The sequence below is a fragment of the Mesorhizobium sp. WSM4829 genome (assembly GCF_055811475.1).
The window spans coordinates 63,040-120,217 of sequence record NZ_JBVVQJ010000016.1 but is presented as its reverse complement, the minus strand read 5'-3'; the positions used below and the strand labels follow the sequence as shown (position 1 = coordinate 120,217).

Genomic DNA, 57,178 nt, shown 5'->3' with positions numbered 1-57,178 from the left:
CGCTCCGAAGGCGGCGGCCTCGGCATCGGCGGCGGATCGGGCTTCATGACCGCGCGCGGCGCCGCCAACGCGCTGACGCGGGCGACGGCGATCCTGGCGGCGGCGTTCTTCGCCACCTCGCTGACCTTGTCGATCGTCGCCCGTTACGGCGAGAAGCCGATCGATATTCTCGATCGCGTGCCTGTGACGAACGGTGGGGGCGGCGTGCTCAACCAGTTGCCTGGCACCACGACCCCGACAGCGCCGTCCGGCAATACGGCGCCAACACCGCCTTCCGGCAATGATGCCGCAGCCCCGGCCCCCGCTGCACCGCCAGCGGCGGGAGCGACCACGCCGCCGGCCACAAACGGCGCCACCCAGCCAGTAACGCCGCAGGTTCCAAACCAGTAATCAGCAGACGTCCGGCGCCGCGATCTGTTGTTGTTTGAACACAGTCGCGGCAAATGCCGCACGATCACGAGGATTCGACCGGGCGCGGCACGCCAGGGCGCTTGAGGCGTCTCCGATTAATCGATTATAGATTGCGCGCGGCACATTCGGGGTCCTTGGGGGACGCCGGGCGACGCCGTGGCAACAAGCATTGAACGATCGGATCTTCGCCATGCAGCTTCGCAGCTTCATTTTAGCCGGCCTTTGGGCCGTGCTCAGCCTTGGTGCGCCCGCTTACGCGGCCATGCCGGCGGGCAATTCGGCCCCTAAATCCGCAGTCACAACTGACGTCGTCAACGTCGCCACCAAAAGCGATGCGGCGCAACTAAGGCTGCTCAGGAAGAAAAAAGACCCGAGCGCGGCAGATCTTGCCCAGATCAGGAGGATCGAGGCCAAGATCGCGGCTGACAAGCAGGCTGCTCGAGTAAAGGCGATCGAGGCAAGGAAGCTGGCGATGCGCGAGGCGGCCAAAGCCAGGTCGGACACGGAACGGCAGGCGTTTCTTGCCAGGAAGGGCCTCGCCAAGAAGGATAAGTCCGCTGGCAAGGCCAGGCTGGCCGATGCCAGGCCGGTCAAGATCATCGAACCGATTCAACCCATCACTGCAATCCAGTCGGCCGAGGCAATTCCCGCCGAGGCCATGAACGTCGCGCTGACCGGCAACAACGGGGAATTGCGCAGCGAGCCGGTCGGACAGAAGCCGCAGCGCGTCGGGCTGTTCGCCGGCCTGTTCGGCGGCACGTCCCCGTCGATGTCGCTGCTCCCCGAGACCCGCGCCCTCGATGCCGCGCTCGCCAGCAGGGAAGCCAGGAAGCAGTTCAAGGTGAAGCCGGAGTTCGTGCCGCAAGAGGTCGAGTTCACCGGCTATAGCCCCGGCACCATCGTCATCGATACGAGTGCGCGCCGCCTCTATCTCGTCGAATCCTCCTGGACCGCCCGCCGTTATGCGATTGCGGTCGGTCGTGACGGCCTGCAGTTCAAGGGCACGGTCGCCGTCGGCGACAAGCAGGAATGGCCCCGCTGGATCCCGACGCTCGACATGCAGAAGCGTGAGCCGAAGAATTACGGCCGGTACAAGGACGGCATGCCCGGCGGCGGCGATAACCCGCTCGGCGCGCGCGCCATCTATCTCTACGACGGCAAGAAGGACACCCATCTGCGCATTCACGGCACCATTGCGCCGCAGTCGATCGGGACGAGCTCCTCCAACGGCTGTTTCCGCATGATCAACGAGCACGTCATGGACCTTTATCGCAGAGTGAAAGTGGGCACCAAGGTCGTCATCATCTGACGCCTTGACGGGTCAAACAAAAGGGCCGGCCTCGCCGGCCCTTTTGCTTTGGTTCGAGCATCATCAGGGCGCCTTCTTGGGAAAAAGCCTTCGCGGCGGTTTTTTCTCTGGCGGAATCAATTCGGCCGCGTTAAGCGATGACTCCCATGGCGCGATATGTATTCATCACAGGCGGCGTGGTTTCCTCACTCGGAAAAGGCATCGCTGCAGCGGCCCTTGGGGCTCTCTTGCAAGCGCGAGGCTATCGCGCGCGCATCAAGAAGCTTGATCCCTATCTCAATGTCGATCCCGGCACGATGTCGCCATACCAGCATGGCGAAGTCTTCGTGACCGATGACGGCGCCGAGACCGATCTCGATCTTGGCCATTATGAGCGCTTCACCGGCCGCTCCGCCAACCAGCAGGACAACATCACCACGGGCCGCATCTACAAGAACATCATCGAGCGGGAGCGACGCGGCGATTATCTTGGCGCCACCGTGCAGGTCATTCCGCACGTCACCGACGAGATCAAGAATTTCATCCTCAACGGCAATGACGATTATGACTTCGTCCTGTGCGAGATCGGCGGCACCGTCGGCGACATCGAGGCGATGCCGTTTCTGGAGGCGATCCGCCAACTTGGCAACGACCTGCCGCGCAACAACGCCGTCTACGTGCACCTGACACTGATGCCCTATATTCCAACGGCGGGCGAATTGAAGACCAAGCCGACCCAGCATTCGGTCAAGGAATTGCGCGGCATCGGCATCGCGCCCGACATCCTGCTGGTCCGCGCCGACCGCCCCATCCCCAGGGAAGAGCGCCGCAAACTGTCGCTGTTCTGCAATGTGCGCGAGAGCGCGGTCATCCAGGCGCTCGACGTGCCGCACATCTACGACGTGCCGATGGCCTATCACAATGAAGGGCTGGATTCCGAAGTGCTGGCCGCTTTCGGCATCGATCCGGCGCCGAAGCCGCGGATGGAGCCCTGGCAAGCGGTGTCCAAACGCATCCACAACCCGGAGGGCGAGGTGACCATCGCCGTCGTCGGCAAATATACCGGCCTCAAGGACGCCTACAAATCGCTGATCGAGGCGCTGTCGCATGGCGGTCTCGCCAACCGCGTCAAGGTCAAGCTCGACTGGATCGAGAGCGAGATATTCGAGAAAGAAGACCCGGCGCCGTGGCTGGAAAAGGTCCACGGCATTCTGGTCCCCGGCGGTTTTGGCGAGCGCGGCGCGGAAGGCAAGATCCTTGCGGCGAAGTTCGCCCGCGAGCGAAAAGTGCCGTATTTCGGCATCTGCTTCGGCATGCAGATGGCCTGCATCGAGGCAGCGCGTTCGCTGGCCGGCGTCAATCATGCCTCTTCGACCGAATTCGGTCCGACCGAGGAACCGGTCGTCGGCCTGATGACGGAATGGCTGAAAGGCAACATGCTGGAGAAGCGCAGGGAAACCGGCGATCTCGGCGGCACCATGCGGCTCGGTGCCTATCAGGCGGACCTCGCCAGGGGCTCGAAGATCGCCGAGATCTATGGCGACACGCAGATTTCCGAGCGCCACCGCCACCGCTACGAGGTCAATGTCGACTACAAGGAGCGGCTCGAGGATTGCGGCCTGGTTTTTGCCGGCATGTCGCCGGACGGCGTGCTGCCGGAAACGGTCGAATATCCCGACCATCCCTGGTTCATCGGCGTGCAATATCATCCCGAGCTGAAAAGCCGGCCGCTTGACCCGCACCCGCTGTTTGCCAGCTTCATCGAGGCAGCGGTAGAGCAGAGCCGCTTGGTCTAAATCGACAGGCTATCGTGAGATATCCGGGCTAGCATGCAAACCTACGTCGCTCTGCTTTACAGCATCGTCCTGGGCGAGGGGCGGCGTGTCGTCATGTCCGATCTCAGGGCCATGACAGAAGGCCTGGGCCTGAACAACCCGCGCACGCTGGTGGCGACCGGCAATCTGGTTTTCGAGACGAAAGAAACAGAGATTGCCGTGCTGGAGCGCCGATTGGAGACGGCGTTCCAAAAGACTTTTGGCCGCCATGTCGACATCATCGTGCGCCGCGCAGATGACTGGTTGAAGCTTGCGGCCGGCAATCCGTTTCCCGCCGAATCGGCTGCCGCCGCGGATCAGGTAGCGGTGCGCGTGATGCGCAAGCCCGTTGCCGCTGAGGCCGTCGCGGCGCTGGAGGCCTATATCGGCAAGGATGAGCGGATGCAGGCCGTCGGCGGCGACATCTGGATGTTCTTTTCGCGCGAGACGCCAAGCTCGCGTCTTGTGGCGGCGATAAGTCATAAACGGCTCGGCATCGGCACCTCGCGCAACTGGAACACCGTGCGCAAATTGGCCGAGATGGTCGGCGGATAGGGCTTCCCCTTCTCCCCGTATAGCGACGGGGAGAAAGACGCCTTCGCAAAAGATTTCGCCAATTTCCAGCGTTGCGGAAAGGGTGCCAAGGTTGCCGCCAGCCCCCTTCTCCCCGTTCACTCTCCCTGGGAGAGGTAAATTGGAAATCCTGGCGTCGAAACTGTCCGCGACTTCCTTCGAGATGTGATCGAAGTTTTGGAATGGCCTGTTCTCCGGGAACTGTCCACTTGCAGTCGACGATGGATTTGCTAATGTAGTTGCGTGCAACCACAATGGAGGCAACAGCAGTGAAACACATCAACATTCGCGAAGCCAAGGCCACTTTGACGGCACTCGTCGCTGCGGCCGAGGCCGGCGACCCGATCACGATCACGAGGCACGGCAAGCCAGTGGCCGCTATCGTTCCGATCGACGAAGCGAGGAAGATTTACCCCGAGAAGCCCAGCCTTGCGGAATACCTGCTGTCGTTCCCCGGTTGGCCCGAGGGCTTCGAACCGGAGCGCGACCGCACCCAGCAAAGCCGCGAGGTTAACCTTTGACCTCATACCTTTTCGACACCTCGGTGCTGTCGGCGACCGCGCCGGGAAAGCCTCCGCTGCCCCCAAATGCGGCAGCTTGGCTATTGCAGCAGACAGGCAACTTGTTTGTGCCTGCCTTTGCCCTCCACGAACTTCGGAGAGGCATTGCCAAGCTCGACCGCTCGGGAGCCACGGCGAAGGCTCAGACGCTAATGGCGTGGCTGCAGGGCATCATGACGGGCTACAGCGCGGAAATCTTACCGATCGATGCGGCGGTGGCGTTGGAGGCAGGCCTCATGGAAGACGCCGCCACAGCCGCAGGGAGTCATCCAGGGCTGGCTGACATTCTCATCGCTGCGACCGCTAAAGCGAACTCCTTGACGCTCCTGACTGGGAACCCGAGACACTTCCAGCCCTTAGGAGTTCCCTGCCTCGATCCGCTGGCGCTTTGACGGAGAAGAGATCCCAAATGGGTCTGCTGCGGCCAGCCAAATCCGGCTTCGCTACCGCCGACCTATACGACACGGTGGGACACGACCTCGCCACATGTTTGTCATGTTTGGTGATTCGATTTCGGTCGCGTGATGTGAAAGACTTCGTTTTTGGCCCGACTTTTTCATCATCGGGTGCTGTTTGCCGGAAACCACATGGTCAGCAGTAAGTTCAAAAGGTTCGATCGGGCACGTAGCGATCGACCGGGAGGAAACAATGGATCGCCTGCAATTCTTTACGCCTGTGCGTATTTCGCGCGGGCAGGAAAGTCCTGCCGAAGAAATTGATAGCGTAGCCGAAGCGATGGAGTTCTTGCGTAGATGGCCAATCGGCCGGCGTGGGCCCGTCTACCAATGCGCGGTGAATTGCTGCTCCGCGGCTCTGGCGGGCCGGATGTCGGCAGAGGAAGCAAGGAAGGCTTTTACCGGCTTCGCCCGCATCACGCGCTTGCTCGACGACGACATGGCTCTGCCGATAGGCGGCGGCAATGTTGATAGCGTGCATGCGCTGAGGCGATGAACGTTCCTATTTGACCCCTGCCAGGAACTTGACCCTGCCAAGAACTGGGCGCGGCAAAGTCACAGCACCTCGAAAGTCACTGCACCTCGACTGAGGCAGCGAAGACGTAGCCAGCGCCCCGCTCGGTGACAATGAGTTTCGGCTCGCTCGGGCTGACCTCGAGCTTGCGGCGCAGGCGCAGTATCTGCACATCGATACTGCGGTCAAACACCTCTTCGTCGTGAATCCTGCTGGCAGCGAGAAGCTGCTCGCGGCTCAGGATCTGTTGCGGCGATTGCAGGAAGGCCGCCAGCAGGTTGAACTCGCCGGCGGTCAGCCGCGTCGCTTCGCCGGCAGGCGACCTCAGGCGCCGCATCTGCATGTCGAGTTCCCAGCCGGCAAAGCGGTAACGCTTGGGCTTCTTGCCAGGCGACTGCTGGCGTGTTGACCCCGATCGCCGCAGCACGGCGCGAACGCGCGCAAGCAGTTCCCTGAGGCTGAAGGGCTTGGTGATGTAGTCGTCAGCCCCGAGCTCCAGGCCGACGACGCGATCCACCTCGTCGCGCCTATGGCCGGTGATGATGATGATGGGCGGCGCTTCCGGCGGACTGCCGAGTTGCCGCATGATTTCAAACCCGTCCTCGTCGGCAAGCCGCATGTCGAGGAGCACCAGGTCTACCGGTCTTTCATTGAAGACGCGCGACATGGCCCGGCTGTCGGCAACAGCGCTAACCCTAAAATTCTCGCTCTCCAGGTAATTGGTGAGCATCTCGCGAATTTCGGGGTCGTCATCGACGACAAGAATATGCTTCGCCGCCGCTGCCTGTTCGATTGTGCCTTTCGACTGCTCTTCGTAGCGAGTGTTCTGTTCGGCTAACATCTCAGACCGTCCGCAGGTATGGAACCCATGACCGAGCCGTTGCTTTATTAGACTTAACGCCGATTAACGGCGATTTGTTGGTAAGCGCCGATAATCTTCGTGATCGGATACCACAGGCTCACTCGATGGCGTATGGGCAGATTGGTAAGGTTCGGGCGGGGCTTTTGGTTCCGCTTTGCCTGGCAGCGGCGGCACCGTTTGCGTTGGCCCTGGTCAATCAGCCGGCCGCTCCGATCGGCGAGCCGATTGCTCCGATAACGGGCACTGGTCCTTCCGACCAGGCGAAGATCGCCCTTGGCGAGAGCCTGTTCAACGATGTCCGGCTGTCGCATGACGATGTCATCGCCTGCAGCGGTTGCCACAGGCTCGATTTCAGCGGCGACGACGGCAGGGCTCGTTCTGCGGCGGCGGATGGCGGGCAGCTCGATTTCAACGCGCCGACTGTCTTCAGCGCAGCGCTCAATTTCCGGCTGAACTGGCGCGGCAATTTCCGCACTGTCGAGGAGCAGAACGAGGCAGTCCTGCTCGATGACAGGCTGATGAACACGAGTTGGGAAGAATTGCTGCCGAAACTGCGTTCCGACCCGGACTATTCGCGGCGGTTCGTGACGCTCTACGGCGCGGCTCCCGGCCGGACGGATGTGCTCGACGCCCTGGCCATCTTTCAACGCTCGCTGATCACGCCCAACGCCCGTTTCGACCGCTATCTCAAGGGCGAGCGCGACGCCATCACGGCGGACGAGGAGCATGGCTATCAATTGTTCAAGGCGTTTGGCTGCATCGCTTGCCATCAGGGCGCCAATGTCGGCGGCAATCTGTTTCAGAAGTTCGGCATCTTTCGGAATCCCTTCGCCGGTCAGAAAACCTTGTCCCAGGCGGATCTCGGCCGCTTCGCCATTACCGGCGTCGAGCGCGACCGCCATGTCTTCCGCGTTCCCAGCCTGCGCAATGTCGCGGTGACGGCGCCGTATTTCCACGACGGCCGTACCGCATCGCTCGCAGACGCAGTGAAGATCATGGCGCGAAGCCAGCTCGGCCGGGAACTTGACCAGCGTGATACCAATCTCATCGTCAAGTTCCTTGCGACGCTGACGGGCGAATATCGCGGCCAGCCGTTGACCAGCGCAGCCGATCGTCTGCAGCAATGAAGTCGCTACCCATCCTGGCGCCGGTCATCGCGTGCCTGCTCATCGTCCTGACCTACCTCCTGCTGCAGGGCGCGGCTCCTGATGCCGCGCGCCACGAACGCACGCTCGACGCTCTCAGGACCGTCATCCTCTATAACGCTGCCCTGCAGCGCGACGTATTGCGGGCACGGGCGGGGCTGTTGCGCAGCTACGATCCGCTTGTGCGGTCGATCGAGAACCTGAATGAGGCGACGCGGACGCTGCCGGCTGCCGGGGACGTCGCAAGCGGCGAGGCACGGGCGGACATCGACCGCCGGATTGCCGAGGTCATCGCCGCGGTGCGCGACGAGGAAACGCTCGTCGAGGCGTTCAAGTCGGACAACGCGCTGCTGCAGAACTCTTTGAACTATTTCAACTATATGAGCGGCCGGCTCACGACCGAGGGCGACGGGCTTCGAGCGGTCGACATCGGAGCTGTGATGGTCGCCATGTCGCGGTTCATCAGCGATCCCCAGCGGGAGGCGGCAAGGGCAGTGACCGCCTCGCTTGACCGGCTGGCCAGGCCGTCCGTCGATGCCGTGTCTGCAAGCGATGTCCGCTCTCTTGTCTCCCACGGTCGGCTTATCGTCACCAGGCTTCCGGCGGTCGACGATCTCGTCTCCCGCCTGCAGACTGCGCCAACGAGCGAACGGGCCCGCGCTCTGCAGGACCTGTATCTCGATGTGCATGGGCGCGCCGCGGCACGGGCTGCGCGGTTCCAGACGCTGCTCTACGTCGCGGCGCTGGTCCTGGTGGGCTATGTGGCTTACCTGTTCGCCCGCCTGCGCGACAATGCGCGGATCCTGCGCGAGCGGCTGGAATTCGAAGGCTTGATCGCTTCAATCTCGACACAGTTCATCAATCTGCCGCGTGACCGCATCCGGGCCGGGATCAGCAAGGGCCTCGCGCGCCTGGTGGAACATGCCGGGCTCGACGGCGCCCAGATTTTCGTCAGCCGCACATACGATGCCGATCTTTCCGGCGGCTATTTCTATCGCCGTCCGAGCGGAAGCGCGACGGCCCGCCTGCCGAACGATTTGATCGAACTGGCTTCACACTGGACGCTCGCGGACCACGAACGGCAAGGCTGCATCGACGTCCCCCGCGTCGGCGAGCTTCCCGAGGGGCGGGAGAAGGCATGCCTGCAGGCGCATCAAATTCGATCGTGGCTGTGCATACCGATGTGGCATGCCGAAGAGCGGCTGGGTTTTCTGGCTCTCGATGGCGTAACGCACGAAAAGCATTGGACCGACGACGACATCGCGCTGCTGCGCACCGCCGCCGAGATCTTCGCCAATGCCATCGCGCGCCAACACAACGAACGGGAACGCGAAGCGCTGCAGGCGCGGCTCAACCAATCGCAGCGGCTGGAAGCAATCGGAACGCTGGCCGGCGGCATAGCGCACGAGTTCAACAACATTCTCAGCGCTGTCCTCGGCTATAGCGAGATGGCGCTGGTGGTGCTGCTGAAGGAGTCTCGTGCGCGGCGCTACGTCCAGCAGATCATGAAGGCCGGCAGGCGGGCGCAGGACGTCACGGAGCAGATCCTTGCCTTCAGCCGTCGCCGCGAGCGGCAGCATCACGCGCTGCGGGTGCAGCCCGTGATTGCGGAGGCGGTCGATCTGCTGCGCGCCTCGTTCCCCGCCACGCTTGCAGTGGAGACGCATCTTGCAGCCGCGGATGCCGCGATGACGGGCGATCCGACCGAGCTTCAGCAGGTGGTGATGAATCTCGGCACCAACGCGGCGCAGGCGATGAACAGCCGCGGCGTATTGGAGATCGCTCTCGACATGACGGAGATCGTCGAGGCGCAGGCGCTGTCGCACGGCAACCTGCCTGCCGGCCGTTATATCCGCCTTGCCGTCAGGGACACCGGCAGCGGCATGGATCAGGCGACTCTCGAGCGCATCTTCGAGCCGTTCTTCACGACAAAGCCGGCAGGACACGGCACCGGGCTCGGCCTGTCGACGGTGCACGGCATTGTCGCGGCACATCGGGGTGCGGTGGACGTGAAGAGCCAACTGGGCCAAGGCACGACCTTCGAGATCTATTTTCCGCAGATCGAACCCGCTTCAGCCCAAGCGGATGAGGGCGAGGGCGAGGCCACCGAGGTTCCGGTCGAGTATGGCAACGGCGAGACGATCCTGGTTGTCGATGACGATACGCCGCTGATGCAACTTGCCGAGGAGATGCTCGCCGCGCTTGGCTACGAGCCGGTCGGGTTCGACCGCAGCCCCGCGGCTCTCAATGCCTTCAGTGCCGATCCGGGGCGCTTCGACCTGGTGCTGACGGACGAGGTCATGCCTGACATGACAGGGGTCGAGCTCTCCGGCAAGTTGCATGAGATTCGGTCTGACCTGCCAATTGTCCTGATGACCGGTTACGGCCGCACGCTGCGATCGCGTCAACTGACGGCGGCCGGCATAAGCGAAGTCATCAAGAAGCCGCTGCTGTCGGCCTCTGTTGCACAATGCCTTGCCCGCCATCTGGATTCAGGCTGATCACGGTCGGCCGGGTTCCTCGTTACAACCGTAACCAAAATTCCGCCAGGCTGAAATCAACCTGTTGCCGGGCGTTTCTATGTTTCACGCCCAGATCGTGATCGCGAAAAGACCATGATCCCGAAAAGTGAACCGGCAGGAGAAGCTGATGACACGGTGGGTTCTCATCGGAATTACCGCCCTTGGCCTGAGCGGGTTGCTCGCCACCGTAACGCTCGACCCCAGTGAGATGGGTGCGGCGGCGGCGACCGACTCGATTGAGCGCGGTCGATACCTGGCAAAAATCGGTGGCTGCAACGATTGCCACACGCCAAATTATCTGGAGAAGGCCGGCAACGTTCCGGAGGATCGATGGCTGATCGGCGACTCGCTTGGCTTCAATGGGCCGTGGGGCACGACCTACCCGACGAATCTTCGCCAGCTTTTGCGCACGATGAGCGAAGACGAGTGGGTAAAGTCAGCGCGTACAATCGAGACGCGCCCGCCTATGCCGTGGTTCAACCTGCGCGCCATGACCGAGGCCGACCTGCGCGCCATACACCGCTATGTGCTTTCGCTGCCGGCAGACGATACGCCGGTTCCGGATTATGTGCCGCCCGGTCGTCCGCCGAAGACACCGCATATCGTGTTCGTCCCGCAGGCTCCGAAGCCGTAGCCGCCTCCGAAAGACGTAGTCGCCGCCGAAGATCCGGGGGCAGGGGGATGTTCTCCGCCTGTGCGGTACGTCAGACACGGCCGTCTGTTTCAGTCGTAACGCAATTCCCGATTCCGGAAATCGCGTTGTAGCACTGATCGCCGATCGTGACGGTCCAACCCGGGGCGGTCAGATGGCTGCCCGGCGATCAGGAAAAGTCAAAACCAGATAAATCGATCAGGGAGTCAAATAATGGACAATCTGCTTGGCCAATACGCGCCGAAGATCGACCGAGATCAAGGCACCGCGGATCCGCGTCCCTATGCCTTGGGCTACACGGAACGTGAATTCCAGCGCCTGGAACTGCAGGGAGCGCTCATTCACGACCTTACGGAGGATTTCCTGCGCCGCGCGGGGCTGGGACCGGGTATGCGCGTGCTCGACATTGGCTGCGGCGTCGGCGACGTCTCCTTGCTGGCCGGGAAGCTGGTCGGGCCCTCGGGAAGAGTGCTCGGCGTCGATCGCTCGGCGGGGGCAGTGGACATTGCCGAGCGGCGCGCCACCGAATCCGGTCAGTGTTACTGGACACGTTTTACCACAGGCGAGCTTGATACATTCTCACCCGACGAGACTTTCGATGCGGTGATCGGCAGGCTCGTCCTGATGTATCTGCCCGATCCGGTCGCAACCCTGCGCAGGCTTGTCGGGTTTCTTCGGCCGGGCGGCATCGTCGCCTTCCAGGAAATGGCAATGCCGCTCACCCGCAGTTTTCCGGAGGCGCCGCTGTTCAGCAAATGCCGCGGCTGGATAATCGAGACGATCGAGCGGGCAGGTTTCGAGGTCGACATGGGTGGCAGGCTACCGATGGTCTTCGCCGGCGCAGGGCTGCCGGCGCCGCAGATGAATTCCGCCGGCCTCGCCGGTAGCGGGCCCGACTCGCCGGTCTACGATTATGTTGCCGAGACCTTGCGCAGCCTGATGCCGATGGCCGAGGCGGTCGGCGCCGCGACCGCCACCGAAATGAGGGTTGATACGCTCGCCGAGCGACTGCGCAGCGAGGCCGTCGAACAGCAGATGTGCATTATGCTGCCGCCCCTTGTCGGCGCATGGGCAAATACGCAGGGATGACGAAGGAGAGATCGATGCTCGAGACTGCCATCAGCGAGCACGCGGGGCATTTCGTCGATCCATACAATGTCGAGACGCTCGACGTGCTGGGACCTGTGGTCCAGTTTCTTACACCGCCGCGCGATGACGAGCCTTGCGTCATGCGCGGCACCATACCGCCGAGCGTAGTCGTGCCGCTGCACAGCCACGTCGACCCGGAGACCTTCATCCAGATTTCCGGCGAGATCGAAGGGCTTTCGCAGTCGCCGGAAGGAACGCGACGCCGGAAGAGAATGCGAGTGTAGGTCTTTCACTGACGCCCCGATGATCTGGACAGCGCCGGCAGCGGCTCACGGGCCTGCTTCGAGGAAAGCCCGGGCAAACCCGGGTTGCGCTGCTTCTATCGTTCCATCGGGCAGCTTCAAGAGCCGGTCGATTGCGATGCCGTAGAGCCGCATCCGATCGTCGAGCAGCCGCGCCGCTTCTTCGATATTGCCCTGCTCGGCCTTCAGCAGGGCGCGGTGCATTACATCCCGAAAGATCAGCCGCAGCTGCAAGAACATCTCGGCGAAGGCTTCCGGGTCGGGCACGTCGAAGATGCCTTCGTCGCTGCCTTTCCTGAGCAGATCGGTGATTATCGGCATGGCCAATTCCCTGGCCGCCTGGTCGACCCGATGGAAGAGGGCAAGGTTCTCGGGCCGGAACAGGACGAAAAATGTCTTGCGCATGTGCGGAGCAAGCTCGACGTTCAGCCGCCGCGAGCCGGCAAACAGGGCATTGATTCGGCCAAGCCCATCGAGTGAGGGATCGTTGAGCACGGGCTGCAACTCGGTGAAGCTGTCGCGGGCGAGACGTGTGGCGAGCGCCTCCAGCAGAGCCTCTTTCGATGCAAAATAGTGGTAGAACGCGCCCTTCGACAGGCCGGCCGCGCGGATGATGTCGTTCACCGTCGTGTTGTCGTAGCCGCGCTCGAAGAACAGCCGCTGGGCGCAGTCGAGGAGCTCGGCGGATCGTATCTCCGGCGGCTTTATCACTCGGGGCAAATCGAACCTCACAAAGTGCAGGTGGAGCAAGAGGAGCACGAACCGGAGCTTTATGCAACTTTTATAGACCGACGGTCGGTCTAGTGCTATTATCTGTCACCGCAGGACATTCGGATTCGATCATGAAGGAGAGTCCCTTGCGACGGATACGCTGGACTGTCGGCATCGTTGTTGTCGCGGCCGCGGCTGCGGTCGGCGCCTGGTATCTTTGGCAACCGGCCAAGGTTTCGCTGGTGACGCCACAACGCGGCGACGTGGCGGAAATCGTTTACGCGAGTGGCTCCGTCGAGCCGCGAACCTGGGCCAAGGTGACTCCGGTGGTTCGCGAAAGGATCGTCGAGCAATGCAATTGCGAGGGATCGAGGGTTGCACAAGGCGACGTGCTCGCCAGGCTCGACGACAGCGAGGCCCGGGCCGTGCTTGGCGAACTCGAGGCCCGTCAAGCGCTTGCCCAGGAAGAGCTCCGGCGGCTGACGGTGCTTGCCGAAAGGCGTGCGGCGAGCCAGCAGGCTCTCGATCGTGCGCAGAGCGAGCTCGGCCAGATCGAAGCACTGGTCGCCGGACAGAAAGCGCGACTTGACACCTACGTGTTACGCGCGCCGAGCGCCGGTGTCGTGCTCAGGCAGGACGGCGAGGTGGGTGAGGTCGCCGAACTCGGCACGGTGTTGTTCTGGGTCGGCGAGCCGAAGCCGCTCCTGGTGGTCGCCGAGGTCAACGAGGAGGACATACCCCGGGTCGAGGTCGGCCAGCGCGCGCTGCTTAAATCCGACGCGTTCCTCCAGCAGAACCTGGAAGCCGTGGTCGACAGCATCACACCCAAGGGCGATCCGGTGACGAAGACCTATCGCGTCCGGTTCCGCCTGCCGGACGATACGCCGCTTCGTATCGGCATGTCGACCGACGTGAACATCGTCATCCGCGTTTCGAAAAATGCGCTGTTGATCCCGCCCGTTGCTGTGGACGGGAATAAGGTGTTCGTCGTCGAAGGCGACACGGCCTGGCGACGTGAAATCCGAACCGGCATTCGCGGCACCAATGGCATCGAGGTTCTGTCGGGGCTCGATGAGAAGGCTCGCGTCGTCTCGCCCTATCCCGCCGACCTCACCGACGGCGCGCGCGCCAACATCACTGGCGCCCAGGAGCGATGAAGCAGGATGCCGCTCATCTTCGACATCGCCCTCACGCACATTGCCGGCCGCGGTCGCCAGACGCTGGTTGCCGTGATCGGCGTTGCGGTCGGTGTCGGATTCTCCATTGCCATGGCGGCGCTGATGCAGGGTGGGCAGGACGATTTCGTCAGGCAGCTCGTCGACACGATGCCGCATGTCGACATCACCGACGAGCAGCGCACAGCCCGCCGTCAACCGGCTGAGGATGCTTTTGCGACAGTGGCGATTTCCGGGCTCAGGCCACGTGACGATCGACGCGGCATCATCAACCCGACCGCCGCGACCTCCTGGCTGGAGAGCTGGATTCCCGGTCGGTTCGCGGCAAGCCTCAAAACGCAGGGTGTGATCCGCTTTTCCAGCCGCGAAGTCGGCGCGGCGATCATTGGCATCGAACCGGAGCGCGAGTCCGGCGTGTCGCCGATTGTCGGAAACTTCGTCGAAGGCAGCTTTTCGGCGCTTGCCGCGGGCGGCAACAACGTGCTCATCGGCGACACGATGGCGAGCCGGCTCGGCGCCGGGTTCGGTGACACAATAACGGCGGTTTCCGCCGAGGGACTGACGCGCAACTTCAAGATCGCCGGCCTGTTCCACACCGGCACGACCGCGCGCGACGAAGGCGAGGCCTATGTGCTTCTGAAAAACGCGCAGATCCTCTCGGCGCGTCCGAACGCCATCAACGAGATCCGCATCAAGCTCGACGATCCTGACCGCGCTCCGGCGGTGGCGCAGCGTGCCGAGGCCGAACTGGGCTACAAGGCGGTGGCGTGGCAGGAGGCCAATGAATCGATCCTCGAAGCGCTCGTCGTACGCAACGTCATCATGTACACCGTTGTCGGCGCGATCATGCTGGTCGCTGGCTTCGGCATCTACAACATCATCTCCACCATCACGCACGAAAAGGCGCGCGACATCGCCATCATGAAGTCGCTGGGCTTCCCGGAGTCCGACATGCGCCGGCTCTTTCTGCTGGAAGGCGTCGCGATCGGCGCTGCCGGCTCCGTGCTCGGCGGGCTGCTCGGCGTCTCCATGACCTATGCGCTGTCGCTGGTGCGTTTCGAGATCGCCGCGACCGGCCAGGAGATGACCCAGCTGCCGATCGCCTGGAGCTTGATGCACTACGTCATCGCGTCGGCCTTCGCGCTGGGCTCGGCGGCAGTGGCCGGCTACCTGCCGGCGCGTCGTGCGGCGCGCCTGAACCCCGTCGAGATCATCAGAGGCGCGTCATGAGCGCACTCATCGAGACCGAGAAACTGACCCGCGTGTTGCCCGAGACAGTTCCCGTCACGCTGGTCAAGGACATCACGCTGGCGATCAACGAAAGGGAATTCGTCGCCGTCACCGGTCCCTCCGGCTCCGGAAAATCGTCATTGCTCTACCTGCTCGGGCTGCTCGACCGGCCGACCGCCGGGACGTTGACAATAGGCGGCCGCGATGCCGAGCCGATGAATGAAAGGGAGCGCGCGCGGACCAGGCTTTCGATGCTGGGCTTCGTGTTCCAGTTCCACTTTCTGCTGCCGGAGTTCACGGCGCGCGAAAATGTCGAAATTCCAATGCGCAAGCTTGGCCGGCTGGCGCGTCCTCAGATGCGCGAACGGGCCGGTGAGCTGCTTTCATCCCTGGGACTCGGCGAACATCTCGACAAGCGGCCTGACCAACTCTCGGGCGGCCAGCGTCAGCGCGTCGCAGTAGCACGCTCGCTCGCCAACGACCCGCCGCTTATCCTCGCCGATGAGCCGACAGGGAGCCTCGACAGCAAGAGCTCCGAGCAGGTCTTCGCAATCCTGGAGAATCTGGTGCGCGAGGGCGGCAAGACCGTCGTGGCAGTTACGCATGACCTCGACATGGCGGCGCGCATGGATCGCCGCATTCACATCGTGGACGGGAAGATCGGCTGAACCGGAACCAATCGGCGTTGATGGGATCAGGCATGGCGCGAGCCTGTCCAATGATCACCGGGATCGCGATCAGGACACCCGCGCCGCGCCGAAATTGGCCTCGAGCCAGGCTATTGCCTCGGTCACGTCGTCGAGACCATAGCTTGCAACCGTAGGCCCGCGCGGCTTCACGCGGATAGAGATGCCGCTGGCCTCGTTTATTGCCTCGAAACCGTTTTCGTCCGAGGTGTCATCTCCGAGGAATACGGGGCGCCGGCCGGCAAAGGGCTGGATTTCCATGAAACGCCGGATGGCAGCCCCTTTGACGGCTTCCAGCGGCATGAGTTCAACGCCCGCGTTTCCCGCAATCACGCGGTACCCAGGCGGAAGTTGCGTCAGTGCCTGTTCGACAAGCTGCGTTGCCCGGGCAAGCAGTTGCGGCGCAGCGCGGGTATGGATGGCCAAGACCGGTCCCTTGCGCTCGATGTAGACCTTGCGTCCACCCAGTTCGGCCTCAATCTCGTCGGCAAGAGCCGCGATATCCGCCGGAGCGTCGGCAATGTCGACTTGACCGTCCGGCCTCAACCGATGCTCGAGCCCGTACAGCCCTGCGACGCGCAGCTTCAGGGGATGAAACAATCTGTCCACGGCAGCGACCGAACGCCCGGTGATGAAGGCGAGGGCGCCGCCCAGCCTTCGCTCGATATTTCCGAGAAGCTGACGCAGATCGTCACCGACGAAGACAGCGTCGGGATGAGCGGCATGTTCCAGCAAGGTGCCGTCGATATCGAGAAAAAGCGCCCATTGCCCTTCCGGCAGGTCGGGGGCCAACGGCAGTCGAAGGTCTGTCACGACGCCGCCTTTCGCGCCCGCTCGAAGATGGAAACGACGTTGTTGCTGTTGGACGGCCGCTCGCCGTTGCCGGTCACCCCGCGCTTGCGAAGGCGCGCAGCGTCCAGCAGCATGCTGCCGGCCCAGCGATAGACGTTATTGTCGCGGACCATCTCGCGCATGGGCCGCATGCGCTCGCGCTGCTCGTCCGGCGTCATGGTCAACGCCTGTAGCAGCGCCTCGCTCATCATGGTCGCATCATAGGGGTTGACGATCAGTGCCTCCAGGAGTTCGCGCGAAGCGCCGGCAAAGGTGCTGAGCAGCAGCACGCCCTGTTCATCGTCGCGCGCCGCGACGAATTCCTTGGCGACCAGGTTCATGCCGTCATGCAGGCTGGTGACCATGCATATGTCGGCGGCGCGATAGATCTCGTAGACCTGCTCCTGCGAGTGATGTTCGGCGAGCAACAGGACGGGACTGTAGTTCTCGCCGCCGTAGCGCTGGTTGAGCTCTTCGGCATAGCGAAGGCATTCGTCATGAAGTTGCTGGTAGGCCGGCAATGTGCCGCGGCTGGGCGCCGCAACCTGCAGGAAAACCACTTTGCCTACCCGTTCGGGATATCGCGTAAACAATTCATCCAAGGCCTGAAAGCGATCGGGAATGCCTTTGGTGTAGTCGAGGCGCTCGACGCCGACGCACAGTTTGACGTTCGCCGGCAGCCCGAATCTTTCGCGGACACGGACACGGCATTCCTCGACAGCCGGCAATCTTGCCAGCAGTTCGGCCGGCCATTCTATGGAAATGGGGTAAGCGTGGACCAGAGTCGGATGCCCACCATAGGAGATCGCCGCGTCCGCCCGTTCTATCCGGCTTTCCAGGATGCGATCGACGCTCTCGGTGAAATTATTGGCATGAAACTGCGTATGGAAGCCGATGATGGAGCTGCCGAGCAAACCTTCCAGGATCCGTTCACGCCATGGGCAGATGCTGTACACTTCGGAGTTGGGCCATGGGATATGCCAGAAAGTAATGATGATCGCCTCGGGCAGGCGCTCACGGATCATGCGCGGCAAGAGCGCGAAGTGGTAGTCCTGAACCAGCACGATCGGCCGCTCGTTGCGCGCTTCGGCAACCACCGTATCGGCGAACTTCCGGTTGACGGCCTCATAGACCTGCCAGTCCGAGGCGCGAAAATTCGGGCGGGTGAAGGCGATATGACAAAGCGGCCACAGACCTTCATTGGCGAAGCCTAGATAATAGGCCTGGTATTCTTCCTCGGTCAGCCAGACCCTGCGCAGCGTGTAGGACGGATTGCCAGGCGGCACCTCAACCCGGTCGTTCTCGTCGACGGTGAGACGGTCCGCTGTTCCGCCGCCATACGCAATCCAGGTGCCGGCACAGGCGCGGGTGATCGGCTCAAGTGCCGAAACCAGCCCGCTGGCCGGCACCAGGAGCTCGATGCCATCATCCCTGGTGTTGTGGATGTAGGGCTCGCGGTTGGATACGACGATCACCTGCGTCTCCGGCAGATCGTCGGCCAGGATCTTGCGCAACGTGTCGGGCGACCATGTGATCAGCGCTGCATCGGCCGAGTGGCCATTCTTTTCAAACTCCCGCAGCACGGTGCGAGCCGCTTCCGAAGCCAAGTCATCGCCTGCGGAGGATGCGGCCGCTGGTATGTGGCGCCAGCGGGATATCGAGAACACCAGGGCAACAGCGGAAAGGCCAAGGCTTGCAATGATTAGAACCCAGAGTACCTCTATGCCAAAGTCTGACATGGGAACAACGATCTTCTCCGGCCGGTCGGTGGCCATTTTATTTGTTTTTCGAATTCGCGGCTGCCAATCAGCTGCCGTGCGTCGGAACGCTCGGACGGGCCATCGGTTCCGCTAATTGCAGCCCCGCGGTTGGTTCCATGCGAAAAGCCAAGCTAGGTCCGCACGACGAGCGGCACCAACCCCTCATGCCGTTCGGCGAGAAAGGCGACGACCCTGTCGCCGACACGCTGGAATGTCAGATCCACCTTCCTGGTGCCAACCCCAAGATGCCTCAGCGTGAGCGTGTCGATACCAATCGGCAGCCTGGGACGGGTGACGTGGATTTCGCCGTCCCAGCCGTCGATCTCGAGGCCGAGGCAGGCCTGCATCAGCATGAAGGCAGACCCGGCCGACCACGCCTGCGGCAGGCAGGCGACGGGATAGGCGATGGGCGCTTCGCCCGGCGCGCGGGTAAAGCCGCAGAACAGTTCAGGCAGCCGCATGTTGAAATGGACAGCCGATTCGAAGGTGCTGCTCATCAGCCGGATCACGCTTTCGCGCTCGCCAAAGCGTGCCAGACCGGCGCCGCATATTGCGGTGTCATGCGGCCAGATCGAGCCGTTGTGGTATGACATCGGGTTGAAGAACACAGCATCGTCTGCGAGCGTCCTCAGCCCCCAGCCGGAATGGAAGGACGCCGAAAGCAGCTGGTCGGCGACCATCTGCGCCCGTGCCGGCGCGGGGAGGCCGACATAGAGAAGGTGCCCGACATTAGACGTCCGCACCTTGCAGGGCTCGCCGGCGCCGTCGATCGCCAAGGCATAGAAGCCGAGATCGTCCAGCCAGAAATGGCGTTCGACAGCGGCGCGCATGGCCTCGGCGCTGCTCTCCCAATGATCGGTCCTGTCGATTTCGCCGCGGCGGCGGGCGAGCGCCGCCAATCCCCGGAACGCCGCAAAGGCATAGCCTTGCACCTCCACCAGGGCGATCGGTCCCTTCGGGATTCGGCCGTCGGCATGGAACACGGAATCGCCGCTGTCCTTCCATCCCTGGTTGGCGAGGCCGGTCTCGGCGGCACGCTGATAGGTGACGAAGCCGGTCGGCCGGCTCGCCTCCTCGATCCATTCAGCCGCAGCGCAGAGCGACGGCCACTGGCTGTCGACGAACGCCATATCACCGGTACGGTCCGCATAGGCGCAGGCGAGATGGATGTAGAGTGGCGTCGTGTCGACACCGCCATAGTAGCGGCCGAAGGGGAGTTCCCGCAGCGCCGCCATTTCGCCTTTGCGGGTCTCGTGCATGATCTTGCCCGGCTGCGAATCGCTGAACGGCGATGTCTCCGTCGCCTGGTGCTGGGCAAGGAAGGCCAGCACGCCTCGCGCCAAGCCCGGGTTGAGCCACAGCATCTGCAAGGCGGAGATCACGCCGTCGCGGCCGAACGCCGTCGAAAACCAGGGGATGCCCGCATAGGGGTAGGGTCCGGTCGTAAGCTCGGTGGTCAGCAGCGCCACATCCGCGCGGGCGCGCTCGACCCAATCGTTGAAGACGCGCCCGGAACTGTGCATCGTAGCACCATGGCGGCGTTTGGCCCGCATGCCGAAGCGAGCCCGGGCCGCGGCGGCGCGGAAGCGATCGCGGTTCGGTGTTTCCGCCATTTCGGGACCGACTTCGACATACAGCACCTTGCTGCTGCGCCTCGTCACGGCAATCAGGAAGTCGGCTCGGTCGCCCGTCAGATGGTCCGGCGCCTGCGAGAACGATATCGCCGACATCCGCGCCAGCCCGTCCAACCCGTCGTAGCGAAGCAGCACGCAGGTCGCGTCCGTCTTGGCAGCATGGGCCATGCCGCGCTTCAGCCTTGTCGAGCCGCGCACTTCGAACATGTCGCGGAAATCGGCGGCAAAATACAGCGAAACTCGGATGGTGGAGTGTTCCTGGCTGTAGTTGGAAAGGGTGATGCGTTCAAACAGCCGGTCCTGCCAAAGCAGCCTGACGCGTTCGATATGGATCGCGCCCTGCGGAATGTCCCGGCCGCGGACGCTCTGCATCGGCAGATTGGTCAGGTTGGAGGTGAAGAGCACATTGTCCTGGCTGAGCGACGCACCGAGCAGCGATGTCTGCCGGTCGCCGACGGTCAGCCGGAATTCGGAAAGCACTCGCGTGTCGTCACGGAAGAAACCGTCGCCTGCGCCGCGGATATCGCCGTAGGCGTCGGACACGGCAAAACAATCGCCTTGCTTGAGGGCGAACAGCCGATGCGGCTCTCGAGGTGCGGTGGCGTCCAGGGACGCAAGTGCTACCGCGGGATCAAGCTGGCGCTCGTCGAGTTGGGCCATTTTCTACATATCCCTCTCGTTTCGCCCCCCTGAGCGCTCACGACGCTCTTGCTTCGGCCGAGGCGCCGATCAGGCGCGCATAGGCGGAAACATAGTCGCGGGTCATTCTTTTGGCAGAAAACCGCGTTTCGAAGACAGCTCGCACCCTCCGCCTGTCGAGCCGCAGCAAGTCGGGCACCGAAGCAACCGCGCCTTGCATGGAATCCACGATAAAACCGGTCACGCCTTGATCGACGATTTCCGGCAAGGCGCCGCAGTTCCAGCCAATCACCGGCGTGCCGCAGGCCATCGCTTCTATGACGGCAAGACCGAACGGCTCCGGCCAGTCGATCGGGAATACGAGGCCGGCCGCCTTGCCGAGGAATTCCGCCTTCTTGTCTTCCTCGATCTCGCCGACATAGTCGACACGATCACCATCGACCAGCGGCTCGACCATTTTGCGGAAATAAGCCCGGTCGTCGTCGCCGATCTTTGCTGCAAGCTTCAGTTTCAGCCCCGAGCGCAGCGCGATCTCAATGGCACGATCCGGACGCTTGTCGCGCGACATCCGGCCAAGGAAGGCGAGGTAGCGCTCCCCTGGGCTCGGCTCGAAAACCGGCTTGTAGAGTTCGGTCGGCAGTCCGTGGTGGATCGTCGCCAGCCAGTTGGCGTCGGCCAGCCCCGTCCTTTGGCTGCCGGACACGGAGATCATCGGAAAGCGCGGAAAACGCTTATAGGCCGGTGCCAGATCGACGTAGTCGAGCCTGCCATGCGGCGTCGTCACCGTCCGCTCATGGATGTGCTCGAAGAAGGAAAAATGCAGGAAATGGCTGAGGTGGAAGTGAATGATATCAAATTCTTGAGCGCGTTTCCTCACCTCGGAAAGCATCGAAAGGTGCGCGGCCGTCTCGGATTTCAGCGGGCTTGGGTCAAGACGCAGCGCACGCTCGCGACACGGCACCAATTTTGCCGAGGTCTTTGTATCGCCACTGGCGAACAAAGTTACGTCGTGGCCCAGCTCGACCAACCCTTCGGTCAGATAGGAGACAATGCGCTCCGTGCCTCCATAGAGCCGAGGCGGCACGGATTCGTGGAGCGGCGCCACATGGGCTAGTTTCATAGACCGGCATTTCCCGGAAAGACCATCGCTGATGTCGAAATGCACCACTCTCCCGAACGTTCCCGCAACGGCATGAAGTCGGGCGATGACTGGCGATTCACCCAGCCGGCCCGCTGCCAGTTATCAAGGCCGTGGGCGTTTTTGCCGGGAACCAATTGGCTGGCCGTGAATTTAACTAGGTTCGATCGAACGCATCGCGATCGACGGGAGGAAAAGATGAATCGCCTGGAATTCTTTACGCCGGTGCGAATTGCGCGCGGGCACGGAGAACCTGTGGAAGAAATCGACAATGTCAGCGAAGCGATGACGTTTTTGCGCCACTGGCCGAAAGGTAGGCGCGGCCCGGTGTATCAATGCGCGCTGAACTGCGCCGCTGCGGCACTGGCAGGCCGGATGTCTGCCGAGGAAGCAAGAAAGGCTTTTGTGGGCTTTGCCCGGATCACCCGGCTCCTGGATGACGACATAGCGCTGCCGATACGCGGCGAAAAGATAGACAGCGCATACACGCCTCGGCGATAGACGCCAGCGCTCCCAGGTGCCAGTTTGCCGACCAGCCCAGTTGGCGAGCAGCATCACCGCGACACCGGCGATCTTCGTCGGCGCCCAGGAAGCCCGGGCGACTGGATCCAGGCCGACCCCAAAATTTATGGCAAGACCGAAATGCGCCCCAGAAGCGCCACCAGTTCCGCCTGACGTCTCGTTTCGGTCTTGGCGAACAGCGAGGCAAGCTGTGAGCGGATCGTGGTGCGACTGAGCCGCCAGCTGCGGGCGATCTCCAAAGGCGCATCGCCCTGAGCCAAACGCAGAGCCAGATGCGTTTCCGCGCTCGTCAAGCCAAACATCCTTTGCAGTGTCTGAGGATTTGGCCCCGACCTGTTCACACGGCCAAGCAATGCCACGATGCTGGTTCCGTCGGGGGCGATAAGACCGTTCTCTTTCAGTACCACCGGCCTGTCACCTGTGCTGCGGATCACCACCCAGGAAAGGGAGCCCGGCAGGAAAGGCGCCGGAACATTTGCGACCAGCCGCCTTAGGGCTGCCGAAAGCGCACTGGCTGTATCAGCCGCTTCGCCTTTGTGCTCCAGAGTGGGGCGCTCCGGTGTGGGGCGCTCCAGCGTGGTTAGAGCGGCCGCGTTCCATTCGATTACTTTTCTGTCGCGGTCTAGTACGAGATAACCACAGCCAAGGCGATCAAGCATGCCGGTGACGGATTCCAGGCTGCGTCTCCTTGGTTCGTCGCCCCCTGTCTCCGGCCGATCTGATGGACGAGCTGAAGGATAAGCATAGGAGGGGCGCGTCACCTGCGCGTCAGGGTTATACTTGGTTCCTGTCGTGATGTACCGGTCGCCCACAACGGCATCACTGTATCTATCGATCATAGCCATTTTCCAACCTCCCCAAAGGTCCATCAGCCCGTAGTAATTTGCCCGGGATTTACGAACAGTCTTCTTGCGCAGGGCTCGCAAAAAATGCGCTCCCTACTGTCTTGAAACTCGTTATATTCTGATGAGTTCTGTTCGCCCCTGTTTGATAAAATGCGCGCTGTGATAGTGGTATGGCAATCCCGCAGTCGGACTAGGTTGTACGTTTTTTGCTCTAGTCTCGATGGCCTAGTCATAAGGTAGTAGTCTATGTCGATGAACTGGCAGTCGCGCAGGTCGGATTTGAACCCAACGGGCAGACTGCTAACTCACATTGCCTCCGCATCGGTGCTGGCTGCTACGCTGATATTTGAAACAAAAGCGTCAGCATACATCGGAGAAGGGTCGAGTTTCCTGGAATTTATTCCAGCTATTATTATCATTTCCTACCTTGAAGACCGTGGTCCTGCGCTTGCGGCAACGGTCCTGATGGTGGCTGCCGGCTTGTGGACACGAAGCACCCTGCATGGTCAGATCTCCGGCGAAGATTGGGCGCGCGCCATTCTGCTTCTGATTTCCGGTGGCGTGATTGCCATGACATTCCATCGGCTGCGGCAGGACGTGCGTGAGCTGCTGGAGGTAGCCGAAGCCAGGCTCGCTGCCGTCGAAGCAACCGAAAGCCGCTATCGCTGGGCTTTCGAGCGCGCCGCCATGGGGTTCGCAAACATCAACGACAAATGTGAGCTGCTGCAATCCAACAGACGGCTCAGCGAGATGACAGGCTACGAGGAGGAGGAGCTTGCCCAATTGCAGCTGGAGACACTCGTCCATCCGGACGACCGTGATGCCTTGGCGCAATTGCTGGCTGGCCTGGGCAAAGACTCTGCTTCGTTCGCTTCGGAGGTGCGTCTGTCAAGAAAGAACGGTTCGGCATTCTGGGCGCGGCTAACGCTGTCTTTGTCCGTGCCCGACGGGGTTCTCTCAGAGACTATTTTCGTTGTGGTCGACGATATCTCGGGACGACGAGCCGTGCACGAAGCGCTTCGGGCTCAGAAGGAGTGGCTGGATCTGGCTTTGTCTGCTGGACGCCTGGCCACGTGGCGGATCGACCTTAAAGACGGCATCGTCACCGGTTCGGGCGCATTCTGGGACATTCTCGGACTGCCCCCCGCCGGCAGCCGCCGGTTGGAGGAACTGTCGGCCGTCGTTCATCCGGCGGACTGGCCAAAGCTGGCTGTATCGAGAAAGCTCGCATCGGTCACGAACTACGACGTCGAGATTCGCGTCCGACGACCGGACGGACATATCCGCTGGGTTGCTCTGCGCGGAAGGGAAGAGAAATACGATGATCGTCTACAGCGGCTCGGCGTGGCCGCCGACCTGACCGAGCGACGGCAAACCACGCTGCTGCGTGCCGCGGCAAAGAAGCGGGAGCGCATCATGCTCGAGCAACGCCACAGGTTCATCAACCTGTTCCCGGTGATCACGGCACTGGTGAACATGGTCAATGCTCCCGAGAACAATGTCGCCAGGTACAAGGAGACGCTGATCGACAGGATTCGTTCGCTCGAGGCAACGCATCTGCTGCTTTCGGGCAACAGCAGCGGGTCGGGGATGCTTCACGATCTCGTTGCCCAGGAGTTGCAACCGTATATGGGGACACGCGAAATATCTGTCAGCGGTCCCTCGGTTACGATGTCGGGAGGCGCCGCCGAGAGCTTTGCGATGATTGTTCACGAGCTTGCGACCAATTCCTTGAAACATGGAGCGCTTGGCGATTCAAAGGGCCGGGTCGAGGTAAATTGGACGTTCGCATCGGAAGATGCGGGCGGTGACATCGTGTTCGATTGGGTAGAATCAGGGCGGCGGCGGCCGCCTTCAAAAGTTGTCCGCCATGGTTTCGGTTCAATGATAATCGGAGTGGATGGGGCGCCGCTTGTCGGTCACTCCCCCAAGCTGGAAATGACGGATCACGGGCTGCGCTATTCGCTGCGGCTGTCGCGCAAGGAAATCGGCCCTTGACGCCAGCGGGCCAAGATCGGAAGCGTTAACAACGCCCCTTGCGTATCAAAAGAACGTAGCGCTCTAATTAATTGATATCCCTAGTTAACCATGTCTTCAGCATAACGGCAGCCTCCGTCCGATTCCGCACCCCAAGCTCACGCAAAACCGCAGCGGCATGGATTTTCGTCGTCGCTTCGGCGATCTCCAGATCGCGCGCGATTTCCTTGTTCGAATACCCTTCCGCCATCAGCTTGAGGACCTCCTTCTGCCTCGAGGTCAGCCTGCCAAGATTGCCGGTGGTGGTACGTCGCTGCGGGACAGGCTCGGCGGGAGCAGGTACGTGAGTTGTTTGCGCAGCACCGGGGCGCGACAGAAGTGCAGGGACGTAGATGCGGCCCGAGAGGATTTCGTTGACGGCCATGACGACCTCCTCGTCTTTTTGCGACTTTACGATATAGCCGTGGAGACCGATCGACAGAGCCGTGAGTATCTCCGAGCGTGAATCGTTTCCGGAAACGATGGCAAATCGCGTATCCGGATAAGCCGATAGAATGCCGCTGAGCACTTCCTGATTGAACAATCCCGGCATGTTCAAATCCAGGATCGCAAGATCAACGGACTCCTGCTCGGCCAGCAGACTGAGCGCGGCGTCGAAACACGACGCCTCAAATATCTCCACACCTGGAATGCCTGCGCTCAGAGCCAAGCGCAGGCCACGACGATACAGGCCGTGATCGTCGGCGATGACGATTCGATACATTGAACTACCCCAACGAAACCTGCATGGATTGAACGGTCACCGGCCTTTGGAGTCGTGGCCAATCACTCGTCAATTCATCCAGTCAACGCCAGCGGTGCCCCAACACCGCAAGCCCAGCTTGCTAATATAATCCTAAAAGGCAGGTAAGGCTCCTCTTTTTTTGAACCCTGTCAACGAGAACCGCTGAACACGTCGAATCTTCCGTTCCTATCCTCCAGAACCATTGCCAACGCCTTGAGACGATGCCGATGGCTCGCGATCGCCAATGCCCATGGCGAGGCGTGTTTTTCGATTGCCGATCGGGAACTTAGTGATTTAACTTCCACTCAATTGTCGGGCACTGCGATCGGCAAGACAGGGAGGGAGTTGTCGTGAGCGAAGAGATCAGTGTCGCCGAAGCCTACCGCAGAGGCCGCACCATCTTCATGGGGCTGGAGTTGCTCATCGCGCCCGGTGCGCTCGTTCCCCGGCCGGAGACGGAGTTGCTCGGTACGACAGCACTTGATGTTCTGCGGCGGATGAACCTGTCGGCGCCGCGGGTTGTCGACATGTGCTGCGGGGCCGGCAATCTGGCCTGCGCCATTGCGCATTACGCCCCTGCCGCGCAGGTCTGGGCGAGCGATCTCACCGATGGATGCGTCGAGGTCGCGCGCCGCAACGTCGCCCATCACGACATGGCAGATCGCGTGTCGGTGCTGAGGGGTGACTTGTTCAGTGCTTTCTCGGGCTTGCAACTCGACAGCACGATCGACGTGATCGTCTGCAACCCACCATACATTTCGGAAAAGCGGCTCGAGGGCGACCGCGCGCATCTGACCGAGTTCGAGCCGCGTGAAGCGTTTGCAGCCGGCCCCTACGGCCTGAGCATCCATATGCGGGTGATCAAGGACGCGCCGCGCTACTTGCGGCGCGGAGGCATCCTGCTCTTCGAGGTCGGTCTCGGCCAGGACCGGCAGGTCATGCGTCTGCTGGAGCGCTCCAAGTCCTTCGAGGGGATCCGGGCGGTCACGAACGAAGCCGGCGAGGGAAGGGTGGTTGTGGGACATACTACGCCGTGAGCGTCAGCCATGCCGCAACGGCTGGCTCAATTCGCGGTGTTCACGCTTCTGGCGCGCTCCAGCAAAAAGCAAAAAAGGTGGCGCTTACTCGCGTCCCTGATCAGCTTTTTGGGCTTTTCTTGATTTATTCGGTGCTATTACAAGCCCGTTGTTGTCCGGGTTTGCGTCCGAGACAAAGCTGTATGCAAAGATGTGTCCCCGGTTCTCGTCGGTTACTCGGATCCAATCCTTTTCCCACCTTCGCAGCGTAACATGTCGATCTGTCGACATGGCGGCGGCTTTGAAGGGGCTCGGCGCGTTGATGACACGCACCGTAATCACGTCATCGCCCTCCATTTGTTCGACGAGGTACGTCTGCATAAAGGCCTCCCCAGCGCCCGTTGCAACCTTAACGTCAGCCAAAAAGTTCGGTTGCAGCGTAGCAGAGAGATTTTCGACAAATGTGACGGACCGAAGAGGCGTGTGGGCCGAGGGTTAGCCCTGGATCGACCAAGCGGCGCGCAGGTCGTTGGCTTGGGCGATCCTGACGCCGCAAGCAGTCAGAGCGCCTTTGGTCGCTGTCACGAGCGCGGCATTGTCCTTGGCAGTCGTGCCGTCGGCCAGGGTAAAATTGTTCTCGAAGCCGACGCGGGCATGACCGCCCAGCAGCGCACCGGCCGTAACGCAAGCGGTTTCCTGCCGACCGAAGGCGCAGACCATCCAGTGCGCGAAGCGCGGGCGGTCCTGCGCAAGGAAGGGCAGCAGATCGGCCGGCCGCGAAACCTGTCCCGGCGTGTAGCGGCCGAGCACATAGAGCACCGGGATGTCGTTGAAAGGCACCAGCCCGCGCTGCTGCATGGCGGCCAGGGTCGACGCCTCTTCGGGCGTGTAAAGGATGATCTGAGGGGCGATCCGCTCGCTCTTCAACCACGCCAGGAACTGCGCGAAATCGGTCTCATGGGCAGCGTCCGGCACCAGTTCGCGCAGCGCCAGCGAAACCGCCTCAGGGCGGGCGGCGCGCACCACCGCCATCTGCTCGGCCGGCTGGTAGCGGCCGACCGCTTCGCTGGTGATCTGGATGATCAGCCGCTCGCCCACCGCATCACGTATCGCTTTCGTCGTCTCGCGATAGGCGTGCGCGTCAAGCAAATGGCCGCCGTCGCGGTCGCGGACATGGGTATGGACCATGGCGGCGCCCGCCTCGAGGCAGGCGGCGGCAGTCCGGGCCAATTCCCAGGGGCCGATCGGCAGGGCAGGGTGGTCTTGCTTGCCACGCCGTCCACCATTCGGCGCAACGGCGATTGCCGTCGGTGCGATAAGTCCGGGGCCGGTCGCGTCCCTGTCGACGGTCATAGGCTCAGTCCAATTGTTTCAGCATTGCGCAGTGTGTAACATATGTTGCATGATAGGTTCGCTGCAAATCGCGCCATCGTCAATCGGGGAAGGCATGACACACATCCTGCACCGCCAGATCCATGCGAGCCTGCCCGTCGCGGCGGGCGGCAAGGGCATCGAACTGTTCGACCGCGATGGCCGTGCCTATATCGACGCGTCAGGCGGTGCGGCGGTTTCCTGCCTCGGCCACGGCCATCCCGAGGTGACAGCCGCGCTCCATGCGCAGGCCGACAAGCTCGCCTATGCCCACACCAGCTTCTTCACCAACGAGCCGGCCGAGACATTGGCCGACAAGCTCGTCGCCGGCGCGCCACAAGGTATCAGCCACGCCTACTTCGTGTCCGGCGGCTCCGAAGCGGTGGAGGCGGCGCTCAAGATGGCACGGCAGTTTTTCGTCGAGACCGGCAGGCCAGAACGGCGAAACGTCATCGCCCGCCGCCAGAGCTATCACGGCAACACGCTCGGCGCTCTCGCTGCCGGGGGCAATGAGTGGCGCCGCGCCCAATTCCGCCCTTTGCTGATCGACACGCATCACATCGACCCATGCTATGCCTACCGCTACCAGAAAGCCGGTGAGAGCGAGGCGGCCTACGGACTGCGCGCCGCCCAGGCGCTCGAGGATAAAATTCTCGAACTCGGTCCGGACACTGTCATGGCCTTCGTCGCGGAACCTGTGGTTGGCGCGACAGCAGGAGCTGTGCCCGCGGTTCCCGGCTATTTCAGGCGCGTTCGCGAAATCTGCGACCGCTACGGTGTGCTCCTCATCCTCGATGAGGTGATGTGCGGCATGGGCCGCACCGGGACGCTGCACGCCTGCGAGCGGGACGGCGTTGCGCCCGACCTGATGACGATCGCCAAAGGCCTCGGCGGCGGCTACCAGCCCATCGGTGCGGTGCTGCTTTCGCGCCGCATCTTCGACGCTTTCGCCGAAGGCTCCGGCTTCTTCCAGCACGGCCACACCTATATGTGCCATCCGATGGCCTGCGCGGCGGCGCTCGCCGTCCAGGAGGTGATCGCTCGCGACGATCTGCTTGCCAATGTCCGGGCGATGGGAGCGCATCTTTCGCGGCGACTGGTCGAACGGCTCGGCAACCATGCCCATATCGGCGACATTCGCGGCCGTGGCCTTTTCATGGGTGTAGAGCTCGTCGAGGATCGCTCGACCAAGGCGCCCTTCGAACCGAAGCGGAAGCTCAATGCGAAGATCAAGCGCGAGGCGATGGCGCGCGGCCTGCTGGTCTATCCCGCAGGGGGCACGATCGACGGCGTGCGCGGCGATCATGTCTTGCTGGCGCCGCCCTTCATCATAGACGCCGCGGCAATCGACGCGGTTGTTGAACGGCTCGGCGACGCGATAGACGCTGCAGTGGCATAGCGCCAGCGCTCTTCATTCCGGCAGATAGGCCCCGAACGCCTGTAACTCCAATTCCGTCTCCCTGACACGAGCCGCGGCTGCCGGCCCGCTGCGCGCCAGCATCGTTGCGGCCAGCGCTTCCACGATAGCCATGGCTGCGGCTACCGACGGGAAGAAGGACGGGCTGTCGGTAGAGAATCGCAAGACAACCTGCGCATGCCGCGCGATCGGAGCAGCCATGCTGTCGACGATCGCGACAATCGGAACGCTGTGTCGTTGCGCAGCCTCCACCACGGGCCCGAGTTCACGCGAATAGGGCGAAAAGCCGATCGCGACGACCGCTTCCTTCTTTCCAAGCGCTGCCAGTTCCGCCTCGATCGCACCGCCGTCGCCGCCGAGCAGCGTGATCTCGCGCCGAAACATCCGGCAGAGATAGACAAGTGCGTGGGCGGGCGCGCGGCAGCTTCGGAACCCGGCGACACGTATGCGCTGAGCCTTCTCCAGTATCGCGCAGGCTTTTGCGATTTCTTCGCTGCCGTTGACCGCTTCGGCCGCCGCCAGATTGGCCACCGTCGTCCTCAGCGATTCGGCGAAGATCGCCTCCGACCTGCGCCTGACAAGCGCATCGGCCCTTGCCGCGAAAGGCGCCTTGCCGGAGCGCAGCCGGTCCTCGAACGGCTTGCGCAGCGCCGCCCAATCGCCAAAGCCCAGTCGCCGCGCCAGTCGCACGAAGGTCGTCGGTGTCACCTCTGATCGCGAGGCCAGCACCCGCATGGACACCAGCGCCACCTCGTCGGGATGATCGACCAGGAAGCGCGCCGCCTTGCGCAGCTCCGAGCTCAATTCGGGGAGTTCGGTCAGTATGCGCGCCAAAAGCGCGTCGAAACCCATCTCCCGACCGTCCATTGTAACAAGCATTTCCCTTGATTGATAAAGCGCAACAATCGTAGCATGCATCGACGTGCCTTGACACCAAAACACCGGACGGCCGCGACGGCACGCAAAGTACCAAGGGAGAACCAGATGAAACATGCCCGGACTGCACGCCTCGGAGCGCAGATTGCCGCCTTGTCGGCGGCGCTGCTGTTTTCGGCCAGCGCAATGGCGCAGCAGAATTTCGTTACCATCGGGACCGGTGGCGTCACCGGCGTCTATTATGCCGCCGGCGGCGCTATCTGCCGGCTGCTCAACAAGGATCGCAAGACACACGGCATCCGCTGCTCGGTCGAATCGACCGGCGGATCGGCATTCAATGTGAACACGATCAAGGAAGGCGAACTCGACTTCGGCATGGCCCAGTCCGACGTCCAGTACAACGCCTACAAGGGGCTGGAATCGTTCAAGGACGGTGGCGCCCATACCGACCTGCGCGCGGTCTTCTCGATCCATCCGGAGCCGTTCACGGTGCTGGCGCATCCCAATGCCGGCGTGACGAAGTTCGAGGATTTCAAGGGCAAGCGTTTCAACGTCGGCAATCCCGGTTCCGGGACGCGCGCTTCCATGGAGCGTCTGCTCGGTGCGATGGGCTGGACGTTGGCCGACTTTTCGCTCGCATCGGAGCTGAAGGCCGACGAGCACGGGCCGGCGCTCTGCGACGGCAAGATCGACGGGTTCTTCTACGGCGTCGGCCATCCTTCAGCCAACATCCAGGATCCGACGACAACCTGCGGCGCCAAGCTGGTGCCGCTGACTGGAGAAGTCGTGGACAAGCTGGTCGCAGAAAATCCCTACTACGCCAAGGCGGTGATCCCGGGCGGGCTCTACGCCAACAATCCCAACGATACCGAGACTTTCGGCGTGCTCGCCACGCTGGTCACTTCGGCCAAGGTTCCCGATGAGAGCGTCTACCAGCTGACCAGGGCGGTGTTCGAGAACTTCGACGAGTTCAAGTCGCTGCATCCGGCCTTCGCCAATCTCGATCCCGCCAAGATGGTTGCGGAAGGAAATTCGGCGCCGCTGCATCCGGGCGCTGAAAAATACTTCAAGGAGAAGGGCTGGTTGAAGTAGGCTTCGTGACCTGACGACGGTCCGGCGGGTCCATCTGATCCGCCGGGGCCATCCGCAACAGGAGACGACGTCATGAGCGAAGTGAAGGCACAACCGGCCGGCGTCGATCTCGAAGAGCTCGAACAACTTGTCGCGGAGGCCGACACGGGTGGCCGGCATCCGGCTGGCACGGTCGGGCGAGTCCTGCTGTGGGTTGCAGTCGCGTGGTCGCTTTTCCAGCTCTGGTACGCTTCGCCTTTGCCGTTCGTGTTCGGTTTCGGCATCCTCAATGACACGGAAGCGCGCGCCATCCATCTTGGCTTTGCGCTGTTCTTGACCTTCCTCGCCTATCCGGCGCTAAGATCCTCGCCCCGCGATCGCGTGCCGCTGCTCGACTGGGTGCTGGCCGTGGCCGGCGGATTTGCCGGCGCCTACCTCTTTCTCTTTTACGTCGTGCTTTCCGGACGGCCGGGCCAGCCGACCACGCTCGATCTGGTGACCGGCACCGTTGGCATCCTGTTGCTGCTCGAGGCGACGCGCCGTGCGCTCGGCCTGCCGATGGTGGTCGTGGCCTGTACCTTCATCTTCTACACCTTTGCCGGCCAGTATATGCCGGACGTGATTCAGCATCGCGGCGCGTCGCTGACCAAGTTTCTCAACCATCAATGGCTGACAACCGAAGGCGTCTTCGGCATTGCCCTTGGCGTGTCCACGAGCTTCGTCTTTCTGTTCGTCCTGTTCGGCACGCTTCTGGAAAAGGCAGGCGCCGGCAACTGGATGATGCAGATCTCCATTGCGCTGCTCGGCCATCTGCGCGGCGGCCCGGCGAAAGTCGCCGTGGTCTCGTCGGCCCTCAACGGCGTTGTGTCCGGCTCGTCCGTCTCCAACGTGGTTTCAGGCGGCATCTTCACCATCCCGCTGATGAAGCGCACCGGCCTTTCCGGCGTCAAAGCGGGCGCCATCGAGGCTTCAGCTTCGATCAACGGCCAGATCATGCCGCCGGTGATGGGCGCGGCCGCCTTCCTGATGGTCGAATATGTCGGCATTCCCTATGCGGAGATCGTCAAGCACGCGCTGCTGCCGGCGGTCTTCTCCTATATCGCGCTGCTCTACATGGTTCATCTCGAAGCGATTAAGACGGGCCTGAAGACGATCCCGCAGCGTCCGACGCCGGCAAGAGAACGGATGCTGCGGATGGGACTGGGACTGTCGGGCAGCGTTCTCGCCGTCTGTATCGTCTATTACGGCATCGTTGCTATCCAGGCTGTCTTCGGAGGGGCCGCGCCGCCGCTGCTCGCGCTCGCCGGCGTCGCTCTCTACCTCGCCTCGGTCTGGTATTCCTCGCGCTATCCGGACCTCGCGCTCGACGATCCGAACGCGCCAATCCTCGAACTGCCGCGCGCCTGGGACGTTACGCGCACCGGGCTCGATTTCCTCATCCCGATCGCGGTGCTTCTGTGGTGCCTGATGGTCGAGCAGATGTCGCCCGGCCTTTCGGCGTTCTGGGCGACCGTTTCAATCCTCGGTATCGTCGCCACCCGCAAGCCGCTGATGGCGCTGTTCCGTCAAGAAAATCTCGCCGCCTCGGTGCGGGCTGCCCGGGACGATCTGATCGACGGACTGGCGCTCGGCGCCCGCAACATGATCGGCATCGGTATCGCCACGGCCACCGCCGGCATCGTCGTCGGCACGATCACGCTGACCGGTCTCGGCCTGATGATGACGGAACTCGTCGAGTTCATCTCCGGCGGCAATGTCATCCTGATGCTGATCCTGATCGCCGCGATCAGCCTTGTGCTCGGCATGGGCATCCCGACCACCGCAAACTACATTCTGGTCGCCACGCTGATGGCCCCGGTCGTGGTCGACCTCGGCGCCCAGGCCGGACTGCCAATCCCGCTGATCGCGGTCCACCTGTTCGTCTTCTACTTCGGCATCATGGCCGACATCACCCCGCCCGTCGGGCTGGCCGCCTTCGCGGCGGCGGCGATTTCCAAGGAGGATCCGATCGCCACCGGTTTCCAGGGCGCGCTCTATTCGCTGCGCACTGCGATCCTGCCGTTTGTTTTCATCTTCAATCCGGCGATGCTGCTGATCGGAGTCGACACCTGGCCGCAGACGATCTGGGTGGCGACGGTCTCGTTGATCGCCATCCTGCTGTTTTCAGCCGCGACGATGAATTGGTTCGTGACCAGAAGCCGGCTTTGGGAAAGTGCGGCGCTGCTGCTCATCTGCTTCACGCTGTTTCGGCCGGACTGGTGGCTTAACCAGGTGTCGCCGCCTTACGAGGAACTGCCGGCGAGCGAGTTCCTGTCGGCGGTGGCGCAGACGCCGGCCGATGGCCGCATCAATTTCGTCGTCGAGGGTGTCGACCTCATGGGCGAAGATGTTCGCAAGACCGTCAATGTGCCGCTCGGCGATCCGGGCGAGCCGCTGGAGCGGCTGCGCGGCATCGGCCTTACCATCACGCAAGCGGGCGACGCGCTGATGATCAGCAATGTCGATTTCGGATCCTACGCCAAGCGCATCGGGCTGGATGTCGGGTATGACGTGGTGGCGGTGCTCAGAAAGGCCGACCAGCCCTCGAGCCTCATTCCGATCGGCCTGGCGCTCGCTGCGACGGCCGGCGTCGCCGGGCTGCAGTTTGCGCGGGCGCGCAAGCAGTCCGACAGGAAGGAAACCGGGCCGGCGCGCTGAGGCTGGAGCGGTTGACAACAGATGGTGGGGAGGCGCCGGGAAAAAAGCGCCTCAGTCGGCGGTCAGCACCACCTTGACGCTCTGCGAGCGGTCGGCGGCCAAGGCAAACGCATCGCGGGCCGAGGCGAGGGGGCGTTCGGCGGTCACCAGCTTCAGGACATCGATATCCCCGCTGACGATGAGGTCGACCGCCTCGTTGAATTCTGCGCCGAAACGAAACGTGCCGTTTAGATTGATTTCCTTGGCCATCACCGCATTGGCGGCCACCGGGATCTGACCACCCGGCAGATTGCCGACCTGAACGACCGTGCCGCCGCGCCGGACGCTGGCGATCGCCGCTGCGAGACCCGCGGCGGTGCCTGAAATCTCGAACGCGACATCGATCGCCTTGTCGGCCGCGAGCGCCTTGAGTTCGTCGTCGCCGCCGGACAGGTCGATCGTCCTGTTTGCTCCAAGTTTGCTGGCGAAGGCGAGCGGCGCCTTGGCTATGTCGGCGACGGTGAGCTCGCCACAACCCTTGAGCCTGGCGGCGAGCATGGTCAGGAGCCCGATGGGGCCGGCACCGATCAGGATGACGTTGCGGCCGGCGATGTCGCCGGCGCGCGCCACAGCATGCAGGCTGACAGCGAGCGGTTCGGCGAGTGCCGCCGCCTGGTAGGCGACAGCATGCGGAACGTTGACACATTGCGCCGGCGTGGCGTCGAACAGGCTGGCAAAACCGCCTTGCATGTGCGGCGTTTTCGACGCCGAGCCCATGAAATAGATGTTTTCACAGAGATTGGCGCGGCCCTCTGCGCATCGGGGGCATTGTCCGCACCAGCGCGACGGGTTGACCGCCACGCGATCACCGACGGCGAGTCCGGGCGCGTCCGCGTTGATTTCGACGATCTCGCCGGCGACCTCGTGGCCGAGCACGAGCGGCGATGTGACGACAAAATCGCCGGTCCGCGCGTGGCGGAAATAGTGCAGGTCGGAACCGCAGATGCCGCCGGCGCCGAAGCGCACGCGCACCATTCCGGGCGCGAGGGGGCCGAGCGGATGCTCGACGACGCGCAGATCCTCGGGGCCAAACAGCGTCGCTGCGATTGCACTGTCGATCAACGGATCAGCCCCATTTGCGTCGGCAGCCACAGCGTGATGGCGGGGACGAAGGTGATCAGGATCAGCGCGACGATCAGCGGCACGAGCCAGGGCAGAATTGCCATGGTCGTACGCTCGACCGACAGTTTTGCGACCCGCGAGAGGACGAACAGCACCATGCCGAGCGGCGGATGGAGCAGACCGATCATCAGGTTGAGCGTCATGATCAGACCGAAATGCACCGGATCGATGCCGTAGAGAACCACGATCGGCAGGAGGATCGGCACAAGGATCGTGATGGCGGCGATCGTGTCGAGAAAACAGCCGACGACCAGCATCAGGATGTTGACCAGGATCAGGAACACCCATTTGTTTTCGGTCAGCGATGTGATGAAGACCGAGAACAGCTGCGCCGCCTGGCTGACCGTGAGCAACCAGGCGAAGATCGATGCCGCGGTGACGATGAAGAGGACCGACGCGGTCGTCTCGATCGTGTCGAAACTGGCCTTGGCGAGGGCTGCGAGTGTCATCGTCCGATAGCGCACGAGCCCGAGAAACAACGACCAGATGACGGCGGCCATGGCCGCTTCGGTCGGGGTGAACCAGCCCATGGTCATGCCGCCGATCAGGATGATCGGTGTCATCAGCGCCATGACGGCGGAAAAGTCGAAATACCAGTCGCAGGCGATCAGGATGACGAGCACGATGCCAACAGCAATGTTGAGCGACAGTCCCATCTGGACAAGGACATAAACCGCCAGCGGAAAGCAGCACACGACGGCGACCTCGATCGAGGCGGCGGCGAGCCGGTTCAATTTGAACGGCGTGTCCGAACCCCAGCCCCGGCGGTGGGCGAAGATCGCGACCGTCACCATCATCAGCGCTGTCATGACGACGCCGGGCAGGATGCCGGCCATGAACAGCGCCCCGATCGAGACGTTGGCCATCATGCCGTAGATGACGAAGGGCAGCGACGGCGGGAAGATCGGGCCGAGCGTCGAGGAGGCGGCGGTGACGCCGACCGCCGCCTCCACGGGATAGCCGTGGTCCTTCATCGCCTTGATCTCGATGGTGCCGATGCCGGCGGCATCGGCAAGGGCTGCGCCCGACATGCCGGCGAAGACCACCGATCCGATGATGTTCACCTGCGCGAGGCCGCCCTTCATCCAGCCGACAAGCGCCAGCGCGAAGGAATAGATCCGCCCGGTGACACCGGCGATGTTCATGAGATTGCCGGCGAATATGAAGAACGGCACGGCAAGCAGCGGAAAGCTCTCGACACCGGCGATCATGCGCTGCGCGGCGATGATGTCGGGCGCCACGCCATAGAAGACGAGATAGAGCAGCGACGACACCGCCATCGACGCAGCGACAGGCACGCCGACCAGCATCAGGACGAGAAAGGCTCCGATCAGAAGCAGCATGGCCTATTCCCCCAATCCGTCGAACGCGGCGGGGCGCTCCAGCGCCGAGTAGCCACGGCGAATGTTGCCGATGAAGACCTGGATGGCGCGCAGCATCATCAGCACGAAACCGGCGAAGACGGCGTAGAAGACGACGTTGCGCGGCAGGTTGATGGTGACCATCCGCTCGCGGTGGACGATCCCGACATAGCGCCAGAGGAGCCAGGACATGTAGGCGAAGAAGCAAATGGTAATCACATTGACCGCGAGCGCCAGGTAGCGCCCCGCCCCAGCGGGGAGATAGTGATAGAGCACGTCGACATGGATGTGGCGCGTGGTGCGCGTGCACATCACCGAGCCCAGGAAGACCACGACGACGAGGCAGTTGATGGCGATCTCCTCGGTCCAGGCAAAACTGTTGTTCATGACGTAGCGCGTGAAGAACTGCAGGAACACGCAGAACGACATGCCCCAGAACACGGCGAGCGTGACCCAGTCCTCCACCGCGTATCGCGACAGATCGATGGGCGGCGCTTCTTCCTCGAAGGCATGCGCCAGTTCTTCTGGGGTAACCTGGGTGTGGACCTCTTGGGTCATCGGCAAGCTCCGGGCACTGTTGGACAGCGGGCTCGACAGACCCGACGCGCTTGTCGCGCCGGGCCCGGATCGATGCGGGTTACTTGACGGCGCGGATCGCCTCCCAATCCTCCTTGCGGTAGCCGAACTCGTCGAACGTCACCTTCTCCATCACGTTCTTTTCGAAATCGGCGCGATCGACTTCGGTGACGGTGAGACCGCGCTCCTTGAAGGTTTCAACCAGGGCCTTCTCGCGATCGACGATGATCTTTGTCGCTCGCGCGGCGGCTTCCTGCATCACCTCGGTGAAGATCGCCTTGTCCTCGTCCGACAATTGCGACCAGCGCGATTGCGACACGATCGTGTTGAGATGATCGACGATGTGCCCGGTCAGGATAATGTGCTTTTGCACTTCGTAGAACTTCTTGGCGTCGATCGTCGTCAGTGGATTTTCCTGCGCTTCCACCGTGCCCTGCTGCAAGGCGAGATAGACCTCGGCGAAGGCGATCGGCGCGGTGTTGGCGCCGCAGGCGCGCGGCATGGCGAGATAGGCCGGCACATCAGGCACGCGGATCTTCAGGCCCTGCATGTCGGCGCATTTCTCGATGGGCCGGTTGGAGGTCGTGTGACGCGTGCCGTAGTAGGTGGTCGCGGTGATGTGATGGCCGGAGGCCTCTTCGAAGCCGGCGGTCAACTCCTTGTATTTGTCGCTCTTGGTGTAAGCGAGCAGGTGATCGGCGTCGCGGAAAGTGAACGGGAAGTAGGTCACGCCGATCGGCGGGTATTCGCGGGCGGCGAAGCTCGATCCGGAGATGATGATGTCGACCGTGCCGAGGGTCAGCCCCTGGTTGATGTCGGCTTCCTTGCCGAGTTGCGAAGCCGGGAAGACGTCGATCGTATAGCGGCCGTCGGTTCGCTTCTTGATCTCTTCTGCCGCCCACACCGACTCGGTGTGGAAGGGTTCGGACGTTTCGTAGACATGGGCCCATTTCAGCGCGGTTTGCGCAGAGGCCGAAGCCATGGGCAGAGCGATTGCGGCGATCGTGCCGAGCAGAACGGCGTATTTCCTCAACATCATATTCCTCCCTGTGAATGGATTGACGGTGCCGACAGGATGCTCCCGGTCGGCTGACTCCTATCCCGCGGCCTCCTTGGCCGCGGATTTCTCACCGAAATTGCGTGAGAATCTCAGTTGCGACTGACGCAGATGTTCTTGCATGGCGGCTTTGGCCCGTTCAGGGTCGCGCGCCGCGATCGCGTCGCGCACCGCGCGATGCTCCTCCGCGGCGGCCCGCCAGGACTCCCTGTTCTCGAAATAGCTCGACAGGCGTTCGAAATATGGGTTCATGCGCTGATCGAAGAGCTCGCCGATGCAGCGCACCAGAACGGCGTTTCCGAGAATGCCCGCCACCATCGTATGGAACTCGCGGTCGAGCGCGATCGTCATTTTGGTCGGGCGAGGTATGTCCTCCATGCGGCGCAGCACGTCGTCCATATGTTCGATGTCGATCGGCCGAGCATGGAGGGCGGCTTCGGCGGCGATCGCGCCTTCGATGAACTCGCGTGCCCGCAACAGCTCGAACGGGCCTTCATCCATTTCCGCCGTCAAAATTTCGGCACGCGGCGGTTCGGTGACGTAGATGCCCGAGCCGACGCGAATGCGTATGCGCCCCTCGACCTCGAGCGCGATCAGCGCTTCACGGACGGTCGGGCGGGAGATGCCAAGCTGATCGGCCAGCTCGCGCTCGGTCGGCAGCCGATCGCCGACTGCGAATTCGCCCGCGTCGATCAACTGCCTGAGCTGATCGGCGATCTGTCGGTAAAGTCGACGCGGTTCAACGGCCTGGATCGGCATTGTTACCCAGTTCTACTTCAACGGAATCATCTGGCTGATCCCGGATCGGTAAATTGGTCTGACCTATTGATCGAAGCCTGCCGCGAAAAAGGCTGAGAGTCAAGCAGCAGAGAACGCCGATGGAACCCATTCTCGGTCTCCACCCGCCGCCCTGTCCGGCAATTACGGAGACTTTCGTCCAGAGCGGACCTGCCCGCCGGTCGATGAGCAAGCAGCATCATTTGTCGCCGTCGGTTTTCGACGATGGCCGGCCACGAGAATGATGCTTGAATAGCCGTGTTGAGCGCATTCCGGCACATGCACAGTTCTGATCGTCAATGCCCCTTCCGGAAAACAGTCCCGTAGATACTTTCCATGTCGACCGCATCGAGCATGGGGCTTGGGAACGCCCTGCCGCCCACGAGATAGCTGTGCGTCTTGCCGAGAGCGGCAACAAGAAGCGTGCCGCCAGGCCGCACCAATTCAATGATCCGCCTCATGTATAGTTGCCACTCTTCGAGATCGGCCGTGGCCGAATCTGCGCAGTAGGCGCTCAGAACGGTCGTATAGAGCCGTTGCGCATCCGCCAGCGGCCTATCGTTACGAATATCGACCTCCAGCAGGGTTGTGATCCTGTTGCGCGTAAGGCGTTCACGATCAAGAATATCTTCCCAGGTGGGATCCGCCATGCCCTCGCATTGAAGAGTGTAGCTGACGAAAGGCTTCCAGTCGTGCGCACCTTCGTCTTGTTCGACCCAGCGGGAGATTTCGTCGAGATTGCATCGAAGATAGTCTCCGAGATGAATTTCGGAGACCTGCGTCGTAATCGGGAAGACGTGGTGAAGCGTCGGACCGACACCGAAAACGAGCACCGATTCACCGACTGGTATCCGTTGCGCGGCCTCAGCAAAAAAGGCGATCGTATGTTGCTCGTCGACTTCGACAGCACTGTAATAGTCGGCGAGGTATTCCGCTGGGGACCATGCATTTTCGAACGACGTGTAGGGTACTGCCTTTTGAAGAAGCACGCGGGTCGACCAGCCGAGCCCGTATTCATAAGCCGCCGCACCGGCATTGGCGCCGGCCAGGAAAACCAGTGCCTCTTCTCCGGAAACAGCGTCGCTAGCGAGGGCGAGACCGAAAGCGCCGGAGTAGTAGGGCGTTTCCTTGGCAAGTTCGAAGACGACGTATCCTGCTGCGCTCAGAAACCGGCGAATTCCGACGCGCATGGTTCTGCGTCCTGTGAGATCATAGGCCAACTTGGATAGAATACTGCTGCTGGTTCCTGTCATTTCCAGCAGCCGCCAGTTCGCAGCCAGGCTGGACGAAAGGCCGCACGCCCAAAGTACGCATGAGGCGCCCAGCACGATGGCGGCGGCGTGGATGCCTATGCCAGAAAGCTGGCCGGACGCTACGAGCAACACCCCCGCAGCAGTGGCAACCGTGTCGAGCGCGTAGGTCGAAACCGCATTCGCGACGATCGTCGCCGACCACTTCTTGATCCGCGTGGCCGAGCGGAACGTTTCGGCGAGATCAGCCACCGGCGCCGACGACGCGATTGCGCGCCGTCTCCCATTGCTTGCTGCCGTCCTCGGCCACAGCTATCGCATTCTTTGCTAATACGTACGGTATGTATCTACACTATGCTTGCCAACGTTCCGCCTGTCAAGCTAAGAGTACGTACCGTACGCACGTATCGAAGGGGCAAGAATGGATATCGTGGAAGTGATCAACGGACGCTCGCCGCTGTCAAAGGCAGATGCGCGCAAACGATACGTCGAAATCGGTGAACTCGTCGTTCTGAAGCAAATCCAGGACGATTCCGCAAAGCTGGACGATCGCGCGATCGCGATCGGACCATTTGCGCGACTTGATGCCAGTGCGGCCGCCGCGCACGATGGCAAGACGCGCGGCGCTGTTACCAATCTGTTTGGCAGTCAGGCCGCCTATCAGACGGAGACGATGGCGTTGGCGCTCAGTGCGATCGCCTGGATCGAGCAGATCGAGTATCCATCGCCGGATGACTTCGACACTGCTGACGAATGGGTTGACGCGTTCTTTTCCGGCCAGTCGGACCGCGGTCCGCAGCACGGCGCGGAGCCAACCGTAAACTATGCTTTCTTGTGGGCGCTATGGCTGAGCACCGTACCATATGGGCTATGGAGCGAGGAGATATCCCGAACGGGTCTTGCAGAATACCGCCAATGGGTAGCTCAACTCAAGGACGTCTTCGCTGACGCCCTCGATCATTTTGACTCGGCGATGGGGGAGGGGATGACGGTTCTGGACCTGGCGAGCGCGACCGCAAGTCTGATCGAGGGTATATGGCTCAACCAGTGTTTGACCCTGAACCACCCGAGCGACCCGTCGGAACCTGTCTCTGCGGCGCTGCGGCGCGCTGGGCGGATGCTGTGGCGCGGCGCGACCAGGCCACGCGCCGATTGAAAATCGAGCCGCTCAAATGAGCCTATCCCTGCCGCAGCCGAGCAGTGCTTCTTCAGAATACGAGCTCTCGGCCAGAAGACAGGGCTCATCACCAGTTGGTGCGGCGGTGCTCGGCTTCATGCGAAGCCTCGCGCTGCTTGGTCCGCTTACCGTACCGCAGATCGCCCAGATGCGGCCCACCGGCCGTCAGCGCATGCAGCGGCTGGCGGATCAGCTTGCGGCCGAGGGGCTCGTGGAATTCATCGAGAATCCGAGGCACCGGCGCTCCAAGCTCGTCCGGCTGACGCGCAAAGGCGACGCGGGCTACCGCGAGATGAATACCCGGCTCCTGGCGATCGCCCCGACCATGGGCGTCGCTCTCAGCGAAGCCGATATCCGCGAGACCGCCAACATCGTGCGGCAGCTGAGCAATGATGTGAAAGCGCGATCGGAGCGGCTGTCGTAATGTGCCACTCGTGGCGGCCGATCATGCTGCGGCGATTTCGGCACCGTGGCATATGTCATAGACTGAGAAGGGGCCGCCAGGGCAGCCGCGTCACCGAGCCAGTGGATAGGTCTGCGGCGACTTCCGATATGCCTCTTCACAACGCGGCGAACAAAACCATGGCCCTTCTGGGGCGGCCCGTCGATAGGATGCATAAGGAGCATGCATCTTGCACACTGGATCGATCCAGGCCGGGTCAGGCGACGGAGCAAGTTCGATCTCGTAAAGAGGGATTTCATCAGCTACCGACCGCAGCGCCACCTCTCCGAGATCCCGCACTAAGATGCCTTTGGCGGCAGCGGCGTCGGCAATGGGTTGAGTCGCAAGCAATTGACCGGGGGACGCAAGCGCAGCAATACGTGCCGCTATGTTGACGGTCGATCCAAACAGATCACCTGCCCTGCGGATGACCGGTCCATGATTCAGCGCCGACCGGGTGAGCGGAAGGCGCGGTTCTTCCCGGCATGCCTGCAACAGCGTTCCAAGCGCCTGGATCGCTAACTCCGGCTCCGGAAACGAGAGCATCGCTTCATCCCCGATCCACTTGATCGGAGGCTCGTAGCCAGCAAGCGCCTCGCGGACCATGCTCTCGAAAATCTCGAGCACATCGATTGCCGCTGCATATCCATAAACGTCCGCGATGGCGCTAAAGCCCGCAAGATCGATGAATGCCACCGTAGCCGAAGCGCCGACGGAACTCTGCGTCTGGCTCATATCCCTGTCCATGCGAAGTTATTTAACGCCTGTAACACGGTTTCGCGAATCTCGGACGCGATCGTCAGAGCTCCAGGGCGTCGGTACGACACACCGCAGACCTCCCTTCGAGTGAAATTGGAGAAGGCGTTAGCCGCCTGTTTCCTCGGGAACACTTTGGTCTCGCAAAGTGTTTTGCCCCGTGGCAAAGGCGAAAGGGAGCGTGAACATGCGCGCAGTCATCATTGGAGCAGGCATCGCCGGACTTGCAGTTGCCAAGGGCCTGCGCCTCCTCGGATGGGAGACCGAGATTTACGAGCAGGCGAGCGAACTGAAACCTCTGGGTGCGGGTCTCAGTCTCAGCGCCAATGCGCTTCGTGCCCTTCGTACGCTCGGGCTCTACGAAGCGGTTGTGGCCGAGGCGCAGCCAATACACAGGCTCGATCTTCTCGACGACAAGGGACAAGTTCTCCAATCCACGGATTTTCAGCGCTTCAGTCAGAAATATGGTCACCTCAGCATGGCCGTGCTGCATCGTGGCGATCTCCACAAGGCCCTTCTTTCGGAACTACCACGTTCTATCATCCGCACCGAAATGGAATGCGTGGATGCTCGGCAGGTTGGCGACAACATCGCCCTGCGCTTTGCGAATGGGGAGATCGTGGAAAGCGAGCTGGTGCTCGCTTGCGATGGCATTCACTCCGCGGTTCGTAGAGCGTTGTTTCCCCAATCGCGCGAGCATTTCGCTCGCTACGCTTGCTGGCGCGCGATCGCGCCCGGTTTCCTGCAAGGAATGGACCCGGCGCGTCTTACCGAAAGCTGGGGGGCCGGAAAACGCATCGGTCTGGCCGCGATCCCCGGCGAAAGGGTCTACTGGTTTGCCTGCTGTGGCGCAGACCAACGGGACGACCCCAGGCTGGCTCGGGCCGATCTTGCAGAAGTGCAGGCGATGTTTTCCGGATTTCACGAGCCAGTCCCGGAGGTCCTTGATCGGACCGCGGAGGACTCGCTGATCTGGACGGACATTCTTGATCTCGATCCAATGCCCTCGTTCACGCGCGGAAGAGCGGTTTTGCTTGGCGACGCCGCGCATGCGGTGACGCCCGATCTGGGACAAGGCGCCGGACTTGCCATGGAAGACGCGGCCGTTCTTGCTGCGTTGTTCGGGCGACTTCCGGCCGACCGGGCCATCCGCGAGTATGACAAGCGCCGTCTCGACAGGGCACATAGGGTCGCGGCTGAATCGCGCCTCTATGCGAAAGTGGCGCAGTGGCAGAACCCGCTTGTCGTCCCGCTACGCAACTTGCTGGTAAAGAGCATACCGGAGCGTTTGATGGACCGGCAGCTCGAGGCGGTTCTCGATATAGATTTCGAGCCTGTCAGGGCCGCCGCCTAGCGCCGGCGATTAAGCGCACACCAATCGTCCAATTTTTCTTGTCGGCGGCATAGTGGCCAAGGCCCTGGCGGCAGGTGAAGGGGCGCCCATCTCATCCTGCGGCAGCCCACAGGGGGACACGCTGGCCATATCGCGGCGGAAGTAAGCGATCATTTTGCAGAAAGCCACTTGACCTTCCAGTAACTGGAAACCGTAGGTGGAAGGGGAGTTGCCCATTTAGGAGTGCCCCATGATCGACCGTCACGATGATGCCACCCACACCGACGCATCGCATGGCTCGTGCTGTTCCTCGCACGCGCCGGCCGCTGCCTCAATCGTCGTCACTCGCGATCCAGTGTGCGGCATGACAGTCGATCCAGCGGCGGGAAAGCCGTCAGCGACCTTGGGCGGCCACAGCTATCATTTCTGTTCGGAAGGCTGCCGGACCAAGTTCCAGAAGGAGCCAGAAGCCTTTCTGAATGCGACCGATCCGGTTTGCGGGATGAAAGTCGAGCGCGCCACGGCGAAGCATTTCGTGCGGCATGAGGGCAAGGGTTTTTACTTCTGCTCCGCCGGGTGCAAAGCCAAGTTCGAGGCCGATCCTCAGAAATATCTGAGCGGCCAGCCAGCGCCGGAGCCGATGCCGAAGGGCACGCAATATACTTGCCCGATGCATCCCGAGATTGTCCGCGACAAGCCCGGCGCCTGCCCGATCTGCGGCATGGCGCTGGAGCCGATGGGCGTGCCGACCGGCGACGAAGGTCCCAATCCGGAACTCGTCGACTTCACCCGCCGCTTTTGGGTAAGTGCCGTCCTGTCGATCCCGCTGCTTCTGATCACCATGGGACCGATGCTCGGCCTGCCGTTCCGCGACTGGCTGGGCGAGCGGCCGGCAGTCTGGATCGAGTTGGCGCTGGCGACGCCGGTGGTGCTCTGGGCGGCGATCCCCTTCTTCCATCGCGGCTGGGAGTCGATCGTCAACCGCAGTCCGAACATGTGGACGCTGATCTCGATCGGCGTCGGCACCGCCTATGTCTACAGCGTCGTGGCGACGTTGTTCCCGGATATCTTCCCGCACCAGTTTCGCGGCCACGGTGGCACGGTTCCAGTCTATTTCGAGGCAGCCGCAGTAATCGTCGCGCTGGTCTTTCTCGGCCAGGTGCTGGAACTGAAGGCAAGGGAGCGCACTGGCTCCGCCATCCGCGCACTGCTCGACCTGGCGCCGAAGACGGCACGGCGGATCGGGGCGGACGGTTCTGAGACGGATGTGCCGCTCGAGGAAGTGCAGGCCGGCGAGCGGCTCCGCGTGCGGCCCGGCGACAGTGTGCCGGTCGACGGCACGGTGCTCGAAGGCCGCTCCTCGGTCGACGAATCGATGCTGAGCGGCGAACCTGTCCCCGTCGAGAAGACGCAAGGCGACTTTGTGACCGGCGGCACGCTCAACAAGAACGGAACGCTGGTCATGCGCGCCGAAAAGGTCGGCGCCGATACGATGCTGTCGCGCATCGTCGAAATGGTTGCCAAGGCGCAGCGCAGCAGAGCGCCCATCCAGGGACTTGCCGACCGCGTCTCCTATTACTTCGTGCCTACTGTCGTTCTGGTCGCCATCGTCGCCTTCATCGTCTGGGCCATCTATGGGCCTCAGCCGAGCATGGTCTTCGCCATCGTTTCGGCCGTCTCGGTGCTGATCATCGCCTGTCCCTGCGCGCTTGGGTTGGCGACGCCAATGTCGATTATGACCGCCACGGGACGCGGCGCGCAGGCTGGCGTGCTGATCAAGGAGGCCGAAGCGCTGGAGCGCTTCTCCAAAGTCGACACGCTGATCGTCGACAAGACCGGCACGCTGACCGAGGGCAAGCCCAAGTTGACCGACGTCGTCGGGTTCGATGGCTTTGACGAGGCCGAACTTCTCGGCCTTGCCGCCAGCCTCGAGAAGGGTTCGGAGCACCCGCTTGCCGAGGCGATCGTCGATGGTGCGCGGGAGCGCGGCGCGACCGTCGAAGACGCAGCGGATTTCGAGGCCGTCACGGGCAAGGGCGTCACGGGAACGGTCAAGGGCCGCGCCGTTTCGCTCGGCAATCAGGCGCTGATGGACGATCTGGGCATCGGCCTGGAGGTGGCGAAGGAGCGTGCCGACGCGCTGCGTTCCGACGGCAAGACGGTGATGTTCGTCGCGGCCGACGGCAGGCTTGCCGGTTTCGTCGCCGTGGCCGATCCGATCAAGGCGACGACGGTGGAAGCGATCCGCGCGCTGCATGACAGCGGGCTCAGGATCATCATCGCGACAGGCGACAATGAGCGCACCGCGAAGGCGGTGGCGGCGAAGCTTGGCATCGACGAGGTGCGGGCCGACATGCTGCCCGAAAGCAAGAAGACGCTGATCGACGAGTTGCATGCCAAGGGCGCGGGCGTCGCGATGGCCGGCGACGGCGTCAACGACGCTCCAGCCTTGGCGGCGGCCGATGTCGGCATCGCCATGGGGACTGGCGCCGACGTGGCGGTGGAGAGCGCCGGCATCACGCTGGTCAAGGGCGATCTCAACGGCATCGTTCGCGCGCGCGCCTTGGCTCAGGCGACGATCCGCAACATCAAGCAGAACCTGTTTTTCGCCTTCGTCTACAACGCGCTCGGCGTGCCGGTAGCGGCGGGTATTCTCTACCCGGTTTTCGGCACGCTGCTGTCGCCGATGATCGCGGCAGCGGCAATGAGCCTTTCGTCCGTTTCCGTGATCGGAAACGCGCTGCGACTTCGTTCCTTGAAGCTTTGAGGTCAGACCATGAACATAGGAACTGCTGCAGAACAGTCCGGCCTGCCGCCAAAGACCATCCGATACTACGAAGACATCGGTCTTCTCAGGCCTGATCGCGCCGACAACGGGTACAGGGACTATTCGATGGCCGACGTGCATCGCCTGCGCTTCCTGCAGCGATCACGCAGCCTGGGCTTCTCGGTCGAGGAATGCCGCCAGCTCCTTTCGCTCTACGGCGACAAGGAGCGCGAAAGCGCGGATGTGAAGGCCATAGCGGAAGCCAAGCTCGCCGAAATCGACCGGAAACTTGCGGAACTCGCCGGGCTGCGGGACATGCTTCGGCATCTGGCCGACCATTGCAACGGCGATGACCGACCTGATTGCCCGATCATCGACGGGCTTGCTGGACGCGGCACGGTTCAGTGAGGCGCGTCCCCATCATTGCAGCAGTCCTTGTCATCGCCGGGATCGCCGCCGGGACGGCGCTCCCGAAGACAGCCGTCGCCCCAGTCGTCGCCGAGCGCCAAGCGTCGATGAAGGCGATGGCGAGCGCCGCCAAGACCATCTCCGAGATTTTTGCCGGCAAGGTGGCCTACGATGCCGCAGCCTTCAAGGCGGCAACCGAAACCATTCGCCGCCGGTCCGGAAGTGCCATGGTAGACGCATTTCCAGCGGACTCGCTTGGTGAACCCTCGGCCGCTAAGGCGGATATCGGTCAGTCCCAAGAAGAATTCGCCGCGGTCGCTCGTCATCTCGAAAGCCTGGCTGCGGCGCTGTCAGATGCGGCTGACGATGCGCCCGAAGGCATTACGGAAGCCATGAGGATGAAACCCGGAATGGCAATGGGCAGCAGCCTGCTCGGAAAACGGGCTGGCGGCGCGGCCGATTCCGATCCTTCGAAGATCCCAGCCGAACACGTATTCCATCTGATGCTGCAGAACTGCACGAACTGCCACGCCAAGTTCAGGGAGAAACGGCAGTAGGCAAGGCATCGACTTCACCCGATGCCGGACTAGGTGACATTGACGACAATCGACAGGAATCCTGCAATGTTCGTACAGCCCGTCGACTACTTCCTCGCAGTCTGGTTCGTTCTGGCGGGCCTGAGCACGGCCTATGTTGCGTGGGACCAGTTCCGCAACAACCCCGAACCCGTGGTGATGAAATGGGGTTTCATCCTGGTCACGCTTTATATGGGGCCGCTGGGGCTGCTGATCTACGTGCTGGCCGACAAGGAGCCTCGGCCAGGCGAACATGAGGCGTTCACCAAACCGCTCTGGAAGCAAGGCGTCGGCTCGACGATCCACTGCGTCGCCGGAGACGCCACCGGCATCATCCTTGCTGCGGCAATCACCGCCGCTCTCGGGCTGCCGATGTGGATCGATCTTGTTGTCGAGTACGTTGCCGGTTTCGCATTCGGCCTGTTCATCTTCCAGTCGCTGTTCATGAAATCGATGATGGGCGGCACCTACTGGGAGAATGTCCGCAAGAGCTTCATGCCGGAATTCATCAGCATGAATTTCATGATGGCGGGCATGGCGCCAATCATGAGCTTCCTGATGATGGGCAGCGACATGCGGGCCATGGAACCGACCGAGCTCCTGTTCTGGGGCGTGATGTCGTTCGGCGTGATCGTTGGATTCGTCACCGCATATCCCGCCAACGTATGGATGGTGGCCCGTGGACTGAAGCACGGGCTGATGACCGAACGCGAACCGGAGTTCGACAAGGCAAGGGAAGGCAGGCGCGAGCACGCACATAGCGGCGCGAAAGCCGGGATGGTGGGGCACCACGCTTACGCCCGCCTCGATGAACATGCCAAGCCCAGACATGCCAACCCAGGCGGCAATCCCGGGCCTGGCCATCGTGGATCCGGCCATGGCTCCTCCCACGGCGATGGGGGAGGAGGGTCGCGTGGTTCGCATGGCGGTCACGACGGTATGGAACCGGATGCAACTGTGCCGCAACTCGCGGCCTTCGGCGGCGTGTCCGTACTCGCGCTGGCGCTCGGCATGATCGCTCCGGCCAATTGGGTGAACCTCGCCCTCAGCGCGCGAGACGTAGGCGGCGCCATTATGCCGCCCGGCATGATCATGGACCGCGACACGCCGGCTGCAGCGATGCTGGACATGGCCGCCGTGCATCCTCGCCTGATCACGGCCAGCCATGGCTTGGAAGTTCGCGGCGACCGGGAACTGGAAGCCAGGATGGAGAACGGGGTAAAGGTGTTCGACCTGGAAACCTCGGTCATCCGCTGGGCGATCCTGGCGGACGTGAAAGTCGACGCCTATGCGATCAACGGGCAGGTTCCCGGCCCGCGGCTGCATATCCGGCAAGGCGACCGGGTGCGCATCAATGTGACGAATCGCCTGCCGGAGAGTACGACCATCCATTGGCACGGGTTGATCCTGCCGAACGAAATGGACGGCCCGGCCGAGATCACGCAGGAGCCGATCCCGCCCGGCGGCAGCTACCGATACGAATTTACGGCAGGCCAATCGGGAACCTACTTCTATCACTCGCATGACCATGTCGATCGCCAGCAGGCGCTCGGACTCTACGGCGCACTCATCATCGATCCCGCCAATCCCCAGGACGAGATTGCGGCAGACCACGACTATGTTATCCAGCTTCAGGAATGGCTGATGCGGGAGGGCCTGACTTTTCCGTCGATGCCGATGGACGGCGGGCAGCCGAATTATTTCACCATCAACGGCCGCGCCTATCCTTCGACGGACACGATCAGGATGAAGGTCGGCGAAACTCTGAAAGTGCGCTTCATCGGCACCAATAATGGGTTTATCCACCCGATGCACATCCACGGCGGTCCATTCGAAGTTGTCGCCCGCGACGGCGAGACCATCCCGGAGTCGGCACGATTCCTTGCCGACACAGTCAACGTCGGACCAGGGCAACGCTACGATGTCGTCTGGCAGGCACGTCGGCCCGGAAAATGGCTGATCCATTGCCATATCGGGCATCATACGACCAACAACAACGTCGAAGAGAAGGGCGGTGGCGGACTGATGGTCGTAATCGATGTGCAACCCTGAAGCCCGCTCCGCAAGGCGAAACGTAGATGGATATCCTTGCCATCTACGGCGGCCTGTTTGCTATTGCCTTCGCTGCGGCGACCATCCTCCCGGCGCAGTCGGAGGCCGCCCTTGCCGGGCTCCTCGCCATGGATTCCTTCTCGCCCGCAGTGCTGGTTCTTGTCGCCAGCCTGGGCAACGTCTTGGGTTCTGTGGTGAACTGGGGTCTTGGTCGAGGGATCGAACGCTTCCGGGACAAGCCCTGGTTTCCGCTGCGTCCGGCGAGGCTCAACCGCGCCACAGACTGGTATCGCCGTTATGGAAAATGGTCGCTCTTGTTAAGCTGGATGCCGATCATCGGCGACCCGCTGACCGTTGTCGCCGGGGTTTTGCGCGAGCCGCTATGGAGCTTTGTCGCAATCGTCGCCCTGGCGAAGGTTTCGCGTTATCTGGTTGTCGCCGGAGCAGTGCTGGGCCTGATGTGAACCGAAATGGCAGATATCGCAGCAGGCAGCTACGTTCACTTTTGGTTGCATCGCAACAAACTTTACGCACGCGAACTTGACAAATCACGCGAACAATTGTCCCAAGGGCACGATGACGAATGTTGGTCGAATCTCGATCTTGGGAAACATACCGCTCCGAGCAATGCTGGCGGTCGTATTCCTGGTCATGTCGGCTCTTCAGCCTGGTCTGTTTGCCACAGCCAACGCCACGGGTTTTCACTCCGGAGTGCATGTGCAGGCCGAGACACCCGCGCACGACATGGGCCATCATGGCGCCACGGCGGACGACGCGGACACGTCGGAGCATCATCACGGCGACAAGCAATCCTCGGACAAAACCTGCGAAGTCCATTGTGCACCGGCACATGCGGTGCCGGTCGAATGCCCTGACTTGGAGCATGTTGTCTCCCGCTGCTTTGCGTCGGTCGTTGCCGTGACTTTGCCGCTTGGCGAATACGCAGCGCTGATAAGGCCCCCCAAACACATCTGAACTGACACGCCCTCCTCGGGCGTTCGCGCGCAGCGTCGGGAATCCGTTCCCGCGCGGCCAAACGCATACGTCATGCTTCAGGTCTACAATGAAAATCGCAAGCTCCGCGATGCTCGCATCGCTGTTAGTTGCCGGATGTGCGGCGACCACGCCCCCGGACATCCTTCCCACCTTCAATCCGGCCGATCCGGCAATGGGCGTCCGTGATGCGCACTACCATCCGGTCGTCGTCGACTATCGCCACCGGGAGCCAGTGGATCCGCAGAATTGGCGGCGTCTCAATGAAGAACGCTCCCCTGCGAACCCGGGAGCCGGATCATGAAGCGCCGGCTCCTCACCATGGCTGCGGTGGTAACCATCCCGCTGATCGCTGCCGGATGCACGACAAGCGGGGCCCTTGATGGCATCTCAGCCCCCATGGCTGGTTTCACGACAGTCGCGGCGCGTGCCGAATCCGTGACCGGCAAGAAAACCGTCTGGGTGCAATCCAGCGAGGAAGCGCGGACGGTTTCAGAGCGCGTGAAAAGCCTCGTCCAGAAGAAAACAATCGGTCCAGACACCGCGGTGCAGGTCGCCTTGCTCAACAACAAGGGCCTGCAGGCCGCCTACGCCGAGATCGGCCTGTCGGCGGTCGACATGTGGCAGGAATCGATGCTCGTCAATCCGACGATCTCGGTCGGCATGATCGGCGTCGATCCTGTGCGGACGATTGAGGGAGCGGTGGTCAGCAACATCCTTGCGCTGGCGACCCACAAGCGGCGCGTCGCAGTCGCGGATGCGCGTTTCCGTCAGGCCCAACTCCGCGCCGCCGAAGAAACACTACGACTGGCCGCGGACACGCGGCGGGCCTGGATCAATGCTGTCTCGGCCTGGGAGAGCGTTTCCTATCTGAACAAGGCGCAAGCCGCCGCCGACGCTGCCTCCGAACTCGCTCAAAAACTTGGAGAGACGGGCGCCTTCACAAAGACCGGCCAAGCCCGCGAACACGTCTTCTATGCCGAAATCACCGGTCAGGCGGCGGAGGCGCGGCTCGCCGCCCGCACCGCCAAGGAAGAGCTCACCCGGCTGATGGGTCTATGGGGACCGGACGTCGATTACTCAGTCCCCAACATGCTTCCAGCCTTGCCCAAAGGCGCCAAGGCCAAACGCGCAATCGAGGCGGAGGCGCTAAAAAATCGCGTCGACCTTGAGATCGCGAAACTTGAGCTGGACGCGCTGGCGAAATCCTATGGTCTGACCGAGGCGACGCGCTACGTCAGCGATCTGGAACTGCTTTCAGGCGTGGAGGTGGAACGTGAGGAGGCGGAGGAGGGTGCGACGGAAACGAGTGTCTCACCCACTCTCGAGCTCGAGTTCGTCATTCCGATTTTTGACACCGGCGAGGCACGCATGCGCAAGGCCGAGCTTGGTTACATGCAAGCCGCAAATCGGATGGCCGAAAAGGCGGTCAACATCCGGTCGGAGGCCAGATCCGCCTATGACGCCTATCGTTCGACCTACGACATTGCCCGACACTATCGCAACAATGTTGTACCGCTGCGAACAAAGATCGAGGCGGAGTCGCTCCTCACCTACAACGGCATGATCACCAACACGTTCGAGCTGCTGGCGGACACACGCGCGAAAATCAGCTCGATCATGCTTTCCCTCAATGCCAAGCGCAATTTCTGGCTGGCCGACGTCAACCTCGGAACCGCCATCCACGGCGGCGGCGCAAGCTCGCCCGCGGGCGGCGACGCACCGGCAGCAGCCGAAGCGGGCGCCGAAGGCCACTGAACCTCAAGGAGAAGAAAATGCTTTCAAGACGTCAGTTGCTAGGCGCGGGAGCCCTGCTCGCCGGTGCCACTGCATGGACCAAAACGTCGGCGATGGGGCTGCCCGATGCTGCAATCATGGAATCTCCCGACATGCAGCCTCCGATCTTCCCGACGAGCGGACCGGACTACCAGCCGGTCGTGACGCTCAACGGCTGGACCCTTCCGCAGCGCATGAACAACGGCGTGAAGGAGTTCCATCTGGTGGCCGAGCCGGTCGAGCGCGAGATGTCGCCGGGCATGACTGCCTATCTCTGGGGCTACAACGGTCAATCTCCCGGCCCGACCATAGAGGCGGTCGAGGGCGATCGAGTCCGCATCTTCGTAACAAACAAACTGCCGGAGCACACGACGATCCATTGGCACGGCATGATCCTGCCCAACGGCATGGACGGAGTGACCGGTCTAACCCAGCCCGGCATCCCGCCCGGCAAGACCTTCGTCTACGAGTTCGACCTCGTGAAGAGCGGCACATTCATGTACCACCCGCACGCCGACGAAATGGTCCAGATGGCCATGGGCATGATGGGCTTCTTCGTCATTCATCCCAAAGACCCGAAGTTCATGCGCGTGGACCGCGATTTCGTATTCCTGCTGAACGCCTTCGACATCGAACCGGGGTCGTACGTCCCGCGCATCATGGAGATGACGGATTTCAATCTCTGGGCATGGAACAGCCGCGTCTTTCCGGGGATCAGCCATCTTCCCGTGGGGAAAAACGACCGGGTCAGGGTCCGGGTGGGCAACCTGACCATGACCAATCATCCGATCCACATGCATGGCTACGATTTCGAGGTGACCTGCACCGATGGCGGCTGGGTCCGGCCGGAGGCGCGGTGGCCGGAGGTGTCGATCGACATCCCCGTCGGCGCCATGCGGGCATATGAGTTCGAAGCCAAATATGAGGGCGACTGGGCAATCCATTGCCATAAGTCGCACCACACAATGAACGCGATGGGCCACGACGTGCCCACGTACATCGGCGTCGACAACTCAAAAGTCACCGACAAAATCCGCCGGGTCCAGCCCGATTACATGGCCATGGGTGACCGCGGCATGGCCGACATGGGCGAGATGGAGATGCCGCTTCCCGACAACACGATCCCGATGATGACCGGCTGGGGCCAATTCGGCGCCATCGAGATGGGCGGCATGTTCTCGGTCGTGAAGGTTCGCGAGGGCCTCGCCTCGAACGATTATGCCGATCCGGGCTGGTACCAGCACCCGGAGGGAACCGTGGCTTACGAGTGGAAGGGGGATGTCCCCGCTCCGACGAAATCAGGCGACGCAAAAACGATGGCCCCGGCAGCGCACGGCGGTCACGGCAAACAGGGATGAGAACCGAAACCCCTCGACCTCAACCATGAGAGAAAGTGCAGCATGAAACATATTATCGCAGCGACCGCTTTGATGGCGGTCAGTTCGGGAGCAGCTCTTGCCGGTGGAACCCACGCTGGAGGCCATGGCGACAAAGCCGCCACGATGCCAATCGGCAGCCCTGGCGAGGCTGGCAAGGCAAAGCGGACCATCAACATCTCAATGTCGGAGAAGGACGACGGAAAAATGTTGTTCCAGCCGGCCGTGCTCAAGGTGAAGAAGGGCGAGACCGTTCGCCTGGAGTTCGTCAACAAGGGCCAAGTCGACCACGAATTCGTCATGGACGTCCATGACGGGATCATGGAGCACAAGGCGCTGATGGAGAAATTCCCCGAGATGGAGCACGCCGATCCCAATTCGATCCGGCTGGCGCCCGGCGCCAGAGGCGAGATCATCTGGACGTTCGCCAACGCCGGCGAATTCGGCTTCGCCTGCCTGATCCCGGGTCACTACGATTCCGGCATGAAGGGCGATATCACCGTCGCCCACTAAGCCCCCAAAATCGCAAAGGAAGCAGTCATGAAGATATTGACAAGAGCATTCTCGACCCTCGCGCTCGCGCTCGCCATCGGCGGGAGCGCGTTCGCACAGGAATACGTGAAAGGCGAAGTCGTCAAAGTCGATGCCAAGCAGAAAAAGCTGACGATCAAGCATGAGCCGCTGACCAATCTCGACATGCCAGCGATGACGATGGTGTTCGTCGTCGCGGAGGACGGCATGATCGAGAAGGTCAAAGCGGGTCAGGCAATCGAGTTTGCAGCCGACCGCGTCAACGGGCGCATCACGGTCACCGATATCAAGTGATCTGGGACTGGCGCCGCGAGTTGCAAATCAACCCGCGGCCGCCGTCCGATCAGGCAAAAACGCGCTTCATGACGAGGGGCCGCGCAGAATGTTATCCAGAGATTCTCTTGCCAATCGTCAGGTGCCCTCGCGCGCGAAGGCGAGCGCTGCTTCCGTCATCGTCTGAATTTCCTCGATGGTCTTCAGCATTTTTTCCTGGAGATCGTGATCCTGGACGAACTCGGCGCGCAGCCGGAGCGAGGTCAGCGGCGTGCGCAGGTCGTGGCTGATCGCCGCCAGCATGCGCGTACGGTCCTCGACGAAGCGCTGCAGGCGCTCCTGCATGCGGTTGAACGGGCGTGCCTGTCGCTTTGGGGTCATCGTCCTATTCTCAAGACCACTCTTCGCCCATCGGAAAGGATTCCCGTTCCTGTGCCAGTTGGAGGTTGTCTGCTGGTCAGCGAGAACACGAATCGGGTTGAGAGTCGTCCGCAAACCATCGTTCCTTCTCCACGCGAAAAGGTAAGGTTGATGGTAGTTGTCCCTCGGCATTCGACCCCGGTATTGGTCTGCCCGCGAATAGTTCCGCGCCGTGTGATGCTGTTGACGGCAGCCGTCCCGGAAAAGGAGAGCGTCCCATCAATAGTCTGACCGGAGACTGGTGCCGTGATGATGAGCGGGTTTTGCGCCTGCGCGTAGCCGACAGCGTAGCCGACACCCCAGGCTATCAACATTGTCGCTAAGATTCGCCGGAAAGTACGGTGCATTTGGACGGTTCCTGTTGAGACCGCTGCAGTGCAGACCGCGAGACGGTCATGCTCGGCCTTTCCTGCCAGTCGGTCGTGTCCCACCGCGTGGTGTAGGTCGGCGGTAGCGAAGCCGCTCGCGAGCGCGCGCCCTCAACAGCGCTGTAGCGAGCGAGCGGCGTAGCGGCGGTCATCGATCTTCTTCGGTAGGGTTGGGTTGCTGACACAACCTGATTTGAAGGAACCACCGATGACCAACGACATGATGAACCTGCGCACGCTCGTAGAGAAGACCCCGACGCCGATATCCTGCGCGAGATGATCGGGTTTGCCGCTGAGCGGCTGATGGAGATGGAGCGGCCCTGCTTATGACTTGATCCTGCTACCGCATATCCGTGCCCCTTTAATGTTCAGAGGCCACTGGCGGAAAGCTCTTGACCTTCCCAGCGACCGGAAGTCCTTATCCTGTGGTTTTGGGGCGATGGGGAAGGCGATGTCGCGTCTAGCAGCCGCGTCAGCCCGGAAAATGTTTATCCATCCCGGATATCGGGCATCATACGACCAACAACAATGTCGAAGCAAAGGGCGGTGGCGGACTGATGGTCGTAATCGATGTGCAACCCTGAAGCCCGCTCCGCAAGGCGAAACGTAGATGGATGACTTTGCCGTTTACGGCGGCCTGTTTCTTGTCGCCTTCGCCGCGGCGACCATCTCCCGGCGCAGTCGGAGGCCGCCCTTGCAGGGCTCCTCGCCATGAATTCCTTTTCGCCGGCACTGATCGACCCAATGCGGACGTTCGCTCTCCGAGAACGAATTCACGCCCATGACCCTAGGCAGACGCCTTACCGCCGGCCGGCCTACGTCCGCTCTGGACGTGGAAGCTGACGTCGCGTTGCTCCCGCCCGAGACATAAGGCGGGAGACCGCAATTTGTTGCATCAAGCCGGCAGCGGCTCGTGGAAACGGCACCAGCCATTTGGGCTGATTGCACCGGCAACGATCTCGCACCCGTTTGGCTCTCGGAAGTGAGTACACCCACCGCAGCGTCGGCCATGATTTGGGGTGTCCTGGTACAGCGCCAGCGCCTTGGTTGTCTTTCCGGCTGCCATCGGTCCAGTCATACAGGCTGAAAGGCCGCCGGCGCTGGCAATCGCCGCACCGGTCACAGAGACTTTCAGGAAATTGCGGCGAGACAGCGCTCGGCTTGAAGCTGCCGATCCGTGGT

The 57,178-nt window shown here is 62.2% G+C and carries 54 protein-coding genes and 1 pseudogene (2 of these 55 running past the window's edge); 35 read left to right on the top strand and 20 right to left on the bottom strand.

The genetic code is table 11. From position 1 onward, the window contains the following. The 7 genes from secG to AC0L17_RS17385 form a co-directional block, all read left to right on the top strand. A protein-coding gene (secG, locus tag AC0L17_RS17415) for a preprotein translocase subunit SecG (RefSeq protein WP_473516737.1) crosses the window boundary here: on the top strand, positions 1-390 show its 3' portion. The gene continues 69 nt to the left of window position 1, outside the view; 390 of the gene's 459 nt are visible here — the last part of the coding sequence; its start codon lies beyond the left edge, outside the window; the stop codon is at positions 388-390. Positions 391-601: 211 nt separating this feature from the next. Further along, positions 602-1,720, top strand: a complete 1,119-nt coding sequence (locus AC0L17_RS17410) for a L,D-transpeptidase (RefSeq protein WP_473516760.1) — start codon at positions 602-604, stop codon at positions 1,718-1,720. 137 nt (positions 1,721-1,857) lie between these two features. Beyond that, entirely contained in the window at positions 1,858-3,495 is a 1,638-nt protein-coding gene (locus AC0L17_RS17405) for a CTP synthase (protein WP_084833810.1), read from the top strand. A 33-nt stretch (positions 3,496-3,528) separates the two neighbouring features. Next, complete coding sequence (locus AC0L17_RS17400; RefSeq protein WP_473516736.1) at positions 3,529-4,068, top strand: DUF1697 domain-containing protein; 540 nt, start codon at positions 3,529-3,531, stop codon at positions 4,066-4,068. Between the two features lie 287 nt (positions 4,069-4,355). After that, a complete protein-coding gene (locus tag AC0L17_RS17395) occupies positions 4,356-4,607 on the top strand; it encodes a type II toxin-antitoxin system Phd/YefM family antitoxin (protein ID WP_473516735.1) in 252 nt (83 codons plus the stop codon). After that, on the top strand, positions 4,604-5,038 hold the full coding sequence (locus AC0L17_RS17390) for a PIN domain-containing protein (RefSeq protein ID WP_473516734.1): 435 nt from the start codon (positions 4,604-4,606) through the stop codon (positions 5,036-5,038). The genes AC0L17_RS17395 and AC0L17_RS17390 overlap by 4 nt, the downstream gene beginning before the upstream one ends. A 256-nt stretch (positions 5,039-5,294) precedes the next feature. After that, the gene (locus AC0L17_RS17385; protein ID WP_027151877.1) at positions 5,295-5,597 is read left to right on the top strand and encodes a DUF982 domain-containing protein; all 303 of its coding nucleotides are present in this window, start codon (positions 5,295-5,297) and stop codon (positions 5,595-5,597) included. Between the two features lie 76 nt (positions 5,598-5,673). Here the strand turns inward: AC0L17_RS17385 and AC0L17_RS17380 are convergent, their stop codons facing one another. Further along, positions 5,674-6,456 carry a response regulator gene (locus AC0L17_RS17380; protein ID WP_473516733.1) on the bottom strand — a complete coding sequence of 261 codons (783 nt, stop codon included), beginning with the start codon at positions 6,454-6,456 and terminating at the stop codon, positions 5,674-5,676. Positions 6,457-6,581: 125 nt separating this feature from the next. Between AC0L17_RS17380 and AC0L17_RS17375 the strand changes: the two genes are divergently transcribed. The 5 genes from AC0L17_RS17375 to AC0L17_RS17355 all read left to right on the top strand — a co-directional run bounded on the left by AC0L17_RS17375 (position 6,582) and on the right by AC0L17_RS17355 (position 12,169). Continuing rightward, positions 6,582-7,604 carry a cytochrome-c peroxidase gene (locus tag AC0L17_RS17375; protein WP_473516732.1) on the top strand — a complete coding sequence of 341 codons (1,023 nt, stop codon included), beginning with the start codon at positions 6,582-6,584 and terminating at the stop codon, positions 7,602-7,604. Beyond that, the gene (locus AC0L17_RS17370; RefSeq protein WP_473516731.1) at positions 7,601-10,123 is read left to right on the top strand and encodes a two-component system VirA-like sensor kinase; all 2,523 of its coding nucleotides are present in this window, start codon (positions 7,601-7,603) and stop codon (positions 10,121-10,123) included. The genes AC0L17_RS17375 and AC0L17_RS17370 overlap by 4 nt, the downstream gene beginning before the upstream one ends. A gap of 148 nt (positions 10,124-10,271) precedes the next feature. Next, the gene (locus AC0L17_RS17365) at positions 10,272-10,778 is read left to right on the top strand and encodes a c-type cytochrome (protein ID WP_208602504.1); all 507 of its coding nucleotides are present in this window, start codon (positions 10,272-10,274) and stop codon (positions 10,776-10,778) included. A 231-nt stretch (positions 10,779-11,009) separates the two neighbouring features. Next, positions 11,010-11,885 carry a class I SAM-dependent methyltransferase gene (locus AC0L17_RS17360; protein WP_473516730.1) on the top strand — a complete coding sequence of 292 codons (876 nt, stop codon included), beginning with the start codon at positions 11,010-11,012 and terminating at the stop codon, positions 11,883-11,885. Positions 11,886-11,899: 14 nt separating this feature from the next. Beyond that, positions 11,900-12,169 carry a hypothetical protein gene (locus AC0L17_RS17355; RefSeq protein WP_473516729.1) on the top strand — a complete coding sequence of 90 codons (270 nt, stop codon included), beginning with the start codon at positions 11,900-11,902 and terminating at the stop codon, positions 12,167-12,169. A 45-nt stretch (positions 12,170-12,214) separates the two neighbouring features. Here the strand turns inward: AC0L17_RS17355 and AC0L17_RS17350 are convergent, their stop codons facing one another. Continuing rightward, entirely contained in the window at positions 12,215-12,898 is a 684-nt protein-coding gene (locus AC0L17_RS17350) for a TetR/AcrR family transcriptional regulator (protein ID WP_473516759.1), read from the bottom strand. 131 nt (positions 12,899-13,029) lie between these two features. Here AC0L17_RS17350 and AC0L17_RS17345 point away from each other — a divergent pair, with 131 nt between their 5' ends. The 3 genes from AC0L17_RS17345 to AC0L17_RS17335 are packed head-to-tail and all read left to right on the top strand — an operon-like array spanning position 13,030 to position 15,971. After that, positions 13,030-14,055 (top strand): efflux RND transporter periplasmic adaptor subunit, encoded by a 1,026-nt coding sequence (locus AC0L17_RS17345; protein WP_473516728.1) that lies wholly within the window; start codon positions 13,030-13,032, stop codon positions 14,053-14,055. 6 nt (positions 14,056-14,061) lie between these two features. Next, positions 14,062-15,303: an ABC transporter permease gene (locus AC0L17_RS17340; RefSeq protein ID WP_473516727.1), complete on the top strand. Its 1,242-nt coding sequence runs from the start codon at positions 14,062-14,064 to the stop codon at positions 15,301-15,303. Continuing rightward, positions 15,300-15,971 carry an ABC transporter ATP-binding protein gene (locus tag AC0L17_RS17335; RefSeq protein ID WP_091593840.1) on the top strand — a complete coding sequence of 224 codons (672 nt, stop codon included), beginning with the start codon at positions 15,300-15,302 and terminating at the stop codon, positions 15,969-15,971. Before AC0L17_RS17340 ends, AC0L17_RS17335 begins: the two co-directional genes overlap by 4 nt. A 69-nt stretch (positions 15,972-16,040) precedes the next feature. Here the strand turns inward: AC0L17_RS17335 and otsB are convergent, their stop codons facing one another. The 4 genes from otsB to AC0L17_RS17315 form a co-directional block, all read right to left on the bottom strand. Continuing rightward, positions 16,041-16,802, bottom strand: a complete 762-nt coding sequence (gene otsB, locus AC0L17_RS17330) for a trehalose-phosphatase (RefSeq protein WP_473516726.1) — start codon at positions 16,800-16,802, stop codon at positions 16,041-16,043. Further along, positions 16,799-18,559, bottom strand: coding sequence for an alpha,alpha-trehalose-phosphate synthase (UDP-forming) (locus AC0L17_RS17325; RefSeq protein WP_473516725.1), 1,761 nt, complete (start codon positions 18,557-18,559; stop codon positions 16,799-16,801). Before AC0L17_RS17325 ends, otsB begins: the two co-directional genes overlap by 4 nt. A 152-nt stretch (positions 18,560-18,711) precedes the next feature. Further along, positions 18,712-20,874, bottom strand: a complete 2,163-nt coding sequence (locus tag AC0L17_RS17320) for an amylo-alpha-1,6-glucosidase (protein WP_473516724.1) — start codon at positions 20,872-20,874, stop codon at positions 18,712-18,714. A 37-nt stretch (positions 20,875-20,911) separates the two neighbouring features. Further along, positions 20,912-21,973: a glycosyltransferase family 4 protein gene (locus AC0L17_RS17315; protein WP_473516723.1), complete on the bottom strand. Its 1,062-nt coding sequence runs from the start codon at positions 21,971-21,973 to the stop codon at positions 20,912-20,914. A gap of 216 nt (positions 21,974-22,189) precedes the next feature. Between AC0L17_RS17315 and AC0L17_RS17310 the strand changes: the two genes are divergently transcribed. Then, the gene (locus AC0L17_RS17310; protein ID WP_091593850.1) at positions 22,190-22,492 is read left to right on the top strand and encodes a DUF982 domain-containing protein; all 303 of its coding nucleotides are present in this window, start codon (positions 22,190-22,192) and stop codon (positions 22,490-22,492) included. A 125-nt stretch (positions 22,493-22,617) separates the two neighbouring features. Here AC0L17_RS17310 and AC0L17_RS17305 read toward each other — a convergent pair whose 3' ends face one another. Next, positions 22,618-23,358 (bottom strand): helix-turn-helix transcriptional regulator, encoded by a 741-nt coding sequence (locus AC0L17_RS17305; protein WP_473516722.1) that lies wholly within the window; start codon positions 23,356-23,358, stop codon positions 22,618-22,620. 246 nt (positions 23,359-23,604) lie between these two features. Here AC0L17_RS17305 and AC0L17_RS17300 point away from each other — a divergent pair, with 246 nt between their 5' ends. Then, positions 23,605-25,356: a PAS domain S-box protein gene (locus tag AC0L17_RS17300; RefSeq protein WP_473516721.1), complete on the top strand. Its 1,752-nt coding sequence runs from the start codon at positions 23,605-23,607 to the stop codon at positions 25,354-25,356. A gap of 67 nt (positions 25,357-25,423) precedes the next feature. Here the strand turns inward: AC0L17_RS17300 and AC0L17_RS17295 are convergent, their stop codons facing one another. After that, positions 25,424-26,098, bottom strand: a complete 675-nt coding sequence (locus AC0L17_RS17295; protein WP_091593852.1) for a LuxR C-terminal-related transcriptional regulator — start codon at positions 26,096-26,098, stop codon at positions 25,424-25,426. 371 nt (positions 26,099-26,469) lie between these two features. On the opposite strand from AC0L17_RS17295, the gene AC0L17_RS17290 reads away from it, so the two are divergent. After that, on the top strand, positions 26,470-27,156 hold the full coding sequence (locus tag AC0L17_RS17290) for a N5-glutamine methyltransferase family protein (RefSeq protein WP_473516720.1): 687 nt from the start codon (positions 26,470-26,472) through the stop codon (positions 27,154-27,156). 84 nt (positions 27,157-27,240) lie between these two features. Here the strand turns inward: AC0L17_RS17290 and AC0L17_RS17285 are convergent, their stop codons facing one another. Continuing rightward, a complete protein-coding gene (locus tag AC0L17_RS17285; protein WP_473516719.1) occupies positions 27,241-27,516 on the bottom strand; it encodes a hypothetical protein in 276 nt (91 codons plus the stop codon). 114 nt (positions 27,517-27,630) lie between these two features. Then, the gene (locus AC0L17_RS17280; RefSeq protein WP_473516718.1) at positions 27,631-28,488 is read right to left on the bottom strand and encodes a beta-keto acid cleavage family enzyme; all 858 of its coding nucleotides are present in this window, start codon (positions 28,486-28,488) and stop codon (positions 27,631-27,633) included. 94 nt (positions 28,489-28,582) lie between these two features. Here AC0L17_RS17280 and AC0L17_RS17275 point away from each other — a divergent pair, with 94 nt between their 5' ends. Then, positions 28,583-29,905 (top strand): aspartate aminotransferase family protein, encoded by a 1,323-nt coding sequence (locus tag AC0L17_RS17275; protein WP_473516717.1) that lies wholly within the window; start codon positions 28,583-28,585, stop codon positions 29,903-29,905. Positions 29,906-29,917: 12 nt separating this feature from the next. Here AC0L17_RS17275 and AC0L17_RS17270 read toward each other — a convergent pair whose 3' ends face one another. Continuing rightward, positions 29,918-30,790 carry a MurR/RpiR family transcriptional regulator gene (locus tag AC0L17_RS17270; protein WP_473516716.1) on the bottom strand — a complete coding sequence of 291 codons (873 nt, stop codon included), beginning with the start codon at positions 30,788-30,790 and terminating at the stop codon, positions 29,918-29,920. Positions 30,791-30,907: 117 nt separating this feature from the next. On the opposite strand from AC0L17_RS17270, the gene AC0L17_RS17265 reads away from it, so the two are divergent. Next, the gene (locus AC0L17_RS17265; RefSeq protein ID WP_473516715.1) at positions 30,908-31,891 is read left to right on the top strand and encodes a TAXI family TRAP transporter solute-binding subunit; all 984 of its coding nucleotides are present in this window, start codon (positions 30,908-30,910) and stop codon (positions 31,889-31,891) included. A gap of 72 nt (positions 31,892-31,963) precedes the next feature. Then, positions 31,964-34,567 (top strand): TRAP transporter permease, encoded by a 2,604-nt coding sequence (locus AC0L17_RS17260; RefSeq protein WP_473516714.1) that lies wholly within the window; start codon positions 31,964-31,966, stop codon positions 34,565-34,567. Positions 34,568-34,618: 51 nt separating this feature from the next. On the opposite strand, the gene AC0L17_RS17255 is transcribed toward AC0L17_RS17260, so the two are convergent. The 6 genes from AC0L17_RS17255 to gntF all read right to left on the bottom strand — a co-directional run bounded on the left by AC0L17_RS17255 (position 34,619) and on the right by gntF (position 41,001). Beyond that, complete coding sequence (locus AC0L17_RS17255; RefSeq protein ID WP_473516713.1) at positions 34,619-35,668, bottom strand: L-idonate 5-dehydrogenase; 1,050 nt, start codon at positions 35,666-35,668, stop codon at positions 34,619-34,621. Continuing rightward, positions 35,665-37,071: a TRAP transporter large permease gene (locus AC0L17_RS17250; RefSeq protein ID WP_473516712.1), complete on the bottom strand. Its 1,407-nt coding sequence runs from the start codon at positions 37,069-37,071 to the stop codon at positions 35,665-35,667. The genes AC0L17_RS17255 and AC0L17_RS17250 overlap by 4 nt, the downstream gene beginning before the upstream one ends. 3 nt (positions 37,072-37,074) lie before the next feature. Beyond that, a complete protein-coding gene (locus tag AC0L17_RS17245) occupies positions 37,075-37,647 on the bottom strand; it encodes a TRAP transporter small permease (protein WP_091593869.1) in 573 nt (190 codons plus the stop codon). 79 nt (positions 37,648-37,726) lie between these two features. Beyond that, the gene (locus AC0L17_RS17240; protein ID WP_027151856.1) at positions 37,727-38,701 is read right to left on the bottom strand and encodes a sialic acid TRAP transporter substrate-binding protein SiaP; all 975 of its coding nucleotides are present in this window, start codon (positions 38,699-38,701) and stop codon (positions 37,727-37,729) included. A 60-nt stretch (positions 38,702-38,761) separates the two neighbouring features. Next, a complete protein-coding gene (locus AC0L17_RS17235; protein ID WP_473516711.1) occupies positions 38,762-39,481 on the bottom strand; it encodes a FadR/GntR family transcriptional regulator in 720 nt (239 codons plus the stop codon). 314 nt (positions 39,482-39,795) lie between these two features. Beyond that, positions 39,796-41,001, bottom strand: a complete 1,206-nt coding sequence (gene gntF / locus AC0L17_RS17230) for a guanitoxin biosynthesis pre-guanitoxin forming N-methyltransferase GntF (RefSeq protein ID WP_473516710.1) — start codon at positions 40,999-41,001, stop codon at positions 39,796-39,798. A gap of 169 nt (positions 41,002-41,170) precedes the next feature. On the opposite strand from gntF, the gene AC0L17_RS17225 reads away from it, so the two are divergent. Together AC0L17_RS17225 and AC0L17_RS17220 are read left to right on the top strand one after the other, a co-directional pair. After that, on the top strand, positions 41,171-41,905 hold the full coding sequence (locus AC0L17_RS17225; protein ID WP_473516709.1) for a hypothetical protein: 735 nt from the start codon (positions 41,171-41,173) through the stop codon (positions 41,903-41,905). A 106-nt stretch (positions 41,906-42,011) separates the two neighbouring features. After that, positions 42,012-42,350 (top strand): MarR family winged helix-turn-helix transcriptional regulator, encoded by a 339-nt coding sequence (locus AC0L17_RS17220; RefSeq protein ID WP_473516708.1) that lies wholly within the window; start codon positions 42,012-42,014, stop codon positions 42,348-42,350. Between the two features lie 90 nt (positions 42,351-42,440). On the opposite strand, the gene AC0L17_RS17215 is transcribed toward AC0L17_RS17220, so the two are convergent. Next, a complete protein-coding gene (locus tag AC0L17_RS17215) occupies positions 42,441-43,103 on the bottom strand; it encodes an adenylate/guanylate cyclase domain-containing protein (RefSeq protein ID WP_473516707.1) in 663 nt (220 codons plus the stop codon). A 208-nt stretch (positions 43,104-43,311) separates the two neighbouring features. On the opposite strand from AC0L17_RS17215, the gene AC0L17_RS17210 reads away from it, so the two are divergent. From AC0L17_RS17210 to AC0L17_RS17155, 12 genes are all read left to right on the top strand, one after another. Further along, entirely contained in the window at positions 43,312-44,478 is a 1,167-nt protein-coding gene (locus AC0L17_RS17210; RefSeq protein WP_473516706.1) for an FAD-dependent monooxygenase, read from the top strand. Between the two features lie 229 nt (positions 44,479-44,707). After that, positions 44,708-47,224 (top strand): heavy metal translocating P-type ATPase, encoded by a 2,517-nt coding sequence (locus tag AC0L17_RS17205; RefSeq protein ID WP_473516705.1) that lies wholly within the window; start codon positions 44,708-44,710, stop codon positions 47,222-47,224. Positions 47,225-47,233: 9 nt separating this feature from the next. Beyond that, entirely contained in the window at positions 47,234-47,632 is a 399-nt protein-coding gene (cueR, locus tag AC0L17_RS17200) for a Cu(I)-responsive transcriptional regulator (protein ID WP_236373914.1), read from the top strand. Beyond that, positions 47,629-48,189 (top strand): cytochrome c, encoded by a 561-nt coding sequence (locus tag AC0L17_RS17195; protein ID WP_473516704.1) that lies wholly within the window; start codon positions 47,629-47,631, stop codon positions 48,187-48,189. Before cueR ends, AC0L17_RS17195 begins: the two co-directional genes overlap by 4 nt. Before the next feature lie 66 nt (positions 48,190-48,255). After that, positions 48,256-50,259 (top strand): multicopper oxidase domain-containing protein, encoded by a 2,004-nt coding sequence (locus AC0L17_RS17190; protein WP_473516703.1) that lies wholly within the window; start codon positions 48,256-48,258, stop codon positions 50,257-50,259. Between the two features lie 26 nt (positions 50,260-50,285). Beyond that, positions 50,286-50,723 (top strand): YqaA family protein, encoded by a 438-nt coding sequence (locus AC0L17_RS17185; RefSeq protein WP_473516702.1) that lies wholly within the window; start codon positions 50,286-50,288, stop codon positions 50,721-50,723. A 253-nt stretch (positions 50,724-50,976) separates the two neighbouring features. Next, on the top strand, positions 50,977-51,234 hold the full coding sequence (locus AC0L17_RS17180) for a hypothetical protein (RefSeq protein ID WP_473516701.1): 258 nt from the start codon (positions 50,977-50,979) through the stop codon (positions 51,232-51,234). Between the two features lie 88 nt (positions 51,235-51,322). Beyond that, the gene (locus AC0L17_RS17175; protein WP_473516700.1) at positions 51,323-51,556 is read left to right on the top strand and encodes a hypothetical protein; all 234 of its coding nucleotides are present in this window, start codon (positions 51,323-51,325) and stop codon (positions 51,554-51,556) included. Beyond that, entirely contained in the window at positions 51,553-53,010 is a 1,458-nt protein-coding gene (locus AC0L17_RS17170; RefSeq protein ID WP_473516699.1) for a TolC family protein, read from the top strand. The genes AC0L17_RS17175 and AC0L17_RS17170 overlap by 4 nt, the downstream gene beginning before the upstream one ends. A 17-nt stretch (positions 53,011-53,027) precedes the next feature. Continuing rightward, a complete protein-coding gene (locus AC0L17_RS17165) occupies positions 53,028-54,386 on the top strand; it encodes a multicopper oxidase family protein (RefSeq protein ID WP_473516698.1) in 1,359 nt (452 codons plus the stop codon). A 42-nt stretch (positions 54,387-54,428) separates the two neighbouring features. Further along, on the top strand, positions 54,429-54,917 hold the full coding sequence (locus AC0L17_RS17160) for a cupredoxin domain-containing protein (RefSeq protein WP_473516697.1): 489 nt from the start codon (positions 54,429-54,431) through the stop codon (positions 54,915-54,917). 27 nt (positions 54,918-54,944) lie between these two features. Then, complete coding sequence (locus AC0L17_RS17155) at positions 54,945-55,229, top strand: copper-binding protein (RefSeq protein WP_473516696.1); 285 nt, start codon at positions 54,945-54,947, stop codon at positions 55,227-55,229. A 126-nt stretch (positions 55,230-55,355) separates the two neighbouring features. Here the strand turns inward: AC0L17_RS17155 and AC0L17_RS17150 are convergent. Together AC0L17_RS17150 and AC0L17_RS17145 are read right to left on the bottom strand one after the other, a co-directional pair. Then, a pseudogene (locus tag AC0L17_RS17150) lies at positions 55,356-55,571 on the bottom strand (histidine kinase dimerization/phospho-acceptor domain-containing protein); the annotation flags it as partial. 1,320 nt (positions 55,572-56,891) lie between these two features. Beyond that, a protein-coding gene (locus tag AC0L17_RS17145) for a twin-arginine translocation signal domain-containing protein (RefSeq protein WP_473516695.1) crosses the window boundary here: on the bottom strand, positions 56,892-57,178 show its 3' portion. It continues 22 nt past the right edge of the window; 287 of the gene's 309 nt are visible here — the last part of the coding sequence; the start codon falls outside the window, past its right edge; it ends in the stop codon at positions 56,892-56,894.

Coding starts and splice junctions, on each gene's coding strand:
- AC0L17_RS17410 (WP_473516760.1), top strand. CDS start 602: ATGCAGCTTCGCAGCTTCATTTTAGCCGGCCTTTGGGCCGTGCTCAGC.
- AC0L17_RS17405 (WP_084833810.1), top strand. CDS start 1,858: ATGACTCCCATGGCGCGATATGTATTCATCACAGGCGGCGTGGTTTCC.
- AC0L17_RS17400 (WP_473516736.1), top strand. CDS start 3,529: ATGCAAACCTACGTCGCTCTGCTTTACAGCATCGTCCTGGGCGAGGGG.
- AC0L17_RS17385 (WP_027151877.1), top strand. CDS start 5,295: ATGGATCGCCTGCAATTCTTTACGCCTGTGCGTATTTCGCGCGGGCAG.
- AC0L17_RS17380 (WP_473516733.1), bottom strand. CDS start 6,456: ATGTTAGCCGAACAGAACACTCGCTACGAAGAGCAGTCGAAAGGCACA.
- AC0L17_RS17375 (WP_473516732.1), top strand. CDS start 6,582: ATGGCGTATGGGCAGATTGGTAAGGTTCGGGCGGGGCTTTTGGTTCCG.
- AC0L17_RS17370 (WP_473516731.1), top strand. CDS start 7,601: ATGAAGTCGCTACCCATCCTGGCGCCGGTCATCGCGTGCCTGCTCATC.
- AC0L17_RS17365 (WP_208602504.1), top strand. CDS start 10,272: ATGACACGGTGGGTTCTCATCGGAATTACCGCCCTTGGCCTGAGCGGG.
- AC0L17_RS17360 (WP_473516730.1), top strand. CDS start 11,010: ATGGACAATCTGCTTGGCCAATACGCGCCGAAGATCGACCGAGATCAA.
- AC0L17_RS17355 (WP_473516729.1), top strand. CDS start 11,900: ATGCTCGAGACTGCCATCAGCGAGCACGCGGGGCATTTCGTCGATCCA.
- AC0L17_RS17345 (WP_473516728.1), top strand. CDS start 13,030: ATGAAGGAGAGTCCCTTGCGACGGATACGCTGGACTGTCGGCATCGTT.
- AC0L17_RS17340 (WP_473516727.1), top strand. CDS start 14,062: ATGCCGCTCATCTTCGACATCGCCCTCACGCACATTGCCGGCCGCGGT.
- AC0L17_RS17335 (WP_091593840.1), top strand. CDS start 15,300: ATGAGCGCACTCATCGAGACCGAGAAACTGACCCGCGTGTTGCCCGAG.
- AC0L17_RS17325 (WP_473516725.1), bottom strand. CDS start 18,559: ATGTCAGACTTTGGCATAGAGGTACTCTGGGTTCTAATCATTGCAAGC.
- AC0L17_RS17320 (WP_473516724.1), bottom strand. CDS start 20,874: ATGGCCCAACTCGACGAGCGCCAGCTTGATCCCGCGGTAGCACTTGCG.
- AC0L17_RS17315 (WP_473516723.1), bottom strand. CDS start 21,973: ATGAAACTAGCCCATGTGGCGCCGCTCCACGAATCCGTGCCGCCTCGG.
- AC0L17_RS17310 (WP_091593850.1), top strand. CDS start 22,190: ATGAATCGCCTGGAATTCTTTACGCCGGTGCGAATTGCGCGCGGGCAC.
- AC0L17_RS17305 (WP_473516722.1), bottom strand. CDS start 23,358: ATGGCTATGATCGATAGATACAGTGATGCCGTTGTGGGCGACCGGTAC.
- AC0L17_RS17300 (WP_473516721.1), top strand. CDS start 23,605: ATGTCGATGAACTGGCAGTCGCGCAGGTCGGATTTGAACCCAACGGGC.
- AC0L17_RS17295 (WP_091593852.1), bottom strand. CDS start 26,098: ATGTATCGAATCGTCATCGCCGACGATCACGGCCTGTATCGTCGTGGC.
- AC0L17_RS17285 (WP_473516719.1), bottom strand. CDS start 27,516: ATGCAGACGTACCTCGTCGAACAAATGGAGGGCGATGACGTGATTACG.
- AC0L17_RS17280 (WP_473516718.1), bottom strand. CDS start 28,488: ATGACCGTCGACAGGGACGCGACCGGCCCCGGACTTATCGCACCGACG.
- AC0L17_RS17275 (WP_473516717.1), top strand. CDS start 28,583: ATGACACACATCCTGCACCGCCAGATCCATGCGAGCCTGCCCGTCGCG.
- AC0L17_RS17270 (WP_473516716.1), bottom strand. CDS start 30,790: ATGGACGGTCGGGAGATGGGTTTCGACGCGCTTTTGGCGCGCATACTG.
- AC0L17_RS17265 (WP_473516715.1), top strand. CDS start 30,908: ATGAAACATGCCCGGACTGCACGCCTCGGAGCGCAGATTGCCGCCTTG.
- AC0L17_RS17260 (WP_473516714.1), top strand. CDS start 31,964: ATGAGCGAAGTGAAGGCACAACCGGCCGGCGTCGATCTCGAAGAGCTC.
- AC0L17_RS17250 (WP_473516712.1), bottom strand. CDS start 37,071: ATGCTGCTTCTGATCGGAGCCTTTCTCGTCCTGATGCTGGTCGGCGTG.
- AC0L17_RS17245 (WP_091593869.1), bottom strand. CDS start 37,647: ATGACCCAAGAGGTCCACACCCAGGTTACCCCAGAAGAACTGGCGCAT.
- AC0L17_RS17240 (WP_027151856.1), bottom strand. CDS start 38,701: ATGTTGAGGAAATACGCCGTTCTGCTCGGCACGATCGCCGCAATCGCT.
- AC0L17_RS17235 (WP_473516711.1), bottom strand. CDS start 39,481: ATGCCGATCCAGGCCGTTGAACCGCGTCGACTTTACCGACAGATCGCC.
- AC0L17_RS17225 (WP_473516709.1), top strand. CDS start 41,171: ATGGATATCGTGGAAGTGATCAACGGACGCTCGCCGCTGTCAAAGGCA.
- AC0L17_RS17215 (WP_473516707.1), bottom strand. CDS start 43,103: ATGAGCCAGACGCAGAGTTCCGTCGGCGCTTCGGCTACGGTGGCATTC.
- AC0L17_RS17210 (WP_473516706.1), top strand. CDS start 43,312: ATGCGCGCAGTCATCATTGGAGCAGGCATCGCCGGACTTGCAGTTGCC.
- AC0L17_RS17205 (WP_473516705.1), top strand. CDS start 44,708: ATGATCGACCGTCACGATGATGCCACCCACACCGACGCATCGCATGGC.
- cueR (WP_236373914.1), top strand. CDS start 47,234: ATGAACATAGGAACTGCTGCAGAACAGTCCGGCCTGCCGCCAAAGACC.
- AC0L17_RS17190 (WP_473516703.1), top strand. CDS start 48,256: ATGTTCGTACAGCCCGTCGACTACTTCCTCGCAGTCTGGTTCGTTCTG.
- AC0L17_RS17185 (WP_473516702.1), top strand. CDS start 50,286: ATGGATATCCTTGCCATCTACGGCGGCCTGTTTGCTATTGCCTTCGCT.
- AC0L17_RS17175 (WP_473516700.1), top strand. CDS start 51,323: ATGAAAATCGCAAGCTCCGCGATGCTCGCATCGCTGTTAGTTGCCGGA.
- AC0L17_RS17170 (WP_473516699.1), top strand. CDS start 51,553: ATGAAGCGCCGGCTCCTCACCATGGCTGCGGTGGTAACCATCCCGCTG.
- AC0L17_RS17165 (WP_473516698.1), top strand. CDS start 53,028: ATGCTTTCAAGACGTCAGTTGCTAGGCGCGGGAGCCCTGCTCGCCGGT.
- AC0L17_RS17160 (WP_473516697.1), top strand. CDS start 54,429: ATGAAACATATTATCGCAGCGACCGCTTTGATGGCGGTCAGTTCGGGA.
- AC0L17_RS17155 (WP_473516696.1), top strand. CDS start 54,945: ATGAAGATATTGACAAGAGCATTCTCGACCCTCGCGCTCGCGCTCGCC.